This window comes from Pseudomonas sp. PS01303 (assembly GCF_029959385.1).
Classification (GTDB): Bacteria; Pseudomonadota; Gammaproteobacteria; order Pseudomonadales; family Pseudomonadaceae; genus Aquipseudomonas; species Aquipseudomonas rustica.
This window is the reverse complement of the sequence record NZ_JASCPK010000010.1, coordinates 1-56077: the sequence shown is the minus strand read 5'-3', so window position 1 is coordinate 56077 and position 56077 is coordinate 1. Positions and strand designations below refer to the sequence as shown.

The following is a 56077-nucleotide window of genomic DNA, read 5'->3' as shown; positions in this document are numbered from 1 at the left end:
TTCTGCAATCGATCCTGTTCCGCCGCGAAGCCGTGCTGCCGATGGACGCAGGCCCAGACGCTGCCCTCGAAACTTTGTATTACCAGTTATTGCCATCGGGCCCCGGGCGCGCGCGCCGGGTCGAAGCACGGCCCTCGCCGCAGACGCCAGTCAACAAACCGTTCTACGACGTGCAGGCGATCGTCGGCAAAGCCGCACCGGGTGAAGTGCAGGTCACTTTGTATTGCAATCAACGGGAATTCAGCGAGCTGGAACATGGCGACCAGCTGTTCAGCGTGGTCGCCCGGGAGATCGTCGAGCAGCGTCGCGAGACCGAGCGCTACCGCTGCTACATCACCGACCTCGACCTTTCGGGCCTGCTCGGTGACGGGCAGAGTTCAAGCAATTTGTATCTGCGCTACAAGGCTGACCTGGAGCGCGCACTGAACGAGGCGCTCGAACAGGTCTGAGGCAGGATTACTCGGGGAACGCGCCACCGTTGGCCGGTTGCGATTCGACTTCGAGCAAGGTCAGTTTGAGAGTCTTGCCACCCGGCGCCGGCCAGTCGATGTGCTGACCGACTTTCAGCCCCAGCAGCGCACTGCCGACCGGCGCCAGAATGGAGATCTTGCCTTCGTCAGCGTTGGCATCCTTGGGATAGACCAGCGTCAGGTGGTAATCCTTGCCGCTGCCTTCTTCGCGGCAATGCACGCGCGAATTCATGGTCACGACATCGGCGGGCACTTCATCGTGGCCGACCACGGTGTCGGCGCGATCCAGTTCGGTTTGCAGCGCAATCACGCCCGGCGCAGCCTGGTCTTTCTCGTTCAGGTTGTCGATCAAGCGCTCCAGACGTTGCACGTCCAGACGGGTAAGGGTGATGGAAGGTGCGGTCATGATCCGGGCAGACTCCTTTCTTCTGCACATAAAAAGCAAAACCCCGCCAAAAAAGACGGGGTTTTCACCGTGCCTCGGTGGTTTGAGGCGTCTGCGGACACTATCACAGCTCAAAAAATATACAAGCCACCCTTCCCCAGCCCCCACTTATCCATCCGGGAACCTTTGTGGCGAGGGGATTTATCCCCGATGGGTCGCGCAGCGGCCCCAGGCTTTTGAGACTGCTGCGCAGTCTGTCGGGGATAAATCCCCTCACCACAGGATCGAGTCAGGCTTGAGTGCGGCGCTCGGTGGCTTGGGCGCAGATGACCCGCCGGCGCTGATCATCTGCCGAGCGCCATTCGCGAATGTCTTCAACATGCCGAAAGCAGCCCAGACAAACCTTCTGCTCATCCAGCCGACAAACCCCGCTGCACGGCGAAGGCACGGCCGCGCTGACATTGCTGTAAAGCGGCTTCGGCGGACGAACGGGAGCGGTATCAGTCACGGAATCACAGACCTTCGAAATCGAAATCGGCGCCGGCCTGCTGCTTGACGATGCGCTCGAGCATTTCGCCCAGTTGTTCTTCGCTCTTGTCGCACATCCAGCGCTCGCTTTCTTCGTCGTAGTCGAAGTGGAAACCACCGGACACGGCCGCCAGCCATAGCTGACGCAGCGGCTCCTGACGGCTGAAGATCAGCTGCGAGCCGTTTTCGAACTTGACGGTGAGCACACCGGCAGAGTTCTCCATGTCGATATCCAGGTCGCTTTCATCAAAGATGTCTTCCAGTTTTTCCTGGGTTTCATCGACCAGATCGTGGAAACGGGCTTCGGACAAACTCATTGCGGCAACCTCAAAAAATGTTCTGATCAGGCTCAAGCGCCGAAAGATACGGACGCTTCCGGCCGATTGCAAAGATTAACGACCAAGCACCCTCACCACCCTTTGTAGGAGCAAAGCTTGCTCGCGAACGCGGTCAATCATTCAACAATGATGCTGACTGATACAACGCTTTCGCGAGCAAGCTCTGCTCCTACAGGGGATTGCGGCGATCCGGGCTGCTTTGGGCAAGCCCCGCCGGACGGGAAGGCCATCACATAGGCAAGCTGCCGGGTGGCCGGTATACTCCGGCGCAATTAACGCATTTTCAAGGATTTCGCCATGAAGCGCCTGATCTCTTCCCTTGCTGCGCTCGTCGCGGTTGCCTGCCTTGTTTCGGCCTGCGGTCAAAAAGGCCCGCTGTACCTGCCCGATGACACTCAGGATCCGGCCGAGCAAGCCAAATCGTCGCAAAAACAACCGGCTTCCAAAGCACACAAGCACGACGTTTATTAAGGGATCGCCATGGACGCTTTTAACTACCGTGGCGGGGAGCTGTTTGCGGAAGGTGTGGCGCTGTCCGCCATCGCCGACCGCTTCGGCACCCCTACCTACGTTTACTCGCGCGCGCACATCGAAGCGCAGTATCTGGCTTACGCCGATGCGCTGGCCGGCATGCCGCACCTGGTCTGCTTTGCGGTCAAAGCCAACTCCAACCTCGGCGTTCTGAATGTCCTGGCCCGTCTCGGCGCCGGTTTCGACATCGTTTCCCGGGGCGAGCTGGAACGCGTGCTCGCCGCTGGCGGCAGCGCTGACAAGATCGTCTTCTCCGGCGTCGGCAAGACCCGTGATGACATGCGTCGCGCCCTCGAAGTCGGCGTGCACTGCTTCAACGTCGAATCCACCGACGAGCTCGAGCGCCTGCAAGTCGTGGCTGCCGAGCTGGGCGTTCGTGCGCCGGTTTCGTTGCGTGTGAACCCGGACGTCGATGCCGGCACCCACCCGTACATTTCCACCGGTCTCAAAGAGAACAAGTTCGGCATCGCCATTGCCGACGCCGAAGACGTGTACGTGCGCGCCGCGCATCTGCCGAACCTCGAAGTGGTCGGTGTCGACTGCCACATCGGTTCGCAACTGACCACGCTGCCACCGTTCCTCGATGCGCTCGACCGCCTGCTGGATCTGGTTGATCGTCTCGGCGATTGCGGCATTCACCTGCGCCACATCGATCTCGGTGGTGGTTTGGGCGTGCGTTATCGCGATGAAGAGCCGCCATTGGCTGCCGACTACATCAAAGCCGTACGCGAGCGTCTTAACGGTCGTGATCTGGCGCTGGTGTTCGAGCCGGGCCGTTTCATCGTTGCCAACGCCGGCGTGCTGCTGACCCAGGTCGAGTACCTCAAGCACACTGAGCACAAAGACTTCGCTATCGTCGATGCGGCGATGAACGACCTGATCCGCCCGGCGCTGTATCAGGCGTGGATGGACGTTACCGCGGTCAAACCGCGTGACACCGCTGCGCGCAAATACGACATCGTCGGCCCGATCTGCGAAACCGGCGACTTCCTCGCCAAGGATCGCGAATTGGCTCTGGCCGAAGGCGATCTGCTGGCCGTGCATTCGGCCGGTGCCTACGGTTTTGTGATGAGCTCCAACTACAATACCCGTGGCCGTGCCGCTGAAGTGTTGGTAGACGGTGATCAGGCTTTTGAAGTGCGTCGCCGCGAGACCGTGGCCGAGCTGTTTGCCGGCGAAAGCCTGCTGCCGGAGTAACCCATGCTGCTGCGTTTTACTAAAATGCACGGCTTGGGCAATGACTTCATGGTTCTCGACCTGGTCAGCCAGCACGCGCATATTCAGCCAAAGCACGCCAAGCAATGGGGCGACCGCCACACTGGCATTGGTTTCGACCAATTGCTGATCGTCGAGGCGCCGAGCAATCCGGACGTGGATTTCCGTTATCGGATCTTCAACTCCGACGGCTCGGAAGTTGAGCAGTGCGGCAACGGTGCACGCTGCTTTGCGCGCTTTGTGCTCGACAAGCGTCTGACCGCCAAGCGGCAGATTCGCGTCGAGACCAAGGGCGGCATCATCGAACTGGACGTGCGTAACGACGGCCAGATTGGCGTGAACATGGGCGCCCCGCGCCTGGTGCCGGCGGACATTCCGTTCGACGCACCGGCGCAAGCCATCAGCTATCAACTGGAAGTCGATGGCACCACGGTCGAACTGGCCGCTGTGTCGATGGGCAACCCTCACGCGGTACTGCGCGTGCAGGACATCAACAACGCGCCAGTGCATGAACTGGGGCCGAAAATCGAACATCACCCGCGCTTCCCCGCGCGCGTGAACGTCGGTTTTCTCCAGGTCATCGACCGCAACCGCGCGCAACTGCGTGTGTGGGAACGTGGCGCCGGGGAAACCCAGGCCTGCGGTACCGGCGCATGCGCGGCGGCGGTTGCGGCCATCAGTCAGGGGTGGATGGATTCGCCGCTGTTGATCGACTTGCCCGGCGGGCGTCTGTCCATTGAATGGGCAGGCCCTGGCCAACCGGTGCTGATGACCGGTCCGGCAGTGCGTGTATACGAAGGACAAGTGCGTCTTTGAGTGAGCAAAAACCATGACCGATAAGCCTCAGGTACCCGCCCGACAGTCCGACGAATCAGCGTCCGAGAGCCTGGAGGCGGCAGCGGTTGCTGCGTACCTTGAGGCGCATCCGGACTTCTTCGTCGAGCACGAAGAACTGCTGCCCGCCCTGCGCATTCCACACCAGCGCGGCGACACCGTTTCGCTGGTCGAACGGCAGATGACCATCCTCCGTGATCGCAACATCGAGATGCGCCACCGCCTCTCGCAGTTGATGGACGTCGCCCGCGACAACGATCGCCTGTTCGACAAAACCCGTCGCCTGATTCTTTCCTTGATGGATGCCAGCAGCCTGGAAGACGTGGTGATCAGCGTCGAAGACAGTCTGCGTCAGGATTTCCAAGTGCCTTTTGTCAGCCTGATTTTGCTCGGCGACAACCCGGCACCGGTTGGCCGCTGGGTCACCCACGCCGACGCCCAGGTCGCCATCGGCGGCTTGCTCACCGAAGGCAAAAGCGTCAGCGGCAGCCTGCGCGAACATGAGCTGGACTTCCTCTTCGGCGAAGAACAGCGCAAGCAGATCGGCTCCACCGCCGTCGTCGCGGTCAGCCATCAAGGCATCCACGGCATTCTGGCGATCGCCAGCCGTGATCCGCAGCACTACAAGAGTTCGGTCGGAACGCTGTTCCTCAGCTACATCGCCGAAGTCATGGGTCGCGTGTTGCCACGGGTCAACAGCTCCCTGCGCTCGGTACGCTGAGCATGGAACGACAACTGGACGCTTACTGCGAACACCTGCGCAGTGAGCGACAGGTGTCGCCGCACACGCTCTCGGCCTACCGCCGCGACCTCGATAAAGTACTCGGCTGGTGCATCAAACAGAACATCGGCAGTTGGGCCGCGCTGGATATTCAACGCCTGCGCAGCCTGATCGCCCGTTTGCATGCACAAGGCCAGTCCTCGCGCAGCCTCGCCCGATTGCTCTCGGCGGTGCGCGGGCTCTATCACTACCTGAATCGCGAAGGCCTTTGCGACCATGATCCGGCCACGGGTCTGGCGCCACCGAAAGGTGAGCGCCGCCTGCCGAAAACCCTCGACACTGACCGTGCTCTGCAACTGTTGGAAGGTGCAGTCGAGGATGATTTTCTCGCGCGTCGGGATCAGGCGATTCTGGAGTTGTTCTACTCCTCCGGTCTGCGCCTCTCCGAGCTGACCGGGCTTAATCTTGATCAACTTGATCTGGCCGATGGCATGGTGCAAGTGCTCGGCAAGGGCAGCAAAACCCGTCTGCTGCCGGTAGGAAAAAAGGCCCGCGAAGCCATCGAACAATGGCTGCCATTGCGCGCGATGACCAACCCGGCGGACGACGCTGTATTCGTCAGCCAGCAAGGCCGACGCCTCGGCCCGCGAGCGATTCAGGTACGGGTCAAATTGGCCGGCGAACGCGAGCTCGGGCAGAACCTGCACCCGCACATGCTGCGGCACTCCTTCGCCAGCCACTTACTGGAATCCTCACAGGATCTGCGCGCGGTGCAGGAATTGCTCGGCCACTCCGACATCAAGACCACGCAGATCTACACCCACCTGGACTTCCAGCACCTGGCGGCGGTCTACGACAGCGCCCATCCACGGGCCAAACGCATGAAAGGCGACGATTCATGAGCATCCAGTTGATCACCTTCGACCTCGACGACACCCTGTGGGATACCGCCCCGGTGATCGTTAGCGCCGAAGCGGTATTGCGCGAATGGCTGAGCGAACATGCGCCGAATCTGGGCGCGGTGCCGGTCGAGCATTTGTGGGCGATTCGTGAGCGTGTGCTGACCAATGAACCGGGGCTGAAACATCGCATCAGCGCGCTGCGTCGGCGCGTGTTGTTTCATGCGATGGAAGACGCCGGCTACGCCCATGGCGAAGCCACCGACCTGGCCGACAAGGGTTTTGAAGTGTTTCTGCATGCGCGGCATCAGATCGAAGTATTTCCTGAAGTCGAGCCAGTGCTGGAAATTCTCGCCAATCATTACGCCCTTGGCGTGGTCACCAACGGCAACGCCGATGTGCGTCGATTGGGCCTGGCGGATTACTTCAAGTTTGCGTTGTGCGCGGAAGATATCGGCATCGCCAAACCGGATGCGCGGCTTTTTCATGAGGCTCTGCAACGCGGTGGCGCCACCGCCGAAACCGCCGTGCACATCGGCGATCATCCGGGTGATGACATTGCCGGCGCACAACAGGCGGGGTTACGGGCAATCTGGTTTAACCCGGCGGGTAAAGCCTGGGAAGCGGATCGTCTGCCGGATGCCGAAATCCGTAGCCTGACCGATTTGCCAGCCGTACTCGCACGCTGGAATACCCCTTCCGCCTGACGCACAACCGCCTTTTTGTGGCGAGGGGATTTATCCCCGATGGGCTGCGAAGCGGCCCCAAATACAGAAAACCCAACAGTCCTGACACACCGCGCAAGCTGACTTCACGGCTGCTGCGCAACCGATCGGGGATAAATCCCCTCGCCACAGTGACTGCAGCGGGTCGTGCATTTTCTAAAGGCATGAAAAAGCCCGCAGCGACGGCGGGCTTTTTCAGCAAGCAAGCGGCACGCCTCAGATAGGGCGGCTACCGTACTTGTTGTCCGGCTTCTTCGGAGGATCGGCGACCACATTGGCCTCCACTTCCTGCACTTTTCCGCCGCGCGACAGGAACTCTTCCATGGCCTTGGCCAAGGCGTCGCGTTCCTTGTTCTTGGCTTCAATGCTCGGCAACTCATCTACCGACACCGCAGCCTTGGCTTTGCCTTTGGCAGCCGGGGCCGGCGTATCGTCACCGCCATCGTCGTCAGCAACGTCTTCCGCTGCTGCTTCCAGGCCTTCCTCGGCCTCGTCTTCGTCGCCTACTTCGAGGTCGTCGTTTTCCAGATCATCGTCGCTCATGTTCTACCTCATGACTTGCGAAAAGCAGATTAGTTATAGACCAGCTTTGGCAACTGTCGAAAGTCGCCGTTAAAAAATCAGTAACCATTGGTGACCAACGGTTTATGCCCCTTCACCGTGCAAGGTGGCGAGGACTTTACGGGCACCGCCATGATCACGGTGCTCGCCCAGATAAACACCTTGCCAGGTACCCAGTGCCAGTCGCCCTGCCGACACCGGCAGACTGATCTGACAACCAAGCACGCTGGCCTTGAAGTGCGCCGGGAGGTCGTCCAGGCCTTCGTCGTTATGCTCATAGCCGTCTGTTCCTTGTGGGATCAGACGATTGAAAAATCGTTCGAAGTCGCGACGTACCGCCGGATCGGCGTTCTCGTTGATGGTCAACGACGCCGAGGTATGCTGCAGCCACAAATGCAACAGACCGACCCGGCACTCCCTGAGTTCAGGCAGGCCAGCGAGTAACTCGTCCGTTACCAGATGAAAGCCCCGGGGCCGTGCCCGCAGGGTAATCAGAGTCTGTTGCCACATACAGTTCTCCGCACGTTCGGGGCGCATTCTAGCGCGCTCTGGGAAAAAACAAAGGCCCTAATACGCGTGCAATGACGTAAGCGTTTGGCCGGTGAAAAACCGTCGTCGTAAACACGACTAAAGGCGTACGAAAAATCCTTTCAGCCTGTCGCTTAATGACAAATCCCGGACAAAAAAATGCCCGGCGAACCGGGCAATTTTTTTCAGTGCGCGTACTTACAGGTTGTAGCCGCGTTCGTTGTGTTGTGCCAGATCGAGGCCGACCGATTCTTCTTCCTCGGTCACACGCAGACCCATGACGGCGTCCAGCACTTTGAGGATGATGAAGGTGACGATCGCGGTGTAGATCACCGTGAAGCCGACGCCTTTGACCTGAATCCAGACTTGCGCGCCGATATCGGTGACGGTGCCGAAGCCACCCAGAGCCGGCGCAGCGAAGACACCGGTAAGGATCGCGCCGAGAATACCGCCGATACCGTGTACGCCGAACGCGTCCAGGGAATCGTCATAACCGAGCTTGCGTTTCAGGGTGGTGGCGCAGAAGAAGCACACCACGCCTGCAGCCAGACCGATCACCAGTGCGCCCATCGGGCCCACGGTGCCGGCAGCCGGAGTGATCGCGACCAGACCGGCAACCACACCCGAAGCAATGCCCAGTGCGCTTGGCTTGCCGTGAGTGACCCACTCGGCAAACATCCAGCCCAGCGCCGCCGCAGCGGTAGCGATTTGGGTAACCAGCATCGCCATGCCAGCAGTGCCGTTGGCCGCCGCAGCGGAACCGGCGTTGAAGCCGAACCAGCCGACCCACAGCATCGCCGCGCCCATCAGGGTGTAACCGAGGTTGTGCGGAGCCATCGGGGTGGTCGGGAAGCCTTTACGCTTGCCCAACACCAGGCAGCAGATCAGACCAGCGACACCGGCGTTGATGTGCACCACGGTGCCGCCCGCGAAGTCGAGCACGCCCCAGTCCCACATCAGGCCGCCGTTGCCGGACCAGACCATGTGTGCGATCGGCGCGTAAACCAGGGTGAACCAGATGCCCATGAAGATCAGCATCGCGGAGAACTTCATCCGCTCGGCGAACGCACCGACGATCAGCGCCGGGGTGATGATCGCGAAAGTCATCTGGAAGGTGATGAACACCGCTTCAGGGAACAGCGCCGCAGGGCCGGTCAGGCTCGAAGGCGTGACACCGGCGAGGAACGCCTTGCCCATGCCGCCGAAGAACGAGTTGAAATTGACGACGCCCTGCTCCATGCCGGTGGTGTCGAACGCGATGCTGTAGCCATAAATGACCCACAGGATGCTGATCAGACCGGTAATGGCGAAGCACTGCATCATCACGGAAAGAATGTTTTTCGAGCGAACCATGCCGCCGTAGAACAGCGCCAGGCCGGGAATGGTCATGAACAGCACGAGTGCCGTCGAGGTGAGCATCCAGGCAGTGTCGCCGGAATTGAGGACTGGGGCCGCCACTTCGTCTGCCGCCATTGCAAGGCTTGGCATTACGATGGACAACAGGGCTCCTAGCCCTGCGAATTTACGCAGAGTCATATTGTTTTCTCCTGGGGCGTTGGGGTTTGTGGCGGCGGTTAAATCGCGTCGGTATCGGTTTCGCCGGTACGGATGCGAATCGCCTGTTCCAGATTGACCACGAAAATCTTGCCGTCACCGATCTTGCCGGTGTTGGCCGCCTTGGTTATCGCCTCGATAACCCGATCCAGATCCTTGTCGTCGATGGCCACGTCGATTTTCACCTTGGGCAGAAAATCGACCACATATTCCGCGCCGCGATACAGCTCGGTGTGACCCTTCTGCCGGCCGAAGCCTTTGACTTCAGTAACGGTAATGCCCTGCACGCCGATTTCGGACAGCGACTCGCGCACGTCGTCCAACTTGAACGGCTTGATGATGGCAGTGACTAGCTTCATGAAAACTCTCTCCCGAATTGGTGGACTTGCCCCAGGAAAACAAACCCGACTCAAGTCTAAGCGCAGTGCCTGGCTTTGTAACGCATCGTCGGCCGTACCTGCCCGACTGACGCCAGCTAACCGCTGCCGACGAAACTCCCCGCTCCGTCTGCCGCACTGCATTCGTCACAGCGACTGCATCAGTGCATGGGTCGAAGGTGACTAAGCAGAAAGCTTGCCATCTCGCCAAAAACCTCTGATTTCAATCCCTTGGCCGCTGCCACACGCCATCCCGTGCAAAACCCCATCCGGATACGCACAACAACAGTGCGTCGCCGTCCGTCCGCCTGCGCGAAAAGCGTGCACCCCTGACCGCGAGATTGACTATAGACACTGCGTGATACACTGCCGGCCATTGTTTCCAGGACATCCACCATGCTCGCGCCCAAAGACTTCCTCGACGCCCTGAGCGGCACCGCCTCCCGCCTCTTCAGCGGCGACACCCCGCTGCCGAAAGCCGAAATCGAAAGCCAGTTCAAGATGCTGCTGCAGAGTGCGTTCAGCAAACTGGATCTGGTGAGCCGTGAAGAATTTGATAGTCAGATGGTCGTACTGGCCCGCACTCGCGCCCGCCTCGAAAGCCTCGAAGCCAAAGTCGCCGAGATGGAAGCCAAGCTGACACCGCCAGCCGAATAACGCATCCACCTGTAGGAGCTGCCGAAGGCTGCGATCTTTTGATCCTCAGCCCTTCAACCATCCCGGCAACGTCCTACAACCTGCACCACCGCCGTCCGATTGCGCCGAAAAGCCCAGGTTTCTAAGCTCACCCGATGCTGAATGTTCAGCACCGGGTTTGGCGACCCGAACAGCTTAAGGCGCACGACAACCATGATGGCGGCTACATTTACCGCCACATCGTTTCATGGCGGTTGTGCGTGGGAGACCTTCGGGTCTGCCGGGTTCCTTTTGCTCCGGTTCGCCAACCCGCGTACAACTGCCACCCAATCGTTTGGCGACGATTGAGGGCAGCCCCTTAAGCAAGAGGAACTGCTCAATGAATCAAGAAGAGACTTATCTGACCCCGCACCTCTTCACCCGCCACGCCCTCCTCATCCAGAACCAACCCTGGTTCTGCGCACGAGACCTGAGTCGCCTGCTGCACATCTACCTCAACGAACGCATGCTGCGAAAACTCGACCCCGACCAATACCAAACCCGAAAAACCCTGATCCACAACCAGATCAAAAACACCCTGCTGATCAGCGAATCGGGCAAACCGTTTCGCCGGCGTCCTACAACTATTAGGGCATAACCCTACGAGAATCAGCGTCTGCGCCTGATTCCGTGAGTTCTTGGCTGTGATTAGGCTGGTGGCTTTCGCCTGCGCTGGCCGATCCTATTCATCGAGTTCCAGGCGATACACATTGATCGCCAGACACTCTGGTTCTGGATCCCTCTTGTCTCATTTGCTCAAGCTCAAAGAAAACACGCTGGTTCAGCATCCAGATGGTGGTTACACCTTTGGCACGATCCCCGATATGCCAAAATTCGGCTTGCCAGGCGGGAAGATTTATCTGCGGGTAGGTATTCACCGTCGAGCGAATAGTGGTTTTGGCGTAGTGCACATTTGGGAAGCCCATAGTGCCGATTTGCTCAAGCATGGTTGCCAGACTGCCGATGGGGTAGCAGCGATTGTTGCGAAAATGATCGTCCCGGGAGCACAAATCTATTGTGAGTTCAAAGAACAGCGATGTGGAAACAGGGTCGCGGTACTGAGGACATCTATGGGCACACTGATTCTTGAACCGCGACACGAGCGCGCCACAGGATTTGGTTACTTCGTGGTGACTTGGTACCCGCAAAAACGCGCACATGGCACGTTAGTGGGGCAGATACCACGAGCACCACCAAATCAGAAATAAAAAAAGGCGTCCGATGGACGCCTTTAAAGTATTTTTTGAGGAGTAGTCGCAGCGATTCTTTAGCTCCGGGCTTTACGGCCTTGGGTTCAGAATCCGACAGGCTAGCCCGTCGTCACTACTTCAGAGAAACCAGCTTTCTCTGCTGCCGAAAATGCGGGGGAGCTTTTGCTGGTGCCCAGTCCCGACGAATGCGCAGTTGCAGTCCTCGAACGGGATGATCCGTCAATGCCGGTCGAGAGTCAACGCTCCAATTCAGGCAAGCGGTGACAGCCATCGGGTTTTGATACGTCTTGTAAACCTCTATTTCAGCACTGAAACCCTGCTCAACTACCCTTCAAAAACCCGCAGGAAGCGGCCCCCGATTCAGCTCAAGGAACGACCATGTCCCTCTCCATCGTCCACAGTCGCGCCCAGATTGGCGTGGAAGCCCCCGCCGTCACAGTCGAAGTCCATCTGGCCAACGGTCTGCCGTCGCTGACCATGGTCGGCCTGCCCGAGGCGGCGGTGAAGGAGAGCAAGGATCGGGTGCGCAGCGCGATCATCAATTCCGGGCTGCAGTTTCCCGCGCGGCGGATCACCTTGAATCTGGCGCCGGCTGATTTGCCCAAGGATGGCGGGCGGTTTGATCTGGCGATTGCCTTGGGGATTCTGTCGGCGAGTGTGCAGGTGCCGTGTCTGACGCTGGACGATGTGGAATGTCTGGGAGAGTTGGCATTGTCCGGCGCAGTAAGGGCGGTGCGCGGGGTTTTGCCGGCAGCATTGGCGGCGCGCAAGGCGGGTCGTGCGCTGGTGGTACCGCGGGCGAATGCCGAGGAGGCCTGCCTGGCTTCGGGGTTGAAGGTGTTTGCGGTGGATCATTTGCTGGAGGCGGTGGCGCATTTCAATGGGCATACGCCGGTTGAGCCCTATGTCTCCGACGGACTGATGCATGCCAGCAAGCCTTATCCCGACTTGAATGAAGTGCAGGGGCAAGTGGCGGCGAAACGGGCGTTGCTGATTGCTGCTGCGGGGGCGCATAACCTGCTGTTCAGCGGGCCGCCGGGAACGGGTAAGACATTGCTGGCCAGCCGATTGCCGGGACTATTGCCGCCGCTGGCCGAGAGTGAAGCGCTGGAGGTGGCGGCAATTCAGTCCGTCGCCAGTGGCGCACCGCTGACCCATTGGCCGCAGCGTCCCTTTCGTCAACCGCACCACTCGGCATCCGGGCCGGCACTCGTTGGTGGCAGCTCGAAGCCGCAGCCCGGCGAAATCACCCTCGCCCACCATGGTGTGCTGTTTCTCGATGAGTTGCCGGAGTTTGATCGCAAGGTTCTGGAGGTTTTACGGGAGCCTTTGGAGTCGGGATTCATCGTGATCGCCCGAGCCAAGGATCGCGTACGTTTTCCGGCACGATTCCAGTTGGTCGCAGCGATGAATCCCTGCCCCTGTGGATATCTTGGCGAGCCAAGCGGCAAGTGCTCCTGCACTCCGGACATGGTTCAACGCTACCGCAACAAGTTGTCAGGGCCGCTGCTGGATCGGATCGATTTGCACCTTACAGTGGCGCGGGAAGCCACGGCGCTGAATCCTGCGATTAAACCCGGCGAGGACAGCGCCAGCGCTGCGGCATTGGTGGCCGAGGCTCGCGAACGACAGCAGAAGCGTCAAGGCTGCGCCAACGCGTTTCTCGATCTGCCAGGACTGAAAAAACACTGCAAGTTATCCACAGTCGATGAGAAATGGCTGGAATCAGCCTGTGAACGGCTGACGTTATCGCTGCGCTCAGCACACCGGCTACTCAAGGTCGCCCGCACTTTGGCAGACCTTGAGCAAGTCGATGCAATCAAACGCGAACACTTGGCCGAGGCGCTGCAATATCGGCCGGCGACACCTTAATGCTCGGTTGTCAGATCCACCAACGGCGTCTGTCGCACTTCGGTGTCGCGCCCCGCCTGAATCTCGGTCACACGCTTCAAGGCCTTATCCACAGCACCTTTGTCCGCGAGCAGGCTGTAGCTGATCTGGAACTGTTTGTGTTCTTTCGGTGCAATGGTCGGCACCAGATTCAGCGGACGCTGATAGCGACGGTTGTAGGAAAAACTGGTGCCCGGCTCCAGCCCGGTGACATAGCCCTGCCCTTGGGTATCGGTGTTTTTCCACAAAGAGAACGCCGGCAACTGCTGGGTATTGAAGCCAACAGAAACACCAAGGCTGCCCGCCTTGTTATGCAGAACAGTCAGGGTTTCACCTTTGGCGTCGGCATAGGGCACGACGTTGTAGACGGTTTCGTCGTAGTCCTTGGTCGGCGCACGATAAGTCTGCCAGTCAGCCAGATCGCCCTTGGCCTTGTCGTTGAACGGCGAGACCTGTTTTACCGGTGCAGCAAAACGGGCGCCCTGCTCGAGGAACGGCGTGCTGAAATTGCTGTGATACAGCGCCTGGTATTCCTTTGGATAGTCGCCGTTGTTGGTCAGCGTATCGTTAAGTGCAAAGCGCACGCTGCCAGGTTCGGTGACCAGTTCAGTGATGACCGAGAAATCGACTTTCTTGAAGGCCTGTTCTTTCAGCTCGCCGCGCAGACTGATGGCGTAGGGTGGCTTTTCGTCGATGTGCAGCGTGACGGTACTGGCCGGGATGTTGGCGGCGCGGCCATGCAAGGTCAGCAGTTCACCGTTGTCCATGCCGGGATGGCCAACCCATTCGTAACCGCAGCGGGCGACCAGCTCGTTGAAACCTTCCAGCCAGCCCAGACCACCGCGCCCGTTGAGCTCGATGAAGGCCGGGTTGACCACGTCCTTGACCGGCGAATCCCAACCCATGCGCACGTTGCCGACAGAGGCCTGCAAGACATTCATCCCTCGGGTTGGCACCACCGAGAGTTTCATCGTGCCGTTATCGATATCGACGATGCTGACGCCTTCCTGCCGCCCCCCGTGCAAGGTACGCAGGCTTACGGAGAAGGGTTTGTCGGTTTTCACGCCGAGCTGCTCACTGGTGATGCTCCAGTTTTGCGCGGACTTGTTGGTGTCGAGGAGGACGTAATCCCAGGCCATGGCGTGGGAAGCAGCAGAGAATGCGCCGAGGGCGACGGCGAGTTTGAGCGGGGTCATGGCAGCAGCCTTTATTGGAGTTGTGCCATTTTTATAGCGCTGCGGAAACGTTTCAGCAAGTGTATTGGATCGACAGATCGCATGTTCCGCGAAGATCTTCAGTGATGCAATCGCGAGCAGGCTCGCTCCCACACGGGATCCGGGTCTTCACAAAATCTGTGAATCACACCGAACACTGTGGGAGCGAGCCTGCTCGCGAAAGCTATTTCAAAGGCGCATCAACGAAACCGATCAACCTCGGCACGCAAGTCCGCCGCCAAACCTTCCAGTTCCTTCGCCGTCACCGCCAGATTCGAAACAACCTCACGCTGCTCACTGTTGGCCAACGCAATGCTCTGCAAATTGCTGCTCAGCAACGTCGCCGTGCTGCTCTGCTCCTGAGTCGCGGTGGTAATCGCGGCAAATTGCTGCCCCGCCGAACGGCTCTGCTCATCGATCCGCGCCAGCGCCGAGGCAACATTGGCGTTACGCGACAAGCCTTCCTGCATCAGCACATTGCCCTGCTCCATGGTGCTGATCGCGTTGCCGGTTTCCTGCTGGATGCTGTGGATCATCACCGAGATTTCATCGGTCGCCTGACGGGTACGCGAGGCAAGGCTGCGCACTTCATCCGCCACCACGGCAAAGCCGCGACCTTGCTCACCGGCACGCGCCGCTTCAATTGCAGCATTGAGCGCCAGCAAATTGGTCTGCTCGGCAATCGAGGTGATCACGCCAACGATGCCGCCAATTTCCTGCGAACGCTGGCCGAGGGTGTTGATCACTGTGGCGGTGCTGTTGAGGGCGCCAGCGATTTGCTCCAGAGAGGACGAAGCTTCTTCCATCGAGCTACGGCCAATCTGCGTCTGCTGGGCGTTTTCCTGTGCCAGACGTTGGGTCGCGCCCATGTTGTCGGCGATGTTCAACGAGGTCGCGCTGAATTCCTCCACGGCACCGGCCATGCTGGTGATTTCGCCGGACTGTTGCTCCATGCCTTCGTAAGCACCGCCAGACAAACCGGACAGTGCCTGCGCTCGGCTGTTGACCTCCGCGGAGGAACGGCGAATGTGCTCAACCATGGTCGACAGCGCCTGGCTCATCTGGTTGAACGCGCGCGACAACTGACCGATTTCGTCGTTACTCGCTACATCCAGACGCACGCTCAGATCACCGGCGCCCAAGGCTTCGGCCTGACGCACCAGATCACCCAGCGGTTGCAGTTTCGAACGCAGCAGCCACATCGCCGAACCGACCGCCAGCAACATCGCCAACAGGCTGCCAATCGCCAGTTGCGTGCCGACGCTCCAGGTCACTGCGCGAATCTCGGCTTTCGGCATGCTTGCCACCACCGACCACGGGCCGCCGTCGAACGGCACCGCGACACTGTAGAAATCTTCGGACGTGTCGCCCCAGAACTGGCCTTTGCCCGGCGATTTCGCCAGATCCTTGATCAGCGGAATTGCTTGATCCAGCGCCTGCACGCCGGCCGGTGGAACCAGCCATTTGCTTTGCTCATCAAGCAACGCCAGCGAGCCGGTCTGACCGATGCGGAAGCGTTTGAGGTTATCGAACTGGGCGTTCTGCGCATCGGTGTAATCGAAACCAACGAACAGCACCGCAATCACTTTGCCGCTGCCATCGCGCACCGGGGTGTATTGGGTCATGTAGGAACGATCAAACAGCAAGGCGCGGCCGACATAACCCTGTCCGGCCATCAACTTCGCGTAGGCCGGATGGGCGTGATCGAGCAAGGTGCCGATGGCGCGGCTGCCGTCCTGTTTGGTCAGCGAGGTGCTGACGCGGATAAAGTCTTCGCCACTGCGTACGAACAGCGTGGCGACGCCCGCGGTCATCTGCTTGAACTCGTCGACTTCCTTGAAGTTGTTGTTCAGCACTTCGCTGCCCAGATGCAGGCCCGGAGTCTGGGTGCCGGCAACACTCACTGGCTCGTCCGGATGAAGGCTCAACCCGCTGCTGAAGCGCTTCTCGAACAACCCGCTGAGGCGCTGGGTGCTTTCGCGCAACGTGCCGTGGAAGGTACTCAGTTGGTCGGCCAGCAGCCGAGCCTCACTGGCCAGATGTTCTTCACGGGTGGCGAGGTTGGCGGTGTCCAGCGAACGCAACGCGAACAGCGTACTGCCACTGATGACGACCGCCAGAATCACAGCAAGGGCAAGGCCCAGCTGCGAGGCAATCCGAGCGCGAGGTTGAGACATGAACAGCTCCTGGCCGAGCCACCGGATCCTCCTTGATCGCAGCTGATGCTCGGAATAATTCTAATAATGGGGGTGAAGCATGGAGACCGGCACGACGGTTCCACTTGCTCATAGTCGGCGGTAAATCCGAATACTTGAGCGCTGTGCGAGGGTATGGCACGGGGCCGGCATTGTGGCGGCTCGAACGTTTCAGCTCAAGCGCGCAACGGCTGGCAGTTCCATGGCGCGGACTTCGCCTTGAAGAAAGTCGCTGAGGCGGCGCAAACGTTCACCTCCCGGACGGGTTTTTGGCCACACCAGGTAATAATCCAAGCCACTGGCAACGGCGGTCGGCCACGGCAGACTCAAGCGTCCTTGCGCGACATCTTCGGCGACCATCAACAAATCGCCCATTGATACCCCGTAGCCACGCGCCGCCGCGATCATGCCCAGTTCGAGCGTGTCGAATACTTGCCCGCCCTTTAGCGAAACCTGATCGGACAAACCCATGTGCTCCAGCCAACTTCGCCAGTCGCGGCGATCCGGGGTCGGGTGGAGCAATTCGGTGTTTGCCAGTCGATCAAGATCCCACGGTTGATCATTGAGCAGATTCGGCGCACCGACCGGGATCAGTTCTTCGGGAAACAACAAACTCGCTTCCCAGTCCGGCGGAAAATGGCCGTCGCTCAGCAACACGGCGCAATCAAACGGCTCATCATTGAAGTCCACCGAATCGACATCCATCCACGCACTGGTCAGTTGCACCTCGTTGCCCGGCTGCAAGTGGCGGAAGCGACTCAGGCGCGCCAGCAACCAACGCATGGTCAGGGTCGACGGGGCTTTCATGCGCAGGATGTCGTCCTCGGCACGCAAGGTGTTGCAGGCGCGCTCCAGCGCCGTGAAACCTTCGCGAATCCCCGGCAACAGCAGCCGCGCCGCTTCGGTCAATTGCAGATTGCGGCCGCTGCGGTGAAACAAGCGGCAGGCAAAATGCTCTTCCAGCGTACGAATATGCCGACTCACCGCGCTCTGGGTGATCGACAGTTCTTCCGCCGCGCGGGTGAACGAGCTATGTCGCGCCGCCGCTTCAAATGCGCGCAGGGCATACAAAGGAGGAAGTCGACGGGCCATGCACAAAGCTCCAGTGGCGGGATGCAGCGAAATGAGCGGAATTTGTTCAGGATGAGTTTTAGTCATGCCACCCATCCTTTTTATCCCTTTGTGCAATGCCTGCCAAGGCCGGAGAATCGACGGTCTCCTGTTCCCTCTGAAAATTGAGTGGTGATACCCATGCAGCATCCTGTGCGTACTGAACTCTGGGCCATTCTGCGGCTGGCAGGGCCGTTGATCGCTTCACAGTTGGCGCACATGTTGATGGTGCTGACCGACACTTTGATGATGGCGCGCCTCAGTCCCGAAGCGCTGGCCGGCGGCGGTCTGGGCGCGGCAACTTATTCGTTCGTGTCGATCTTCTGCATCGGTGTGATTGCCGCAGTCGGCACCTTGGTAGCGATTCGCAAAGGTGCGGGCGACATCATTGGCGCGGCACGTCTGACCCAGGCCGGGTTGTGGCTGGCGTGGCTGATGGCGCTGGGCGCCGGTTTGCTGCTGTGGAACCTGAAACCGGTGTTGCTGCTGTTCGGCCAGACCGAAACCAACGTCAACGCCGCCGGGCAATTTCTGATCGCCCTGCCCTTCGCTCTGCCCGGCTACCTGAGCTTTATGGCCCTGCGCGGTTTCACCAGTGCAATTGGTCGGGCGACACCGGTGATGGTCATCAGTCTGGCCGGCACCGTGGCGAATTTTCTGCTCAATTACGCGCTGATCACTGGCATGTTCGGTCTGCCGAAAATGGGCCTGATGGGCATCGGCCTGGTCACGGCAATTGTCGCCAACTGCATGGCGTTGGGGTTGGCCTGGCACATTCGTCGGCACCCGGCGTATGACGCTTATCCGCTGCGCGCGGGCCTGTCTCGGCCGAATCGACAGTACCTGAAAGAGCTCTGGCGCCTCGGTCTGCCGATCGGTGGCACCTACGCTGTGGAAGTCGGTTTGTTCGCCTTCGCGGCGCTATGCATGGGCACCATGGGCAGCACGCAACTGGGCGCACACCAGATTGCCCTGCAAATCGTTTCGGTGGCATTCATGGTGCCGGCGGGCATGTCCTATGCGATCACCATGCGCATCGGCCAGCATTACGGCGCGGGGCAATTGCTCGATGCACGGATGTCGGGCCGCGTCGGGATCGTCTTTGGTGCGGTGGTGATGCTCGGCTTTGCGATGGTGTTCTGGTTGCTGCCAAATCAGTTGGTCGGGTTATTCCTTGATCACAATGATCCGGCGTTTGCCGAAGTGATTCGTTTGGCGGTGAGCCTGCTGGCCGTGGCGGCATGGTTCGAGCTGTTCGACGGCACGCAGACGATTGCCATGGGCTGTATTCGCGGGCTCAAGGATGCGAAGACCACGTTCCTGGTCGGGCTCGGCTGTTATTGGCTGATTGGCGCGCCAGCGGCGTGGTGGATGGCATTCCACTTGAACTGGGGGCCGACGGGCGTCTGGTGGGGATTGGCGCTGGGGTTGGCGTGCGCGGCGGTGAGTCTGACGCTCGCGTTTGAGTGGAAGATGAAGCGGATGATTCGGCGTGAGCCTGCTACATCACGCTTTGAGGTCGTTGGCGCAGATTAAGATCAAAAGATCGCAGCCTTCGGCAGCTCCTACAGGGATCGGTGTAGGAGCTGCCGCAGGCTGCGATCTTTTAAACGGCCTCCACAGAAACCTGTTGGCTTGAGCCAAACGTCAGGTATTCAACCAGCTCTGCCAACGGCAACGGCCGGCTGATCAGATAACCCTGCACCTGATCACAACCAAACCCGCGCAGCAATTCCAGTTGTTCCGGCGTTTCAACCCCTTCCGCCACCACTTCCAGATGCAGGTTGTGCGCAAGGTTGATCATCGCGTGCACCAGTTTGCGGTTCTCTTCACGCTGTTCCATGCCACCGACAAAGCTCTTGTCGATCTTCAGCAAAGTGATCGGCAAGCTGTTGAGGTGCACGAACGATGAGAACCCGGTGCCAAAGTCATCCAGCGAAAAACGTACACCGAGGCGGCCCAAAGCATCCATGGTCTGCTTGACCAGATCACTGCGGCGCATCACCGCCGTTTCCGTCAGTTCGAACTCCAGCCACTGCGCCTCCACACCGCGCTCAGCGATCAAGCGGCTCAGCGTCGGCAACAACTGACTGTCCTGAAACTGGCGGAACGACAGGTTGATCGCCATGTGCAGCGCCGGCAATCCGCGTTCGCGCAACGCCTGCATATCGCGCAACGCCCGGGAAATCACCCAATAACCCAGCGGCACAATCAAGCCGCTCTGCTCGGCCAACGGCACGAACTCACTCGGCGGCAGCAAACCACGTTCGCCATGGCGCCAGCGCACCAAGGCTTCGAGGCCGACAATCTGGCCGTCCTCAAGATTCAGGCGTGGCTGGTAATGCAATTCCAGCTCATCACGACGCAAGGCCCGGTGCAGCTCACTTTCGAGGTCAGCCATGCTCCGCGCGTTGCGGTTGATGCGTTCGTTGAAGATATGAAAGGTGCAGCCCTGCGTGCTCTTGGCCTGCTGCATGGCGATGTGCGCATGCCACATCAGCGGGTCAGCGCCAGCCTGCGCGCGGGCGTGGGCGATGCCGAGGCTGGAGCCGATGAGCAGGCTTTCGCCATCGACCCAATACGGTTCGGCGAGTGCTTCGGTGATGCGTTCGGCCATCCACTCGGCGCGTTGCGGCGCGCGGCGGGTGTCGATCAGCAAAGCAAATTCATCGCTGCCGAGACGTGCCAGTTGATCGCCGGCTTCCAACTGACTTTTCAGCCGCGCCACGACCTGCAGGATCAGCCGATCGCCAGCCTGATGGCCAAGGGCGTCGTTGGCGTGACGGAAGTTGTCGAGATCGAGATGCCCGAGGGCCAGGCCGCGACCATCGCCTTCAGCGAGACGCGCTGTCAGCAAAGTCTGGAAACCCTGACGGTTGGCGATGCCGGTCAGCGGATCCTGTTCGGCGAGGCGTTGCAGGGTGTTTTCGAGAACGCCGCGTTCGCGCACATGGCGCAGGCAACGGCGCAGCATGCCGGGGTCGAGGGCGTCGAACACCAGCCAGTCACTGACGCCAACCGGCGCGGTGTCCGGCTCGTGTTCGAGCAACAATACCGTCGGCAGGCTGCAGCGGCCGGGTGCCGGTTGCAACGCAGGAAGGGTCAACAACACCGCATGGCGGTTGTCTTCGAACAAACTGCTGACCGACTCCCAGCTTGGCGCGCTGATCAGCACCGCCGCGCTCCCCATCGGAGCCAGACACTCACGCAATAACGCTGTCCACGCTGGCTCTTCGGCCAGTAGCAGCAAACGCAAGGGTTCGACAGGCGTAGACAAGCTAGCTCCCTAGACTCTGCAATGATGTGGGCGGCGGGCATTATGCCGTTGCGCTGACCAATGACCAAATGACAACGGTTATCAAAACGTTATTTTGTGTCACGAATGAGAACATTAGCCGCTAAATCACCGCGCATCCTGCGTGAAAGTAACAAAACCGGCAAATATGAATCGCGTGGTACGTCACAAGTCGGACAGAGCAGCACAAATCTCTGAGCCTGTTAAAATGCCGGCCCATTTCGTCAACGACTCCCGAATTTTCGTATGTCCCGACTCAATCCCCGGCAGCAAGAAGCCGTGAACTACGTCGGCGGCCCTCTATTGGTGCTCGCCGGTGCTGGCTCCGGCAAGACCAGCGTGATCACGCGCAAAATCGCGCACCTGATCCAGAACTGCGGCATCCGCGCCCAGTACATCGTTGCCATGACCTTTACCAACAAGGCCGCGCGCGAGATGAAAGAGCGGGTCGGTACCCTGTTGCGCGCCGGCGAAGGTCGCGGCCTGACGGTCTGCACCTTCCACAATCTCGGTCTGAACATCATCCGCAAGGAACACGTGCGGCTGGGCTACAAACCCGGTTTCTCGATCTTCGACGAGACCGACGTCAAGTCCCTGATGACCGACATCATGCAGAAGGAATACGCAGGCGAAGACGGCGTCGACGAGATCAAGAACATGATCGGCGCCTGGAAAAACGACCTGATCCTGCCGCCTCAGGCGCTGGAAAACGCGCGTAATCCCAAGGAACAGACGGCCGCCATCGTCTACACCCACTATCAGCGCACGCTGAAAGCGTTCAACGCGGTGGACTTCGACGACCTGATCCTGCTGCCGGTAAAACTTTTCGAAGAACACGCCGACATTCTCGAAAAGTGGCAGAACAAGGTGCGCTACCTGCTCGTCGATGAATACCAGGACACCAACGCCAGCCAATACCTGCTGGTAAAAATGCTCATCGGCAAGCGCAACCAGTTCACCGTGGTCGGCGACGACGACCAGTCGATCTACGCCTGGCGTGGCGCGCGACCGGAAAACCTGATGCTGCTCAAGGACGACTATCCATCGCTGAAAGTGGTGATGCTCGAGCAGAACTACCGCTCGACCAGTCGCATCCTGCGTTGCGCCAACGTGCTGATCTCGAACAACCCGCACGAATTCGAAAAGCAACTGTGGAGTGAAATGGGCCACGGTGACGAGATCCGCGTGATCCGCTGCCGCAACGAAGACGCCGAAGCCGAGCGCGTGGCCATGGAAATCCTCAGCCTGCACTTGCGCACCGACCGCCCGTACAGCGATTTCGCGATCCTCTATCGCGGTAACTATCAGGCCAAACTGATCGAGCTGAAGCTGCAGCACCACCAGGTGCCGTATCGCCTGAGCGGCGGCAACAGCTTCTTCGGCCGCCAGGAAGTGAAAGACCTGATGGCCTACTTCCGCCTGATCGTGAACCCGGATGACGACAACGCCTTCCTGCGCGTGATCAACGTGCCGCGCCGCGAAATCGGCTCGACCACCCTGGAAAAACTCGGCAACTACGCCACCGAACGCAAGATCTCGATGTACGCCGCCACCGACGAAATCGGTCTGGGCGAACATCTGGACAGCCGCTTCACCGATCGCCTGTCGCGCTTCAAGCGTTTCATGGACAAGGTGCGCGAGCAGTGCGCCGGCGAGGACCCGATCTCCGCGCTGCGCAGCATGGTCATGGACATCGACTACGAGAACTGGCTGCGCACCAACAGCTCCAGCGACAAAGCCGCCGATTACCGGATGAGCAACGTCTGGTTCCTGATCGAGGCGTTGAAAAACACTCTTGAGAAGGACGAAGAAGGCGAAATGACCGTCGAGGATGCGATCGGCAAACTCGTCCTGCGCGACATGCTCGAACGTCAGCAGGAAGAGGAAGACGGTGCCGAAGGCGTGCAGATGATGACGCTGCATGCGTCCAAGGGTCTGGAATTCCCTTACGTGTTCATCATGGGCATGGAAGAGGAAATCCTCCCGCACCGCTCCAGCATCGAAGCCGACACCATTGAAGAAGAACGCCGCCTGGCCTACGTGGGCATCACCCGCGCGCGTCAGACACTGGCGTTCACCTTCGCCGCCAAGCGCAAGCAGTACGGCGAGATCATCGACTGCGCGCCGAGCCGCTTCCTCGATGAGCTGCCGCCGGACGATCTGGCCTGGGAAGGCAACGACGACACACCGACCGAAGTCAAAGTCGTGCGCGGCAACAGCGCATTGGCTGATATACGCGCGATGTTAAAGCGCTAGAATTGACCACTTTTTTTACTAGACCTTCGGCGCACAAAGCGCCAAAAGAGGACAGCTTCATGGAAGCATTGCACCAGAAAATCCGCGAACAAGGCATTGTGCTTTCCGACCAGGTCCTGAAGGTCGACGCCTTCCTGAACCACCAGATCGACCCGGCCCTGATGAAGCTGATCGGCGACGAATTCGCCGCGCTGTTCAAGGATTCGGGCATCACCAAGATCGTCACCATCGAAGCCTCGGGCATCGCCCCGGCGATCATGACCGGTCTGAACCTCGGCGTGCCGGTGATCTTCGCCCGTAAGCAACAGTCCCTGACCCTGACGGAAAACCTGCTGTCGGCGACCGTTTACTCGTTCACCAAAAAGACCGAGAGCACCGTGGCCATCTCGCCGCGCCATCTGACCAGCAGCGACCGCGTGCTGATCATCGACGACTTCCTGGCCAACGGTAAGGCCTCGCAAGCGCTGATCTCGATCATCAAACAGGCCGGCGCCACCGTGGCCGGCCTGGGCATCGTCATCGAGAAGTCGTTCCAGGGCGGCCGCGCCGAACTGGACTCGCAAGGCTACCGCGTCGAATCGCTGGCCCGCGTTAAATCGCTGACAGGTGGCGTCGTCACCTTCATCGAATAAAGCCACACCGCAATACCCTTGTAGGAGCCGAGCTTGCTCGCGAAGGCGTCGTGTCAGTCGAATATTCTTTGACTGATCCACCGCTTTCGCGAGCAAGCTTTGCTCCTACAGTTGTTCGGGTACTCCGCAATCCCCGTGTAGGAGCTGTCGAGTGCAACGAGGCTGCGATCTTTTGATCTGATTTTCAGGATCAACATCAAAAGATCGCAGCGTGCCGCAGCTCCTACAGATTTCACTTAATCCATTCTGTACCCCGCCCCCGGTACCCCTTCATGCATCGCAGCTTGAATATCCGCGTACAAGGCATTCGCCTCGCCGGTGGTAATCGAGCGAGAACAATCACGCAGCACCACATGCAAAAGCACGTTCTCCTGACCCGGTAACATCCCGAGTCGCTCAATGGCTTGCGCTGGTAAATCCGAACGTGGCCAGCGCCCCTTGATTCGCATCTCCTCGATCCATCCAGAGCAATCCCCTGCCGCCTGCAACATCCTCTCGGTCAATACCTCTTCACTCAATCCCGGCGTTACTGCCAACGAGATATCGCGGGCAATCGACGGCAAACGGGATACCGCAGTCCACGGATCCAGATCATGCATCTGCGCCTGCACGCGCACATTCTGATCACGCAACAAACGAATATCAGGAATGCCTTTGCGCAACATCGTCAGGCGATCCAGCCCCATCCCAAGAGCGAGTCCGCCATGGCGCAGCGGATCAATCTGCAAACGCTGCAACAGCGACTTCGCGATACGCCCGCACTCAAGAACCTCGACCGGCACGCCATCATTCAACACATTCACTTCAATCCCGCCCTCGGTGTAGTGATGTGGACTGTCGCTATAAACCCAGGACTTTTCCGGGACGGCCGACTGCAAAATATCACCGACCAGACGCAGTAAATGCTCATGGGATGCCAGCTCCGGGTCGCCCAATACCCAGATATCCATTTGGTGCGGCTCGGCGCAATGCCAACGATCTCGGCTATCACGCCTGAAGGTAATGCCTGGCGCTGCCAGCAAAATGGTTTGTCCCGGCCGACGAACCTCGGCGGCCTGCTGAAGCGCCGCAGGAATCTGGCTGGTGGTCTGCGTTCGCAAAAGCGAATGCTCATCGACCCAACGTGTGTGCTCGCTGCCAAGGGTAATTTCTGCCGGGTCGTAACCCAGCAAACCGTAGTTTTCTGCGGCGGACACAATCCTCGGCCCAACCTGCAACTGCGCTCGAGGCCAGCCTCTTGCTGCGAGTCCTTGAAGGACTTCATTGAGCAGTAGTCGGACTGCGTGGTCGGGTTGGTTCTTTTCGGTTAAGTCAGTGAGGAGTAAGGCCTGCTCGACAGACTCTTGTGGCAAGTATTTCTTCGATGCTGACACTCTGTACCCTCCGGATTTGCTGCTGGATAGACCACAGACAAACCTATCGACAGGCGAATGCCGACGACAATCCAAAAACTCAGTGATTGATGACTTTCAGAACGGGACTACGGATGACATTCCGTATTCATTCAGATTTAGGCGTAACTCGTGTAGGAGCTGTCGAGTGCAACGAGGCTGCGATCTTTTGATCTTTTAAGGATCAGGATCAAAAGATCGCAGCGTGCCGCAGCTCCTACGGGGTTTGGGTGGTGGCTTTTAGGCCGGTGAGGAGCAGGCGTTGGAAGAGGTCTTCTTTCAGGCCTTCCGGGTGAGTGAGTTGCATGCGTTCGAGGTGTTCGGGGTAGAGCGATGCATCGGGGGCGTCGAGGGCGGCTTTGCCCAGTTCGAGGATTTCGGTGAGTTTGAATTTGCTTTTTAGCCAGTTCAGCGCCCGCAGCAAATCCCGTTCGATCGCGGTGAAATCACAGCCCAGCGGGTACTCCGGAAACAGGTTTTTGTGCCGTGCGGCGATGGCTTGCAAACGCTGCGGCGTGTTCTCGGTGAAGCGCGGATCGAGGCGGAAATCCTTTGGCAGTTTGCCGACTTTTTGCGCTTGTTCGATCAGGCCCGGCTGGAAGCGTGAATCGCTGATGTTCAGCAGCGATTCGATCACTACGGCATCGGTTTTACCGCGCAGATCAGCGATGCCGTATTCGGTCACGACGATGTCGCGCAGATGCCGTGGGATCGTGCAGTGGCCGTATTCCCAAACGATGTTGGAGCTGACGTCGCCGCCGGATTCGCGCCAGCTGCGCAGGATCAGGATCGAGCGCGCGTCGTGCAACGCGTGGCCCTGCGCGACGAAGTTGTACTGTCCGCCAACGCCGCTGAGTACTCGTCCATCCTCCAGTTGATCCGCCACGCCAGCGCCGAGCAAGGTCATGGTGAACACCGTGTTGATGAACCGCGCATCGAGGCGTTGTAGGCGCTTGAGTTCCTCCTGCCCGTAGAGCTCGTTGATGTAGCTGATGCGAGTCATGTTGAATTCGAGGCGTTTGCTCAGTGGCAGCTCACGCAAGCGCTCGTAAAAACTGCGCGGGCCGAGGAAGAAACCGCCGTGCACCGAGATGCCGTCAGTTTGCGCCGCTTCGTCGAGGGTGCCGGCGTTGGCCTGTTCCTGCGTCGGCACATCGGGGTAGACCTTACGCCGGATGATCCCGGCATCCGCCAGCACCAGCAGGCCGTTGACGAACATTTCGCTGCAACCGTACAGGCCTTTGGCGAACGGCCCGGTGCCGCCCTCGCGGTTGATCAACTGCGCCCATTGGCTGAGGTTGATGTCGTCGAGCAACGCCTGATAACCGGCGTTATCCGCCTGACGTGCGAGCAACGCTGCGGTGAGGGCATCCCCCATCGAACCGATGCCGATCTGCAATGTACCCCCGTCGCGCACCAGCGTACTTGCATGCAAACCAATGAAATGATCCTGAAACCCCACCGGCATGTTCGGCGTGGAAAACAGCGTGCTGCTGTCCTTCGCGTCGATCAACAGGTCGAAGGTGTCGATGTCGACTTCGGCATCGCCGGGCATGTACGGCAGATCGGTATGGACCTGGCCGACCAGCAAAATAGTCTCCCCGGCTTCGCGACGTTTGGCGATCATCGACAACAGGTCGAGGGTGATGTCGGGGTTGCAGCTCAGGCTCAGGCAATCCGGGTGTTCGCTGCTGCTGGCCAATAACTGCGCCACCAGATTCAGCCCGGCGGCGTTGATGTCGCGGGCGGCGTGGCTGTAGTTGCTGCTGACGTAATCCTGTTGGGCCGGCGCGCTGTTGAGCAGGCTGCCGGGCTGCATAAAAAACTGTTCGATGCGGATGTTGGCGGGCAGACTGTCGCGGTGCAGGTCGGCGAGGAAATCAAATTCCGGGTAGTCACCGAAGACGCGCTCGACGAAGGGTTCGATGAAGCGTTTTTGCAAGCCATCGCCCAACGCCGGACGACCGAGGCACAGCGCGGTGTAGATCGTCAGCTGCCGCTCGGGCAGGCCTTTGATCCGCCGGTACAGCGCGTTGACGAAGTGATTGGGTTTGCCCAGGCCCAGCGGCATGCCCATGTGGATATGCGCCGGCAAGCGCGCCAGCACGTCGTCCACTGCTTGTTCGATCGAACACAACTGCACCATCTGAAGCCTCCTGCCCGTTCCGTGAATAGGGGTAGACCGAGATTGCCTTGAGTTTGCTGCAAAGAACAGCTCAAAGTCCTGGACGATTGTCGGCCACAGGAGGTGTTTATGGCTGGAGCTTGCTTGCCCTCACCCTAGCCCTCTCCCGGAGGGAGAGGGGACTGAATGGGGGATATTTGGGAGGTACACCGACTTGAACGTGATGTACCGAATCCATAGTCGCTAAGGTCTTTCAGGTCGATGTCGGACGCAAGAAACCGCGGTCGTCCCCTCTCCCGGAGGGAGAGGGGACTGAATGGGGGATATTTGGGAGGTACGCCGACTTGAACGTGATGTACCGAATCCATAGTCGCTAAGGTCTTTCAGGTCGATGTCGGACGCAAGACACCTCGGTCGGCCCCCTCTCCCTCCGGGAGAGGGCTGGGGTGAGGGGCTCTTGAATCGCAGGCACAAAAAAACCGTCCGAAGACGGTTTTCTTCATCAGATGCACGCCTTATTTCAGGCCGGACATCTTCTCGATCGCGCCCTTCAACTCATCATCCGAGCAATCGGCGCAGGTGCCTTTCGGCGGCATCGAATTGATACCGGTGATGGCTTTGGCAAGGATGCCATCAAGGCCGCCCTGGTGATCAGCACGCTCTTTCCACGCGGCCGTGTCACCAATTTTCGGCGCACCCAACAACCCGGTACCGTGGCAAGCGTTGCAATGTTTGGCAATCACTTCGTCGGGGGTTTTCGCGCCGCCACCGCCGCCGGCAGTCGCAGCCACTTCCATCCCTTTGCATTCCTGACCTTGAACGCACACCTGGCCGACAGGCTCGAGGCGTTTGGCAATGTCGTCATTCGTCGCAGCTTGAGCGCTGACAGCCCAGAGGGCCAGTACGGTTGCTGGTGCAGCCAGCATTTTCATAATTAGGTTCACGCGTTCACCCTCAATGGTGGCTATTCACGCCTGCGGCCACGGTTCGCAGGCGGGCGCAAGTATAGCGGGTAGCCCGCCACACTGAAACAACCCCATGATTAAAGGGGTCTTGTTGCGCATCGGTAAAACAGCTTGGGTGCCTTTGCCGTAGTGGCCTGGCGCCTCTTGGTTTAAAAGTTTGCCGGCGTGGCTGCGCTGATTAGTCGCGCAGGCAAGTCGAACGGATTACGGAAACGATGCGGCTTGGTACTTTCAAAGTAGTAGCTGTCGCCGGCTTCGAGAATAAAAGTTTCAAGGCCCACCACCAATTCCAGACGACCTTCCACCAGAATCCCGGTTTCTTCGCCTTCATGGGTGAGCATTTCTTCGCCGGTATCAGCGCCCGGCGGGTAGATTTCGTTGAGGAAGGCGATGGCGCGACTGGGGTGCGCGCGGCCGACCAGTTTCATGGTCACGGCGCCGTCGGAAATGTCGATCAGCTCGTTGGCCTTGTAGACGATCTGGGTCGGAACTTCCTGCAGGATTTCTTCGGAAAAGAACTCGACCATGGACATGGGAATGCCGCCCAGCACCTTTCTCAGCGAACTGATCGAAGGGCTGACGCTGTTCTTTTCGATCATCGAAATGGTGCTGTTGGTGACGCCCGCGCGTTTGGCGAGTTCACGCTGGGAAAGCCCTTTGAGCTTGCGGATCGATTGCAGTCGTTCACCGACGTCCAAGGCGCGAGCCTCCTGATGTTGTAAGAATATTGAGCGTTATCATGGCGACAGCGTTCAGTATTTACAACACTTGGCCCCCGCAGCGGCGTCAACCCTCGGAATAGAGCCTTGGCACTCGACGCAGGTTGCAGAAGATCTGGTACGGGATGGTGTCGGCCCACTTCGCCACTTCACTGGCGAGGATATTTTTCCCCCAGAGCTCAACGGTCGAACCGAGACCGGCTTCCGGCACATCGGTAAGATCGATGCAAAGCATGTCCATCGACACGCGACCGATAATGCGACTGCGTTTACCGGCCACCAAAACCGGGGTGCCGGTCGGCGCCTGACGCGGGTAGCCGTCGGCGTAACCCATGGCAACCACACCGATGCGCATCGGTTTGTCGGTGATGAATTTGGCGCCATAGCCCACCGGCTCACCGGCCGGCAGTTCGCGCACGCTGATGACTTTCGATTCGAGGGTCATCACCGGTTGCAAACGATCGGCAACGGCGTTGGCTTCTTCGAATGGGGTCGCGCCGTAGAGCATGATGCCCGGACGCACCCAATCACTATGAATCTGCGGCCAACCAAGCACAGCGGGCGAGTTGCGCAGACTGACTTCAGCCGCCAGCCCCTGACGCGCCGCTTCAAATACCGCGACTTGCTCGGTGCTGCTCTGCGCGTGCAGTTCATCGGCGCGGGCGAAGTGGCTCATCAACACAATTTTCGCCACTTTACCGCTGGCCAGCAGACGCTGATAAGCCGCCGGATAATCCTTTGGATGCAACCCGACGCGGTGCATGCCCGAATCGAGCTTCAGCCACACGGTGATCGGTTTGCTCAGCGCTGCCTGCTCGATTGCTTCGAGCTGCCAAAGCGAGTGCACCACCGTCCAGAAATCATGCTCGACGATCAGCGCCAGCTCATCAGCTTCAAAAAAGCCTTCCAGCAACAACACCGGCGCACGAATGCCAGCGGCGCGCAGCTCCAAAGCCTCTTCGATGCAAGCCACGGCAAAACCGTCGGCCTCGGCTTCCAGCGCCTGGGCGCAGCGCACCGCGCCATGTCCGTACGCATCGGCCTTGATCACCGCCAGCGCCTTGGCGCCGGTGACTTCGCGGGCAATTCGGTAGTTGTGGCGCAGGGCTTGAAGGTCGATCAGGGCACGGGCAGGACGCATGGCGGCAGACTTCTAGGCGGTCATGGGAATAAAAACCGGCGCCGACTGACGACGTGAACCGCCAACAGCGCCGGGAGAGGGATCTTTACAGCTTTTTACGGCAGCGCGGCGACGATGGAAATCTCCACCAGAATGCTCGGCTTGGCCATTTTCGCCTCAACGGTCGCGCGGGCCGGGGCGGCGCCTTTTGGCAGCCACTGATCCCACACCGAGTTCATCCCGGCGAAGTGCTCATCGATGCCGTTCAGGTAAATCGTTGCCGACAACAGGTGTTGCTTATCGGTGCCGGCCAGATCAAGCAAGCGCTCGATATTGGCCAGAACGTCGCGGGTCTGCTGTTCAATCCCGGCGTTGAAGTCGTCACCGACCTGCCCGGCCAAGTACACGGTGCCGTTGTGGCTGACGATCTGACTCATGCGCTCATTGGTGAGCTGGCGCTGGATTGACATGTTTTGCGGACTCCTGAATTTTGTTGCCGTAACGGGAAATATCGAGGCCTTCGGCGCTGATCTGCGGCTTTTTCTTCGCCATCAGGTCGGCCAGCAGACGACCGGAACCGCATGCCATGGTCCAACCGAGCGTGCCGTGACCGGTGTTGAGGAACAGATTCTTGAACGGCGTGGCGCCAACGATCGGCGTGCCATCGGGCGTGGTCGGACGCAGACCGGTCCAGAAACTCGCTTCGGCCAGATTGCCGCCCTGAGGATAAAGGTCGTTGACGATCATCTCCAGGGTTTCGCGGCGACGCGGGTTCAGCGACAGGTCAAAACCGGCGATCTCGGCCATGCCGCCGACGCGGATGCGGTTGTCGAAACGGGTGATCGCGACCTTGTAGGTCTCGTCGAGAATAGTCGACGTCGGCGCCATTGCCGGGTTGGTGATCGGCACGGTCAGCGAGTAACCCTTGAGCGGATACACCGGGGCTTTGATGCCCAGCGGCTTGAGCAGTTGCGGCGAGTAGCTGCCGAGCGCCAGTACGTAGCGGTCGGCGGTTTCCAGCTTGCCGTCGATCCACACGCCGTTGATGCGATCACCGGCGTAGTCGAGTTTCTGGATGTCCTGGCCGAAGCGGAATTCGACGCCGAGTTTCACTGCCATTTCGGCGAGGCGCGTGGTGAACATCTGGCAGTCGCCAGTCTGATCGTTCGGCAGGCGCAGGGCACCGGCGAGGATGTCAGTTACACCCGCTAGCGCCGGCTCGACGCGGGCAATGCCGGCGCGGTCGAGGACTTCAAACGGCACGCCGGATTCTTCCAGCACGGCGATGTCTTTGGCGGCGCCATCAAGCTGCGCCTGGGTGCGGAACAGTTGAGTCGTACCGAGGCTGCGGCCTTCGTAGGCGATGCCGGTTTCGGCGCGCAATTCGTCGAGGCAGTCGCGGCTGTACTCGGACAGACGCACCATGCGCTCCTTGTTCACCGCGTAACGGCTGGCGGTGCAGTTGCGCAGCATCTGCGCCATCCACAGGTACTGGTCGATGTCGGCGGTGGCTTTGATCGCGAGAGGGGCGTGGCGTTGCAGCAGCCACTTGATCGCTTTGAGCGGTACGCCCGGCGCGGCCCACGGCGAGGCGTAGCCCGGCGAGACCTGGCCGGCGTTGGCGAAACTGGTCTCCATGGCCGCAGCCGGCTGCCGGTCGACCACCACTACTTCGAACCCGGCACGGGCCAGATAGTAAGCACTGGCGGTACCGATGACGCCGCTACCCAAGACCATTACGCGCATTTTTGTATCCCTCATCGCGGCGGGGCCGCGTACGTCTGTTGTTAGAGCAATGATGCGCGCAGTGTAAAAAAGAAATGCCAGTGCTTTTCACTATATAAGCGCCTATATTTGGCGACAATTCTCGGCAAAAACCCTTTTCACGGAGGCGCATCCCCTATGCGTACCAACACTCAGACCAAACGTGAGCTGGACAAGATTGACCGCAACATCTTGCGGATCCTGCAGGCGGACGGGCGGATTTCCTTTACCGAACTGGGCGAAAAGGTCGGGCTCTCGACCACGCCGTGCACCGAGCGCGTGCGGCGTCTGGAGCGCGAAGGGATCATCATGGGCTACAACGCCCGGCTCAATCCGCAGCACTTGAAGGGTAGCTTGCTGGTGTTCGTCGAGATCAGCCTCGACTACAAATCCGGCGACACGTTCGAGGAGTTCCGCCGCGCGGTGCTGAAGTTGCCGCACGTGCTGGAATGCCATTTGGTGTCAGGGGATTTCGACTATCTGGTGAAGGCGCGGATTTCCGAGATGGCCTCGTACCGCAAGTTGCTGGGCGACATTCTGCTGAAGCTGCCGCATGTGCGGGAGTCGAAGAGCTATATCGTCATGGAAGAGGTTAAGGAGAGCTTGAGCCTGCCGATTCCAGATTGAGCACCGCGACGATCGTTCCCACGCTCTGCGTGGGAATGCCTCTTCGGACGCTCCGCGTTCGGCATTTGGGACGCAGAGCGTCCCGGGCTGCATTCCCACGCAGAGCGTGGGAACGATCATGAAACCTGTGCGAGCTGGCTTGCTCGCGAAGGTGTCGACTGGGTTCCGAGTGAACCCGTTAAACCAGCACCTGCCGATTCGCCGCCATGTACTCGAATATCTGCTTCTCCACCCGTGGATGAATCAGCTCCACCGGCCGCCGCTCATTCGGGCAAGGCAAAGTCTTGGTCGTACCAAACAACCGGCAGATCAACGGCCGCTCTTCATACACCGTGCAGCCATTCGGCCCCAGGTGCACGCAGTTCAGCTCTTCCATCGCCGCATCCTGCTCAGCGCGGGTCTTGCGCGGCAGACGAGCCATTTCTTCCGGCGAGGTGGTCACCGGCCCACAGCAATCGTGGCAGCCGGGCACGCACTCGAACGAGGGAATCTGCTGGCGCAAGGTGCGGACTGTCTGGCTGTTGCAGCTCATCGAAACGGTAACCAAGGTGAAATAGGCGGCAATTGTGCCGCAAAAGCCGTGATCCAGACACCGCAGGCCGACCAGTGTTGCCCCCGTTCGGGCGTGCGGCTTATGCTCCGTCAAATTTTCTCGACACCCCCGCCTCAGGATGACGCCCATGACCGCCCGCGCCCACACCTCCGCGAGCCAACCTCACGTTGCCTCTTACTACGCCGCCAGCAGCTTGCCGCAGCCGGATCATCCGCTGCTGCAAGGCGACGTGGTGGCCGACGTCTGCGTGGTCGGCGGCGGTTTTTCCGGGTTGAACACGGCGCTGGAACTGGCTGAACGCGGACTCAGCGTGGTGTTGCTGGAAGCGCACAAGATCGGCTGGGGCGCCAGCGGTCGTAACGGCGGGCAGTTGATTCGCGGCGTCGGCCACGGTCTCGATCAGTTCGCCAACGTCGTCGGCAGCGACGGCGTGCGCGAAATGAAACTGATGGGCCTGAAAGCGGTGGAAATCGTCCGCCAGCGCGTCGAGCGTTTTCAGATCGCCTGCGACCTGACCTGGGGCTACTGCGACCTCGCCAACAAACCATCCGACCTCGAAGGTTTTGCCGAAGACGCCGAAGAGTTGCGCAGCCTCGGCTATCGCTACGAAACCCGTTTGCTGCAAGCCAACGAGATGCACACGGTGGTCGGCTCCAAGCGCTATGTCGGCGGTTTGATCGACATGGGTTCAGGGCATCTGCATCCACTCAACCTGGCGTTGGGCGAAGCGGCGGCTGCGCAGCAATTGGGTGTGAAACTGTTTGAACACTCGGCAGTGACCCGTATCGATTACGGCCCGGAAGTCAAAGTCCACACCGCCCAAGGTTCGGTGCGGGCGAAGACGCTGGTGCTCGGTTGCAACGCTTATCTGAATGATCTGAATCCGCAACTCAGCGGCAAGGTTCTGCCCGCCGGCAGCTACATCATTGCCACCGAACCGTTGAGCGAAGAGCAGGCACACAACCTGCTGCCGCAAAACATGGCGGTCTGTGATCAGCGAGTGGCGCTGGATTACTACCGACTCTCGGCGGATCGTCGCTTGCTGTTCGGCGGTGCCTGCCATTATTCGGGGCGTGATCCGAAAGACATCGCGGCGTATATGCAGCCGAAGATGCTCGAAGTGTTCCCGCAACTGGCGGGCGTGAAGATTGATTATCAGTGGGGCGGGATGATCGGCATCGGCGCCAACCGTCTGCCGCAGATTGGCCGGCTCAATGACCAGCCGAACGTGTATTACGCCCAGGCCTATTCCGGGCACGGTGTGAATGCCACGCACCTGGCGGGCAAGTTGCTGGCTGAGGCGATCAGCGGGCAGCACGGCGGGGGCTTTGATCTGTTTGCCAAGGTGCCGCACATCACCTTCCCGGGTGGCAAGCATTTGCGCTCGCCGTTGTTGGCGTTAGGGATGTTGTGGCATCGCCTCAAAGAGTTGGTCTGAACCACCCCCTGTTGATCGTTCCCACGCTCTGCGTGGGAATGCATCCAGTGACGCTCCGCGTCACTGCGGACGCAGAGCGTCCGGGGCGGCGTTCCCACGCAGAGCGTGGGAACGATCGGTGTCGTTCAGATCTGCCAGAACGGCTTCAACCCCTCCTCCTGCGCCTGCTCACGCGTCAACCCGATGTCCTTGAGCTGATCCGCCGTCAGGTTCAGCAACGCCCTGCGCGTGTGCAGGCGATGCCACATCAGACCCCAGCGGCTCAGGCCGGACGGTGCGTTACGCATGATCTCATTGCGCGCACGATCCTTCTGCCCTGCCGCCAGTTCCTGACTGTGTAACGTCAGCCGCACATCGCTCAAGCCGTTCATTTTTGTCGCTCCTGTTTACTTGGGTAGCCAGAGATTCCATGATGCGCGGGCGAGCAAAACCATTACAGATTCAAAGCAGCTGTATTAACTCCATACAGATTTACCGCTTTGCAGACTGAATTGACGATTTTTCTCGCATCTGTACTGGTCTTCCGAATCACCTGCACCGAGGCAGCGCCATGACCCTCTACGTAAACCTCGCCGAATTGCTCGGCACGCGTATCGAACAAGGCTTCTATCGCCCCGGCGACCGCTTGCCGTCGGTGCGCGCCTTGAGCGTTGAACACGGGGTCAGTCTGAGCACGGTGCAGCAGGCCTATCGCATGCTCGAAGACAGCGGACTGGCCACGCCGAAACCCAAGTCCGGCTACTTTGTGCCGGTCGGTCGCGAGTTGCCTGAGCTGCCCGCCATCGGCCGTCCGGCGCAGCGGCCAGTGGAAATTTCGCAGTGGGATCAGGTGCTGGAATTGATTCGCGCGGTACCGCGCAAGGACGTCGTGCAACTCGGTCGCGGCATGCCCGACATCAGCACGCCGACCATGAAACCGTTGTTGCGCGGCCTCGCCCGCATCAGCCGTCGCCAAGACATGCCCGGTCTGTATTACGACAACATCCACGGCACCCTCGAACTGCGTGAACAGATTGCCCGGCTGATGCTCGATTCCGGCTGCCAGTTGAGCGCCAGCGACCTGGTCGTGACCACCGGTTGCCACGAAGCTTTGTCCACCAGCATTCACGCGATCTGCGAGCCGGGCGACATCGTCGCGGTGGATTCGCCGAGCTTCCACGGCGCCATGCAGACCCTCAAAGGTCTGGGCATGAAAGCCTTGGAAATCCCCACCGACCCACTCACCGGCATCAGCCTCGAAGCGCTGGAACTGGCGCTCGAACAATGGCCGATCAAAGCCATCCAGCTCACCCCGAACTGCAACAACCCGCTCGGCTACATCATGCCGGAGTCGCGCAAACGCGCGCTGCTCACCCTTGCCCAGCGCTTCGACGTGGCGATCATCGAAGACGATGTCTATGGCGAACTGGCCTACACCTACCCGCGTCCGCGCACGATCAAATCCTTCGACGAAGATGGCCGCGTGCTGCTCTGCAGTTCGTTTTCCAAGACTCTCGCGCCGGGGCTGCGCATCGGTTGGGTCGCGCCGGGGCGATACCTCGAGCGCGTGCTGCACATGAAATACATCAGCACCGGATCGACCGCGCCACAGCCGCAGATCGCCATCGCCGAATTTCTCAAATCCGGCCATTTCGAACCGCATTTGCGGCGGATGCGCTCACAATACCAGCGCAATCGCGACGTGATGATCGATTGGGTGACGCGCTATTTCCCCGCCGGCACTCGCGCCAGCCGTCCACAGGGCAGCTTCATGTTGTGGGTCGAATTGCCGGAAGGTTTCGACACACTGAAACTGAATCGTGCGCTGCTTGATCAAGGCGTACAGATTGCCGTCGGCAGCATCTTTTCCGCCTCGGGCAAGTACCGCAATTGCTTGCGCATGAATTACGCGGCCAAACCGACAGCGTTGATTGAAGAGGCTGTGCGCAAGGTCGGTGCGGCGGCGATCAAACTGCTTGCCGAGTCCGAGCTCAGTCCAGTCTGAACACGCCTTCGCCGTCCAGTCGGGTCAGATCCGCGACCCGGCTGGCCTCGTTGCTGATTTGCCCCTCAACCTCGAACTCGACCTCCATCCGCTTGCCGCTCGCCAACAGTGGCAGAAGGCGTTCGCCGGGGCGCAATACGTCGCTCTCCCCCGCCGCTTTCTGTGTGGCGACACCGTCGACTCGCACCGCCATCACTTTCAGCCGCAACGTGCCAATGCCGAAGCGATAACGCTCGGCGTCAGCCCCCGGCGCATCGAAGCGCAATGTCAGCGGTGACGCCTGATCGCAGACAACCTGCACTTGCACCCGGCGACTGCCAAAACTCAGTTCATTGGCACCGGCACTTTGCTGCAACAACGCGCCCCGGTCGGTCAGGCCAAAATCAAACGCAGGCGGACTGACTCGCACCTCGCACGCTTGGCCCTGCGCCCACGCCGCCGTGCAGCACAGCCACAGTATTGCCACGCTCGAAACGTTGAAAACAGTCATCGGATAATTCCTCATCACGCGTCACTGCAACGCGCGGACGCAGATTCGTAAAGCTCATCGGGATCGGCTTGTTCAGCCAGTTCGAAGGTCAGATGACAGCGCGAGCCATCGGCCTTTTGCACGTGCAACGCAGCGTCCGCCTGAATGTCGGAAAGAAAAATCCGTCCGTCATCGAGCACGCTGGTGACGTAGCGGCCTAGCTCATCAAACACGCCAAAACCCTTGCCGACGACTTGATCATCGGCCGTGTGTGCGTGCAGCAAGACGCGCCGGGACGTGACCATGAGAAACTCCAGCCGCTGCACCGAACCGCGCGCCGCTGCGATCTCGCGGTAGCCGTTGAGCACGTCGACATTGCGCGCCAGGCTCGCGGTGTCGATCTCCACCCGCGTGTTGCGATAGGCCGGCACGCTGGCGACCACCGCGCGCCCGGCGGCGTCCGTCCACACCGGCCCGTAAGGCGTGCGCAACTTGACCCCGGCGGCGTCTCCGGCCTTGAGCAAGGCAAAGGTCTCGCGCACGGTGTAGGGCGATAAGGTCAGGCCTTCGCTGTGCAACGCGACGCCGCCCCTTGCGCCGAAGTCGTAACCGGTCAAACCGGAGCCGCGCTGCGAATAACCCAGATCAATCTGGGTGTAACGCGGCAGCAAGTTGAGCCGGCCACTGACATCCGCCTCGCCGTTTTCCGGGCGCTCGACCGTGGCGCTGTAGGCCACGGCGTCATTGATCTGCTGATTCAGACGCAAGCCGCTGCGGGTGCCGCTGAGGTCGTCCTTGCGGACAAAACTGCGCAGCGCGCCGCTGCGACCCATCGGCACGCTGACCGTCAGATAGGTCGCAAAACCACGGCTGTCATGCGCCGAACCGCCCATGTCACGCTCCAGACTCAACGACACGCTGGTGCGCTGAAACATCCGTGACCACGAGGCGCTGAGACGCGAACTGGTGTCGTCTTCAAAATCGGTGAAGCGTGAAAATCCACCGGAAAATGAGCCCAGCAATAGGCTCGCGCCGCTGAGTCCAAGGGTCATCTGGTTGCGAATGCGTTGATCCGGTTGATCGGTGTCGCGATTCCACGTGGTATCGGACAACGTGCGAAAACCCTGCACTTGCTGAGTGACCGACAGGTTCGCCGAAACGCGCTCGGTCAGCGCCGTGCTCAGGCTGAACTGGAACTGCGCGCCCAACTTATCTTCACGACGGGCGCGGGACACCACCTGTCGTAGTCCCAGCGCTGTGCGCGGCAACAACGGAATTTGCAGCGCCATCCCGGCCGATTGATAGTCACTGCCGAGCATCGCGCCCGCCGTCAGTTGCTTGCCGGCGGCCAAACGCCAATCCTTGCTCGCGGCGACAAAATCAGGTGCGTCGCGATCATCGCGGGCATAACGACGAACACGTCCCGCCGTCACCGCGAAACCCGGCTGGCGGCCCGGCGCCAAACCACCAAGGCTGTCGCCGGGAACGATAAAACTGCGTTGCTGGCCATCCTCTTCGTACACGGTGACTTCCAGATCCAGGCTCTGGCTGAGCAGCGGCAAACCCACCAGCGAAAACGGCCCCGGCGGCACCAGCGTGGTGTAGATCAGCGCGCCGTTCTGCCGCACCTCGACCCGGGCGGCGGAATAAGCGATGCCCTCGACGTGGGCGCCTTCACTGTCCGCTTCCAGCTCCCCCAGCGCGGCTTCAGGCTGCAATTGCACACCGGTGAAAGCCTCGCCGGCAAACAATGGCGAGGCCATGTTGAGCTGACCGAGTTGCAGGTTGGTTTGCAGCGACTCGAAGGTGCGCGAAGCGTAGGCATACAGATGCTCGGTCTGGCTGCTGCCCTCGAACGCCGCGTAAGACTGACGGCTGCGCAGCGCCCAGTCGTTGATGTTCAAACCCAGCTCGGTGTTGAGGCTGCGGTAGTGTGTGGTCTGGCCAACGTACTCGTTGCCCAGCACCAGCGCGTCGTAGTTGAACAGCGCAGCGCTACCACCGTGCGCGTAGTTGCGACGCGCCACAGCCGTCGGCGCCACGAGCCCGGTGGGCAGCAGCAGTTCGATCTGTTCCTTACCCGGATCAAGCCGCGCGATCACGCCGTCGAAGCTGTCGACGAAGCGCCTGCAATCAAGGTTCGGCAACGCCTCGACGCGCATGTTTGCCTGTTCGAGCAACGTCTCGGTGGTGCACAACTCGCCCTGCTCGTCGAACGTCGCCAGCACTCGTCCCTTGGGCATGCCGTTGACGCTGAGCAGCAGCGAATGCGTGCCCTGCTGAAAACGTGGCGCGTCCTGAAAATATTCCGCCAGTTGCAGATCTAGCCCACGGGCGCGCAACACGTTCGGGTCGAAGGTGACCGAATCGGCCAAGCTGTTCGCCGACGCCAACAGGCTGAGCAGCGCGAGTCTGTGGCGGTAACTCATTCACCGGTCACCAGCGGCGCATCGAAATTGCCGGCAGCGAAACCGTACATCGTCGCCGGGTACAGACGCACTTGAGTCGCCGTCGCGGGCAGCGGCGATGCGGACGTCAGACGCAGTTTTTCGCCGGGCAAAATGTAGCTGCGGCCCAGATCCACCGAAGCATCGCCGGGCAGCAGATTGACGGTATTGGCCAGACGCACCACATAAGGGCTGGGATTGCTGACCTGCAGTTGGGTGTCCTGCACTGACCACTTCAGCAGCGCCCACGGCTGGCGTTCGATGGGCAGATTCTTCGGGCGCAGAATCGCGGGAATGTTCTGTTTTACGGTCAGACTGACCCGCGCATTGCTGCCCTTTTCCAGCGGCTGAATGCCTTCGAAAATCACCCGTTTGAGGCGCTCGGTTTGCAGCGGCTCAGCGCTGCGCAGAATGAATCGCACCAGTTGCGTGCCACCGCTTTCTACCCGAGCTACTGGCGGGGTCAGCAGCAACAGCAGCTCGGTGTCTTCCGGGACATTTTCAATGCTCGTGTGCAAGAGAGCCGGGAGCGGTTCAGTGTTGGTGATGTTGATACTGGCTTCACCAGTGGACTCTTCGAGAATCAGGATCGGCGTTTGCGGCACCATGCCGGCGGCGTCGGCCACGGATGTTGCGCTCGATAGAAGCAGCACCGCCATCAGGGCGGTGGTTGAAAAACGTTGAATTTGAGGCATGACGATTCCCTGGCGCCCCATTTTTCGCACCGTCGGCGCAAGGGCCCATCGTTGAAACACAAACGTAAAAAGGTGCGCCTGTGGCGCAGAATAACGACGCACCGCAAGGACTGCGGCGCGTGTTTGATCAGGTCGAGAGTGTGCTCACGACATCCCTGGACTCAGAGGTAAACCAGCTCGAACGTCGCGGAGCCGTCCAGAGTGATGTCCGAGCCTGTAGGCAGCGCATTCGCCGGGCCGACGACTGGAACCAGTGTCATTGGAAGGGTGTGGATGCGGCCGTTGCTTGGGCCTTCAGCAATGCTACGTCCCCAGGAATAATGCAAATAACCACCGCTGGATGCGTCTTTAGCCACCAGCGTCGTGGTCGGTTGATTCCAGGTCGGCCCGCCGATTCCACCACCTTGCTGATACATCAGCGCCATGGCTGCGCTGTCCACCGTGGGTGTGCCATGACGCAAGCCGTAACCACCAATCTTGACCCCGCTGGCGGCGCCCATGCCGTAGATGTACATATCTTCTGCACGACCATCGATGGTAATGCCCTGTAACTGCGTCGCCGCCTGGTTGTCGTGCACTTTCACGGCGACCGGCACCTGCCCATTGCAAGTCATGCTCAGGGTGATGTTTTTCAGTCCCAGCTCTGTTTGTACATCGGCGTTCAGATCCGCCGCCGAAATCTTGCCCAGATCGACAATGCTGCCGCCAGCAAAACTCGGCGTGCACGCCGTAGGAATAATCGTGCCGCTAACCGTGAGGCTGGCACTTTCTGCGAGGGCAAGAGCAGGCAACAACGTAGCCACCACCGTGGCGCTGATGAAAAGCTTTTTCATGAGAATTCTCGTTCCGTAAGAATTAAAAGGACGACAGCAAGTAGCGCTTTGTCTGGCGGAAAATAGCGAAATTTCCTGCCTGACAACGCCCGGCCATTATTGCGATTTGCCCCCACTTCCGATGTAAGACGAAGTTACAAAGCACCCAGAGAAAATTCGCCTGAGGCCGTAGCTGACAGGAGTAGGAGAAATGCCCTACTTCAAAAATTCTCTTTTCCTGCCCGTCGGTCATTGCCTACACAGCGCTCAAACCGGGCGGTTCCCCACGGCAGATTTTTCCTGAATCAAACGCCGCCGATGACGGTCATAACCCGTGCCATACTCCGATCCCTACTCACACGCGGAATGATCCGACTTGCGATCCAGCCCTCTCCTGCTTCTGATCTTCGTGTTGTCGCTCGCCGGCTGCGCCAGTGTCGATGTGCAACGCGAGCCCAGCCAGGCCTTGCCGGCCAGCAGCTCGGCGTTTGGCCGTTCGATTCAGGCTCAGGCCGCGCCGTATGAAGGCCGCTCCGGCTTCCGCCTGCTGTCCAACAGCACCGAATCTTTCACTGCCCGCGCCGAGCTGATCCGCCACGCGCAGGTCAGCCTCGATTTGCAGTACTACATCGTCCACGACGGCGTCAGCACGCGAATGCTCGTCGAGGAACTGCTCAAGGCTGCCGACCGTGGCGTGCGCGTACGCATTCTGCTCGACGACACCACCAGCGACGGTCTCGACCAGATCATCGCCACGCTGGCGGCGCATCCGCAGATCCAGATTCGCCTGTTCAACCCGCTGCATCTGGGCCGCAGCACCGGCGTCACCCGCGCGGCCGGGCGCCTGTTCAACCTGTCGCTGCAACACCGGCGCATGCACAACAAACTGTGGCTGGCGGACAACAGCGCGGCCATCGTCGGCGGGCGCAATCTGGGCGATGAGTATTTCGATGCCGAGCCGAACCTGAATTTCACCGACATCGACATGCTCAGCATGGGGCCGGTTGCAGAGCAGCTCGGGCACAGTTTCGACCAGTACTGGAACAGCGCGCTGAGCAAGCCGATCGATGAATTTCTCTCCAGCAAACCGTCGGCCAAGGACTTGCAGAACACCCGCACGCGCCTGGAAGAATCGCTGGAAGAAACCCGCCAACAGAATCACGCGCTGTATCAGCAGTTGATGACCTTCACCACCGAGCCGCGTATGGACATCTGGCGCAACGAGCTGATCTGGGCGTGGAATCAGGCGCTGTGGGACGCGCCGAGCAAGGTACTGGCCAAGGACGAGCCGGATCCGCACTTGCTGCTGACTACGCAACTGGCGCCGGAACTGAAGAACGTCAGCAAAGAGCTGATCATGATTTCGGCTTACTTTGTGCCGGGGCAACCGGGGCTGGTCTATCTGACCGGGCGCGCCGATGCCGGTGTTTCCGTGAGCCTGCTGACCAACTCACTGGAAGCCACCGACGTGCCGGCGGTGCATGGCGGTTATGCGCCGTATCGCAAGGCGCTGCTGGAACACGGTGTGAAGCTATATGAGTTGCGGCGCCAGCCTGGGGATAACGATGGCAGCGGCCCGCATGTGTTTTACAGCAAGTCGTTCCGCGGTTCGGATTCGAGTTTGCACAGTAAGGCGATGATTTTTGATCGACAGAAATCGTTTATCGGCTCGTTCAACTTTGATCCGCGCTCGGTGTTGTGGAATACCGAGGTCGGGGTGTTGGTGGACAGTCCAGAGCTGGCTGAGCATGTGCGTGAGTTGGCGTTGCAGGGTATGGCGCCGGCGTTGAGTTATCAGGCGAAACTGCAGGACGGGAACATCGTCTGGGTCACTGAAGACAATGGCCAGATGCATACGCTGACCAAGGAACCGGGGAGTTGGTGGCGACGGTTTAACGCGTGGTTCAGCACCAGCGTCGGCCTGGAACGCATGCTTTAAAAAGCAAAAGATCGCAGCCTTCGGCAGCTCCTACAGTTTGAAATGCATTCCCCTGTAGGAGCTGCCGAAGGCTGCGATCTTTTGCTCTACGCAGGCTCGGTCACCGGGCCGAATGCACCTTGGCGCAATAGCAAAATCACCAACCCAAACGCCCCGATCGCCATCAACAGCGGCAACGCATGCCCGCTGATCCACTGGCTCCCCGCCCCCGCCGCCAAAGGCCCGATCAAACAACCCACGCCCCACAGTTGCGCGATATGCGCATTCGCCCGCACCAGCGCATCGTCGCGATAACGTTCGCCAATCAAAATCAGCGACAGCGTGAACAACCCGCCAGCACTGGCACCAAACAACACCCACAACGGCCAGATCAGCAGCGTATCGAGCAACAGCGGAATCGCCAGACTCGACAGCATCAACACCACCGCGCAACCCGCGAACAGCGTGCGCCGCGACAGGTAATCGGCCAACGCGCCAATCGGCAGTTGCAGCAGCGCATCACCGACCACCACGGTGCTGACCATCGCCAAGGCGATCTCAGCAGTGAAACCCTGTTGCAGGCAATACACCGGCAGCAGCGTCAGGATCATCGCTTCGAACGCGGCAAACAATGACACCGCCCAGGCAATCGCCGGCAGATCGCGCGCAAATCCCCATAGGTCGCGGAAGGTCACGCTGCTCGCTTCACTGCTTGGCGCACCGCTGCGACCCAACAACAGCAGCGGCGAAACCAACAGCAAGCCGACGCCCACCCAGAATCCGTAATCGTCTTCAGTGCCGAGCGCGCCCAGCAGCAGCGGGCCAGACAACTGGCTCAACGCATAACTGCTGCCATACAGCGCCACCAGACGACCGCGCCAATTCTCGACCACCAGTTGATTGATCCAGCTTTCGCCGAGGATGAACACGATGGTCAGGATCACGCCGATCATCAGCCGCAGCACCAACCAGATCGGATAGCTCGGCAGCAGCGCCAGCAAGCCGATCGACAACGCGCCCGCCCACAGGCACAGGCGCATCAGGTTGGCCGTGCCGAAGCGCGCCGCCAGATGACTGGAAATCTTCGCGCCGAGCAACACGCCAATCGCCGGCATCGCCGCCATCACACCGATGGCGAAGGAACCGTAGCCCCAGCCCTCCAGACGCAACGACACCAGCGGCATGCTGACCCCCAGGGCCAGGCCGACACTCAAGACAGACGCCAACACGGCGAAATACGTCGCCCAACGCATGTTCCACGCTCCTGTGGATTATTTTTATGTGCACCACAAAACCACTGTGGGAGCGAGCCTTTGTGGTGAGGGGATTTATCCCCGATCGGCTGCGCAGCAGTCGCAAAACCTGTGCATGCGGTGTATCTGCAAATCCGCATTGTCCGGTTCTGGGGCCGCTGCGCTGCCCATCGGGGATAAATCCCCTCACCACAGAGACTTGCTCCCACAGGGGATCTCTGTATGGTTCGGGAGCCGGACTGAATCAGGCTCCCTTTAGCGGCTTACAGCTTGATCCACGTCGCCTTCAGCTCGGTGTATTTATCAAACGCGTGCAGCGATTTATCACGGCCATTGCCCGATTGCTTGAAGCCACCAAACGGTGCAGTCATGTCGCCGCCGTCGTATTGGTTGACCCACACGCTACCGGCGCGCAGGGCTTTGGCGGTCAGGTGCGCCTTGGAGATGTCTTGCGTCCACACCGCAGCGGCCAAGCCATACGGCGTGTCGTTGGCGATCTGGATGGCTTCTTCAGCGGTATCGAAAGCGATAACCGACAGCACTGGCCCGAAGATTTCTTCCTGAGCGATCTTCATCGCGTTGCTCACGCCGTCGAAAATCGTCGGCTCAACGTAAGTGCCGCCGGTTTCCTGAAGAATGCGCTTGCCGCCGGCGACCAGTTTGGCGCCATCGGTGTGACCGGATTCGATGTACGACAGCACGGTGTTCATCTGCTGCGTGTCAACCAGCGCACCAACGTTGGTGGCCGGATCCAGCGGGTTGCCCGGCTTCCAGGCTTTCAGCGCCTCGATCACCATCGGCAGGAATGTGTCCTTGATCGAACGCTCGACCAGCAGACGCGAACCGGCAGTGCAGACTTCGCCCTGGTTGAAGGCGATGGCACTGGCAGCGGATTCAGCTGCAGCTTGCAGATCCGGCGCATCGGCAAAGACGATGTTCGGGCTCTTGCCGCCGGCTTCCAGCCAGACGCGTTTCATGTTCGATTCGCCGGAGTAGATCATCAGTTGCTTGGCGATCTTGGTCGAACCGGTGAACACCAGCGTGTCGACATCGTTGTGCAGGGCCAGCGCCTTGCCGACGGTGTGACCGTAGCCCGGCAGCACGTTGAGCACGCCTTTCGGAATGCCGGCTTCAACGGCCAGCGCGGCGATGCGGATGGCGGTCAGCGGGGATTTTTCCGACGGCTTGAGGATCACCGAGTTACCGGTCGACAGCGCCGGGCCGAGCTTCCAGCAGGCCATCATCAGCGGGAAGTTCCACGGCACGATGGCGCCGACCACACCGACGGGCTCGCGGGTTACCAGACCGAGCTGATCGTGCGGCGTCGCTGCCACTTCGTCGTAAATCTTGTCGATCGCTTCACCGCTCCAGCTCAGCGCTTGCGCCGCGCCCGGAACGTCGATGTACAGCGAATCGCTGATCGGCTTGCCCATGTCGAGGGTTTCGAGCAGGGCCAGTTCTTCGGCGTGCTGTTTCAGCAGGCCGGCAAAACGGATCATGGTGGCTTTGCGCTTGGTCGGCGCCAGGCGCGACCACACGCCGGAATTGAACGTGGCGCGGGCGTTTTCCACGGCGCGCTGAGCGTCGGCGGCGTCACAGCTGGCAATCTTGCCGAGCAGACGGCCATCGACCGGGCTGATGCACTCGAAGGTCTCGCCGGAGACGGCGTCGGTGTATTCGCCATTGAGATAGGCGCGGCCTTCGATTTTCAGGTCGCGGGCGCGTTGTTCCCAGTCGGCACGAGTCAGGGTGGTCATTTCGAGTGTCCTCCGCTTGTTGAATACGAGCGCCGCGCGATCTTCGCCAGCGTCCTCAAGAATTCTGCCCGGCCAGCCGGTTATTTCGGCCAGAGGCACCCGCCACCCTAAACCAGCGGCCGGGGTTGTTTCAATATATTTGACATAAGGTGGCCATACGGCCTTGCGGTGTTGATTTTAATCAACATAGACTTTGGCCCTTTCCAGCCAATCGCGCCGTATTCACAGGGGATAACAACAATGAACATCCAGAACGTCGTCGACATCAGCCTGACCAGCAGCGAAGCCGAACGCTATCGCCCGGATCCGGCGAAAGTGCTCAAGGGTGATCCTGAACAAGCTGTGTTCCATCAGTACGACAGTCCGTGTGGGCAGATGGGCGTTGGCGTGTGGGAAGGTGCGGTTGGGCAGTGGACGGTGAACTACACCGAGCATGAGTACTGCGAGATTCTGCAGGGCGTGTCGGTGCTGCGTGACAGCGAGGGCAATGCCAAGACGTTGCGGGTTGGCGACCGATTTGTGATCCCGGCGGGGTTTCGTGGCACTTGGGAAGTGCTGGAGGCTTGCCGCAAGATTTATGTGATTTTCGAACAGAAGGCTTGAGGATTTTTGCTGGCTGATCCGGCCCTATCGCGAGCAGGCTCACTCCTACAGGTGACCGCATTTCAATGTAGGAGTGAGCCTGCTCGCGATGAGGCCCGCACAGACAACCGCAGAAACCGGAGACAACAAAAAAGGCCCGCATCGTGAGATACGGGCCTTTTTTGTAAGTCGGGAAAAATCAATTACTTGATTTTGCCTTCCTTGTAGATCACGTGCTTGCGAACAACCGGATCATATTTCTTGATCTCGATTTTGTCCGGGGTAGTACGCTTGTTCTTGTCGGTAGTGTAGAAGTGACCAGTACCGGCGCTCGAGATCAAACGAATCAATTCACGCATGATTAGCTCCCTTAAATCTTGCCATCGCGGCGAAGTTCGGCGAGCACGACAGTGATGCCACGCTTGTCGATGATACGCATGCCTTTGGCAGATACGCGCAGACGCACAAAACGTTTCTCTTCTTCAACCCAGAAGCGGTGATGCTGCAGGTTCGGCAGGAAACGACGACGGGTTTTGTTGTTTGCGTGGGAAATGTTATTCCCAGTCACCGGACCCTTACCGGTAACTTGACATACTCTCGACATGCCTCAGCCCTCTAAAACCACATGCCCAACCCGGCATGGGTTGGCCGCTTAATCTCTCAGTCATTTGGCGCCAGGCGCCGCGTTTCTTTAGAGGTCTTACCGGCTACACCTACAGTGAAGGAACCGGGCCCCTAGAAAAGAGCGCTGCTTTATACCAGAAAGACCGGGGTGCAACAACTTTCCGTGTGCAATCAATCCACAAAAAGGCGCTTTTTCGACCTGAGAACGCTTTGGATAAAGGCCGGCACCGGTTTTTACCACTCGTCGAAGAAAATCGTCTGCACACGGCTTTCAGACTTTTTGCGCAGCGCCGTGGTCTGAAAAACCACCATCACTGTGCCCTTAAAATGCAAAAAGGGGATAGTCATTTGTAATCCAGCCCTCTAGGGTAGGCCTTTTCCAGACTGCACTTGCAGATGGGCCTTCGATCTGTAAAAGGAAACCGACCATGCGCCTCGCTGCCCTACCCCTGTTGCTCGCCCCGCTCCTGCTGAGCCCTCTGGCCCAGGCCGCCGCGCTGAGCGTCTGCACCGAGGCCAGCCCGGAAGGGTTCGACGTGGTGCAATACAACTCGCTGACCACCACCAACGCCTCGGCCGACGTGCTGATGAACCGTCTGGTGGACTTCGACACCGCCAGCGGCAAAGTCGTGCCGAGCCTGGCCGACAGTTGGGAAGTCAGCACCGATGGCCTGACGTACGTGTTCAAACTGCATCCGCAGGTGAAATTTCATACGACCGATTACTTCAAGCCGAGCCGCGAGCTGACCGCTGAAGACGTCAAATTCAGCTTCGACCGCATGCTCGACCCGGCGAACCCGTGGCACAAAGTCGCCCAGAGCGGCTTCCCGCATGCGCAGTCGATGCAGTTGCCAGCACTGATCAAGAAGATCGACGCCCTCGATCCGCTAACCGTGCGCTTCACCCTTGATCACCCGGACTCGACGTTCCTGGCGACCCTGAGCATGGGCTTCGCCTCGATCTATTCTGCCGAATACGCCGACAAACTGATGAAGGCCGGCGCGACGGACAAGCTCAACAGCCAACCGATCGGCACCGGCCCGTTCGTGTTCAACCGCTTCCAGAAAGACGCGGCAATCCGCTACAAGGCCAACCCGGACTACTTCGGTGGCAAGCCTGCGGTCGATCCGCTGATCTTCGCCATCACCCCGGACGCCAACGTGCGCCTGCAAAAGCTGCGACGCAATGAATGCCAGATCGCCCTGTCGCCGAAGCCACTCGACGTACAAGCCGCGCTGAAAGAGCCGACGTTAAAAGTCGAAAAAACTGACGCGTTCATGACCGCTTTCGTCGGCATCAACAGCCAGCACCCGCCGCTGGACAAGCCGGAAGTGCGTCAGGCGATCAACCTCGCCTTCGACAAGGCCAACTACATCAAGGCTGTGTTTGAAGACACCGCCGAAGCCGCCAACGGCCCTTACCCGCCGAATACCTGGAGCTACGCAAAGAGCCTGCCGGGCTATCCTCATGACATCGCCAAAGCCAAGGCGCTGATGGCCAAGGCTGGTTTGAAGGATGGTTTCCAGACCACTATCTGGACACGTCCGTCGGGCAGCCTGCTCAATCCGAATCCAAGCCTCGGCGCACAGATGTTGCAGTCGGATCTGGCAGAGATCGGTATTCAGGCGGAAATCCGCGTGATCGAGTGGGGCGAGCTGATTCGTCGCGCCAAGGCTGGCGAGCATGATCTGTTGTTCATGGGCTGGGCAGGCGATAACGGTGATCCGGATAACTTCCTCACGCCGCAATTTTCCTGCGCTGCGGTCAAGTCGGGGACTAACTTCGCGCGCTACTGCAATGCCGACCTGGACAAGCTGATCAGCGCCGGCAAGACCACCAGCGAACAAGGTGTACGCACCAAGCTGTACGAACAGGCGCAGGCGCAGATTCAGCAGCAGGCGCTGTGGTTGCCGTTGGCGCACCCGACCGCTTACGCGCTGACGCGTAAGGACGTGCAGGGCTACGCCGTCAGCCCGTTCGGCCGCCAGGACTACTCCAAGGTCAACCTCAAATAACTGATCCCCCTGTAGGAGCTGCCGCAGGCTGCGATCCTTTGATTCTGTTTTTTAAGATCAAAAGATCGCAGCCTGCGGCAGCTCCTACAGGGATTGGAAGTTACATCCAGCCACATTCCGCCATCGACAGCGGCTCGCCGTCACCGATGATGAAGTGATCGAGCACCCGCACATCAATCAAATCCAAAGCTTTCTGCAGTCGCTTGGTCAGCAACCGATCTGACTGACTCGGATCCGTGTTCCCCGACGGATGGTTATGGCAGAGGATCACCGCCGCCGCGTTGTTAGCCAACGCACGCTTCACCACTTCCCGGGGATGCACACTGGTGTTGTCGATCGATCCGCGAAACAGCGCCTCGAAATTCAGCACCTGATGTTTTGAATCGAGAAACAGGCAGCCGAACACTTCATGAGGCTCATGCCTCAGCATGGCTTTGAGGTAATCACGAACGACCTGAGGATTCTCCAGCGCAGGCTTCTCGCGCGAGCGTTCGGCCAGATGCCGCTTGCCCATTTCTTGCGCCGCTTGCAGCTGCGCAAACTTTGCAGGCCCCAATCCCAATTGTTTGCTGAATGCGTCCTGATCGGCCTCAAGCAGCAAACGCAGGCTGCCGAACTGACTCAACAAATGCCGCGCCAGATCCACCGCACTTTTCCCCGGCACGCCGGTACGAAGGAAAATCGCCAGCAGTTCCGCATCCGAAAGACTCGCCGCACCTTGTTCCAACAACCTTTCCCGCGGGCGTTCCGCCGCAGGCCAATCACGAATACTCATAGCACTTCCCTGTCAGTGGGCGCCGCTGTTCCGTAGCGGTCGCTGTGATATCTTAGCCCATCTTTTTTGCGGGCGGATTCACCCTGGGGAGGGGGTTTCGCCACGTATGTCACCCACGAAATGAAAGGCAGACCTATGCAGCGGCTGTATCGGAAACGCATCGTTCTGGGCGTCGGCGGCGGCATCGCGGCCTACAAGAGCGCCGATCTGGTTCGTCGCCTGATCGATCAGGGCGCCGAAGTGCGCGTGGTCATGACCCACGGCGGCGCCGAATTCATCACCCCGCTGACCATGCAGGCGCTGTCCGGCCACCCGGTGCACCTCGACTTGCTCGACCCGGCCGCCGAAGCCGCGATGGGCCACATCGAGCTGGCCAAGTGGGCCGATCTGGTGCTGATCGCCCCGGCCACCGCCGACCTGCTCGCGCGTCTGGCGCAAGGCATTGCCAATGATTTGCTGACCACGCTGGTGCTGGCCACCGACGCTGTCGTCGCTGTCGCGCCGGCCATGAATCAGGCGATGTGGCGCGATCCGGCGACCCAGGCCAACCTGCAACTCCTTGAAAGCCGTGGCCTGAAGACCTTCGGCCCGGCCTCGGGCAGTCAGGCCTGCGGCGACGTCGGCATGGGCCGGATGATGGAAGCCACCGACCTCGCACAGTGCGCGGCGGACTGCTTCCAGCGCCAGGCACTGACCGGCAAACACGTCGTCATTACCGCCGGCCCGACTCAGGAAAACATCGATCCGGTGCGCTACATCACCAACCACAGCTCCGGAAAAATGGGCTTTGCCCTCGCCGAAGCAGCGGTTGAAGCCGGCGCCCGCGTCACGCTGATCAGCGGCCCGGTGCATTTGCCGACGCCGGATCGCGTCACGCGTATCGACGTGGTCAGCGCCCGCGACATGCTCGCGGCGTGTGAAGCCGCGATCCCGTGCGACGTGTTCATTTCCTCGGCAGCGGTTGCGGACTACCGCCCGGAAGTCATCGCCCCGCAAAAACTCAAGAAAGATCCTACGAGCGGTGATGGCTTCGTCCTGCAAATGGTGCGCAATCCAGACATTCTGGCCACCATCGCGACCCGTCCCGACCGTCCGTTCAGTGTCGGCTTTGCCGCCGAGACCGAACACCTGCTCGACTACGCTGCACGCAAGCTGAAGGACAAGAATCTCGATTTGATCGTCGCCAACGACGTCGCCAACCCGAGCATCGGTTTCAACAGCGAAGAAAACGCCTGCAGCGTGATTGACCGTGAGCTGCACGCCACGGTTTTCGCCCAGACCAGCAAGAGCAAGATTGCTCGCCAACTGGTCACTTTTATCGCCGAACGTCTGAACCAGGTTTAATTTACATGCACGCTTTGCAAGCCAAGATCCTCGACCCACGCATCGGCACCGATTTCCCGCTGCCGCAATACGCCACCCCGGGCTCCGCCGGCCTCGACCTGCGCGCCATGCTGGAACAGGACATCGTGATCAAGCCGGGTGAAACCGTGCTGATCCCCACCGGCCTGTCGGTTTACATCGGCGACCCGAACCTCGCCGCGCTGATCCTGCCGCGCTCGGGCATGGGCCATAAGCACGGTATCGTGCTGGGCAACCTCGTCGGCCTGATCGACTCCGACTACCAGGGCCCGCTGATGGTGTCCTGCTGGAACCGTGGCCAGAGCGATTTCACCATGACCGTCGGCGAACGTCTGGCGCAACTGGTGCTGGTACCGGTGGTGCAGGCACATTTCGAAATGGTTGAAGAGTTCGTCGAAACCGAGCGCGGCACCGGCGGTTTTGGCCATACCGGCACCAAATAACCGGATAGAAATTATTGTGGCGAGGGGATTTATCCCCGATGGGCAGCGAAGCGGCCCCAAGATTTTTGGGTCTGCTGCGCAGCCCAGCGGGGATAAATCCCCTCGCCACAAAAAATGCGCTACATCGGCAGCAGGTTTTAACACCGTAAATCAAGGTTTTGCCGGCCGAAAGCCACGCCAGCCGAGGCGTCATGGCCCTTTCATACCACGAACTCTCTGTGGAAAACGCCGTCATACCCTTCAGTTTGAGCCTGCCGTCGAACGATTCGTCGGTCTGTCCCGCCACTTTCGAGATGGAGCATTTCCGTAGATGAGCACCCCAGCCAAGATCGCCCCGAAGCTGCCCGACAGCATTTTCCGCGCCTATGACATTCGCGGTACCGTGCCGGAATTCCTCAATGCCGAAACCGCTTATTGGATCGGCCGCGCCATCGGTTCGCAGAGCCTGGCTCAAGGTGAGCCGAATGTGTCCGTCGGTCGCGACGGTCGCCTGTCCGGCCCGGAGCTGGTTGCCGAGCTGATTCGCGGCATCGCCGAAAGCGGCTGCCATGTCAGCGATGTCGGCCTGGTGCCGACGCCAGCGCTGTACTACGCCGCCAACGTGCTGGCCGGCAAGTCGGGCGTGATGCTCACCGGCAGCCACAACCCATCGAACTACAACGGTTTCAAGATCGTCATCGCCGGCGACACCCTCGCCAACGAACAGATTCAGGTGCTGCATGAGCGCATCAAGACCAACAATCTGAGCAGCGGCACCGGCAGCGTTACCCAAGTCGAAATCCTCGACCGCTACAACACCGAAATCGTCCAGGACATCAAACTGGCGCGGCGCATGAAGGTCGTGGTCGACTGCGGCAACGGCGCGGCCGGCGTGATCGCCCCGCAACTGATCGAAGCGCTGAACTGCGAAGTCATCCCGCTGTTCTGCGAAGTCGACGGCAACTTCCCGAACCATCACCCGGATCCGGGCAAGCCTGAAAACCTCGTCGACCTGATCGCCAAGGTCAAGGAAACCAACGCCGACATCGGCCTGGCTTTCGACGGCGACGGCGACCGTGTCGGCGTGGTGACCAACACCGGCAGCATCGTTTATCCGGATCGTCTGCTGATGCTGTTCGCCCGTGACGTGGTTGCGCGTAACCCGGACGCCGAGATCATTTTCGACGTCAAATGCACCCGTCGGCTGGTACCGCTGATCAAGGAATACGGCGGCCGTCCGCTAATGTGGAAGACCGGTCATTCGTTGATCAAAAAGAAAATGAAACAATCCGGTGCTCTATTGGCCGGTGAAATGAGCGGGCACATCTTCTTCAAGGAGCGCTGGTTCGGTTTCGACGATGGCATCTACAGCGCCGCGCGGCTGCTGGAGATCCTCAGCAAGGAAAAATCTACTGCGGAAGAGCTGTTTGCGACCTTCCCGAACGATATTTCTACGCCGGAAATCAATATCCATGTGACCGAAGAGAGCAAATTCAGCATCATTGATGCACTGCACGACGCACAGTGGGGCGCAGGCGCTGACCTGACCACCATTGACGGCGTGCGAGTCGATTACGCCAAAGGCTGGGGCCTGGTGCGCGCGTCCAACACCACACCGGTGCTGGTGCTGCGCTTCGAGGCCGATGACGAGGCTGAATTGCAGCGCATCAAGGACGTGTTCCACGCCCAATTGAAACGTGTTGCACCTGATCTCCAACTACCGTTCTGATCCACCCGGAGCCCTGAATGACCCTCGAACGCGATGCCGCCGCCAACACTGCCAAGGTCCTGTCCGAAGCGCTGCCTTACATCCGACGTTACGTCGGTAAGACCCTGGTGATCAAATACGGCGGCAACGCGATGGAAAGCGAGGAGCTGAAAACCGGCTTCGCCCGCGACATCGTGCTGATGAAAGCCGTCGGCATCAACCCGGTGGTCGTGCACGGCGGCGGCCCGCAGATCGGTGATCTGCTCAAGCGCCTGTCGATCGAAAGCCACTTCGTCGATGGCATGCGCGTCACCGACGCGGCGACCATGGACGTCGTCGAAATGGTCTTGGGCGGTCAGGTCAACAAAAGTATCGTCAACCTGATCAACCGCCACGGCGGCAGCGCCATCGGCCTGACCGGTAAAGACGCCGAGCTGATTCGTGCGAAAAAGCTCACCGTTACCCGCCAGACCCCGGAGATGACCCAGCCGGAAATCATCGACATCGGCCACGTGGGCGAAGTCATCGGCATCAACACCGACTTGCTCAACCTGTTGGTCAAAGGTGATTTCATCCCGGTGATCGCGCCAATCGGCGTCGGCGCCAACGGTGAGTCGTACAACATCAATGCTGACCTGGTGGCTGGCAAAGTCGCCGAAGCGCTGAAAGCTGAAAAGCTGATGCTGCTGACCAACATCGCCGGCCTGATGGACAAGTCGGGCACCGTGCTGACCGGCCTGAGCACGCAGCAGGTCGACGATCTGATTGCCGACGGCACCATCTACGGCGGCATGCTGCCGAAGATCCGTTGCGCGCTGGAAGCGGTTCAGGGCGGCGTCGGCAGCTCGCTAATCATCGACGGACGTGTACCGAACGCGATCCTGCTGGAAATCTTCACTGATACTGGTGTGGGTACGCTGATCAGTAATCGCAAGCGTCACTGATTGCTGAAAGGCTAAAGATCGCAGCCTGCGGCAGCTCCTACAAAAGCGGATTTCGTTTGTATGAAATTACTGTAGGGGCTGACGAAGACTGCGATCTTTTTTATGCGCGCAAGAAACGTCCGACATAACTCAGCGAAACGTCCGACATCACCGCAGAACAAATCTCCCTAGGATCTTCCCTTCATCCACCGGAGATTTACCCATGCAAAAAGACAGCGTTCCTTACGGCAGTGACATTTCGGCTGGCACCTACGCCTGTGTGGACTGCGGCCGAGAGTATTCAGGCCCTTCGCAAAAATCGATGCCGCCATGCCCTGACTTCACGGAAGCCTCGCATCCGCTCAAGGGCTGGAAAGTCCTCAGTGGCCAAGGCGATGCGCCTCAGGATCCATACCCGGAAACCAGCGGGAAATAACTCGGAGCGCCTGAGCCATGCAGATCTCGTTCACGATCGACGCCGCCGCTTTCGAGCTGGAACAAAAGGAACCGGTCAAGAAAACCTTGCGCATTGGTGACGCGGAAATCACCTACGCCTTGCAGCGCATCGCCAAGGCCAGCCTGACCGAATACCTGAAAATGCTGGTCGAGGGCGGCATGCCCAGCCGCGCTGACGAGGCCAAGCAGGATCGTCTGCTCTACCTGATTCAGAGCTATTTCGGGCAGACCTTGCCGACTGAATCGCAGATCTCGACGATCTTTCAGCTGACTCAAAGCCAAAGCAAAACCCTGCTGAAAAACACGGTGTCGCGCTTTCGCAATCAGCTCGACGACATCCTCCAGCACAGCATGCGTGCGGTGATCGAGACGGCTGAATACGCGCAAACCGTGTTTCTGGTGGTTATCAGCTCGGACGTGATACGCGATGAGCTGAATATGCTGATCACGCAGAACGAGCCAACCTTCAAACCCATCACCAAGCGCAAGGGCAGCGCCGGGCAGTTCGAGATCAGCGAGGACAGCCACGCCTTGCTCTGCGCAACGCTGGGCCTGAATGCCGTTCAGTGAAATCGTCGCGGTCAGTGGCTTGCTGCTGACCCTGACCACCTTCCTGTTCAACCTGGCGTGGCCGGCGCTCAGTGAAGCGTTGGCACTGGATGAATACCAGTCGGGGCCGCTTAACCGAAAACGCAGCAGGGACAAGGTTCGCGAGGCTTTTTACGGGCGGGCGCTGCCGCTTACGTGTGCGTTTGTGGCGCTGTTTTACGTCAACTTGCCGGCTGCGGTGGGGATTATTCGCAGCAGCACGCTGGATCTGTGGGATTTTGATGTGGATCGCACGTTGTACGTGATGGTGGTGTTGGCGCTGCTGGCGTTTGCGCTGATCAACGCAGGATTGACCCTGAAACTGCTGAAAAAATGGAGAAACCTGCGCTAAATCGAAACCCCTGTAGGAGCTGCCGAAGGCTGCGATCTTTTGATTCTGTTTTTAAGATCAAAAGATCGCAGCCTTCGGCAGCTCCTACA

General features: G+C 59.7%; 54 protein-coding genes and 2 pseudogenes (1 of these 56 cut by a window edge). 27 read left to right on the top strand and 29 right to left on the bottom strand.

Going from position 1 to position 56077, the window contains the following annotated elements; all coding sequences use genetic code 11:
* On the top strand, positions 1 to 449 hold the 3' end of the coding sequence (locus QMX93_RS06175; RefSeq protein ID WP_282353652.1) for a class I adenylate cyclase. 2395 nt of this gene lie to the left of the window's left edge; the window shows 449 of its 2844 coding nt (coding positions 2396-2844); the start codon falls outside the window, past its left edge; its stop codon occupies positions 447 to 449.
* 7 nt (positions 450 to 456) lie between these two features.
* On the opposite strand, the gene rnk is transcribed toward QMX93_RS06175, so the two are convergent.
* The 3 genes from rnk to cyaY all read right to left on the bottom strand — a co-directional run bounded on the left by rnk (position 457) and on the right by cyaY (position 1700).
* On the bottom strand, positions 457 to 876 hold the full coding sequence (gene rnk, locus QMX93_RS06170) for a nucleoside diphosphate kinase regulator (protein WP_053124969.1): 420 nt from the start codon (positions 874 to 876) through the stop codon (positions 457 to 459).
* Between the two features lie 268 nt (positions 877 to 1144).
* A complete protein-coding gene (locus QMX93_RS06165; RefSeq protein WP_082341499.1) occupies positions 1145 to 1363 on the bottom strand; it encodes a DUF1289 domain-containing protein in 219 nt (72 codons plus the stop codon).
* A gap of 4 nt (positions 1364 to 1367) precedes the next feature.
* Positions 1368 to 1700 carry an iron donor protein CyaY gene (cyaY, locus tag QMX93_RS06160; RefSeq protein WP_008084571.1) on the bottom strand — a complete coding sequence of 111 codons (333 nt, stop codon included), beginning with the start codon at positions 1698 to 1700 and terminating at the stop codon, positions 1368 to 1370.
* A gap of 318 nt (positions 1701 to 2018) precedes the next feature.
* Between cyaY and QMX93_RS06155 the strand changes: the two genes are divergently transcribed.
* Genes QMX93_RS06155 through QMX93_RS06130 form a run of 6 tightly spaced genes read left to right on the top strand, consistent with a single transcriptional unit; the run spans position 2019 to position 6628 of the window.
* On the top strand, positions 2019 to 2192 hold the full coding sequence (locus QMX93_RS06155) for a lipoprotein (protein ID WP_082341500.1): 174 nt from the start codon (positions 2019 to 2021) through the stop codon (positions 2190 to 2192).
* Between the two features lie 9 nt (positions 2193 to 2201).
* The gene (gene lysA / locus QMX93_RS06150) at positions 2202 to 3449 is read left to right on the top strand and encodes a diaminopimelate decarboxylase (RefSeq protein ID WP_159814397.1); all 1248 of its coding nucleotides are present in this window, start codon (positions 2202 to 2204) and stop codon (positions 3447 to 3449) included.
* 3 nt (positions 3450 to 3452) lie between these two features.
* On the top strand, positions 3453 to 4283 hold the full coding sequence (gene dapF / locus QMX93_RS06145; protein WP_053124973.1) for a diaminopimelate epimerase: 831 nt from the start codon (positions 3453 to 3455) through the stop codon (positions 4281 to 4283).
* 13 nt (positions 4284 to 4296) lie between these two features.
* Entirely contained in the window at positions 4297 to 5022 is a 726-nt protein-coding gene (locus tag QMX93_RS06140; RefSeq protein WP_053124974.1) for a DUF484 family protein, read from the top strand.
* A 2-nt stretch (positions 5023 to 5024) separates the two neighbouring features.
* Positions 5025 to 5924 (top strand): tyrosine recombinase XerC, encoded by a 900-nt coding sequence (xerC, locus tag QMX93_RS06135; protein WP_053124977.1) that lies wholly within the window; start codon positions 5025 to 5027, stop codon positions 5922 to 5924.
* Positions 5921 to 6628 (top strand): HAD-IA family hydrolase, encoded by a 708-nt coding sequence (locus QMX93_RS06130; RefSeq protein WP_282353633.1) that lies wholly within the window; start codon positions 5921 to 5923, stop codon positions 6626 to 6628. Before xerC ends, QMX93_RS06130 begins: the two co-directional genes overlap by 4 nt.
* 234 nt (positions 6629 to 6862) lie before the next feature.
* Here QMX93_RS06130 and sutA read toward each other — a convergent pair whose 3' ends face one another.
* The 4 genes from sutA to glnK all read right to left on the bottom strand — a co-directional run bounded on the left by sutA (position 6863) and on the right by glnK (position 9648).
* Positions 6863 to 7189, bottom strand: coding sequence for a transcriptional regulator SutA (sutA, locus tag QMX93_RS06125; protein ID WP_007920420.1), 327 nt, complete (start codon positions 7187 to 7189; stop codon positions 6863 to 6865).
* A 102-nt stretch (positions 7190 to 7291) separates the two neighbouring features.
* Positions 7292 to 7717 carry a secondary thiamine-phosphate synthase enzyme YjbQ gene (locus tag QMX93_RS06120; protein ID WP_007920418.1) on the bottom strand — a complete coding sequence of 142 codons (426 nt, stop codon included), beginning with the start codon at positions 7715 to 7717 and terminating at the stop codon, positions 7292 to 7294.
* Positions 7718 to 7933: 216 nt separating this feature from the next.
* Positions 7934 to 9271: an ammonium transporter gene (locus QMX93_RS06115; protein WP_016985874.1), complete on the bottom strand. Its 1338-nt coding sequence runs from the start codon at positions 9269 to 9271 to the stop codon at positions 7934 to 7936.
* Between the two features lie 38 nt (positions 9272 to 9309).
* On the bottom strand, positions 9310 to 9648 hold the full coding sequence (glnK, locus tag QMX93_RS06110; RefSeq protein ID WP_002555808.1) for a P-II family nitrogen regulator: 339 nt from the start codon (positions 9646 to 9648) through the stop codon (positions 9310 to 9312).
* A gap of 414 nt (positions 9649 to 10062) precedes the next feature.
* On the opposite strand from glnK, the gene QMX93_RS06105 reads away from it, so the two are divergent.
* The 4 genes and pseudogenes from QMX93_RS06105 to QMX93_RS06090 all read left to right on the top strand — a co-directional run bounded on the left by QMX93_RS06105 (position 10063) and on the right by QMX93_RS06090 (position 13424).
* Positions 10063 to 10323: an accessory factor UbiK family protein gene (locus QMX93_RS06105; RefSeq protein ID WP_007920416.1), complete on the top strand. Its 261-nt coding sequence runs from the start codon at positions 10063 to 10065 to the stop codon at positions 10321 to 10323.
* A gap of 358 nt (positions 10324 to 10681) precedes the next feature.
* Positions 10682 to 10900, top strand: a pseudogene (locus tag QMX93_RS06100) (phage antirepressor protein); the annotation flags it as partial.
* Between the two features lie 184 nt (positions 10901 to 11084).
* Positions 11085 to 11549 (top strand): hypothetical protein, encoded by a 465-nt coding sequence (locus tag QMX93_RS06095; RefSeq protein ID WP_282353627.1) that lies wholly within the window; start codon positions 11085 to 11087, stop codon positions 11547 to 11549.
* Positions 11550 to 11930: 381 nt separating this feature from the next.
* Entirely contained in the window at positions 11931 to 13424 is a 1494-nt protein-coding gene (locus QMX93_RS06090) for a YifB family Mg chelatase-like AAA ATPase (RefSeq protein ID WP_282353625.1), read from the top strand.
* Here the strand turns inward: QMX93_RS06090 and QMX93_RS06085 are convergent.
* The 3 genes from QMX93_RS06085 to QMX93_RS06075 all read right to left on the bottom strand — a co-directional run bounded on the left by QMX93_RS06085 (position 13421) and on the right by QMX93_RS06075 (position 17943).
* Entirely contained in the window at positions 13421 to 14638 is a 1218-nt protein-coding gene (locus QMX93_RS06085; protein WP_282353623.1) for an aldose 1-epimerase family protein, read from the bottom strand. The genes QMX93_RS06090 and QMX93_RS06085 overlap by 4 nt on opposite strands.
* Positions 14639 to 14856: 218 nt before the next feature.
* Complete coding sequence (locus QMX93_RS06080; RefSeq protein WP_282353620.1) at positions 14857 to 16833, bottom strand: methyl-accepting chemotaxis protein; 1977 nt, start codon at positions 16831 to 16833, stop codon at positions 14857 to 14859.
* 189 nt (positions 16834 to 17022) lie between these two features.
* Positions 17023 to 17943: a LysR substrate-binding domain-containing protein gene (locus QMX93_RS06075; protein ID WP_212550372.1), complete on the bottom strand. Its 921-nt coding sequence runs from the start codon at positions 17941 to 17943 to the stop codon at positions 17023 to 17025.
* Between the two features lie 159 nt (positions 17944 to 18102).
* On the opposite strand from QMX93_RS06075, the gene QMX93_RS06070 reads away from it, so the two are divergent.
* The gene (locus QMX93_RS06070) at positions 18103 to 19497 is read left to right on the top strand and encodes a NorM family multidrug efflux MATE transporter (protein ID WP_282353616.1); all 1395 of its coding nucleotides are present in this window, start codon (positions 18103 to 18105) and stop codon (positions 19495 to 19497) included.
* Positions 19498 to 19567: 70 nt separating this feature from the next.
* Here the strand turns inward: QMX93_RS06070 and QMX93_RS06065 are convergent, their stop codons facing one another.
* Positions 19568 to 21238, bottom strand: a complete 1671-nt coding sequence (locus QMX93_RS06065; RefSeq protein WP_282353614.1) for a bifunctional diguanylate cyclase/phosphodiesterase — start codon at positions 21236 to 21238, stop codon at positions 19568 to 19570.
* 264 nt (positions 21239 to 21502) lie between these two features.
* On the opposite strand from QMX93_RS06065, the gene rep reads away from it, so the two are divergent.
* Positions 21503 to 23512, top strand: coding sequence for a DNA helicase Rep (rep, locus tag QMX93_RS06060; RefSeq protein WP_053124992.1), 2010 nt, complete (start codon positions 21503 to 21505; stop codon positions 23510 to 23512).
* Positions 23513 to 23571: 59 nt separating this feature from the next.
* Positions 23572 to 24144 carry a xanthine phosphoribosyltransferase gene (locus QMX93_RS06055; protein WP_016985833.1) on the top strand — a complete coding sequence of 191 codons (573 nt, stop codon included), beginning with the start codon at positions 23572 to 23574 and terminating at the stop codon, positions 24142 to 24144.
* 236 nt (positions 24145 to 24380) lie between these two features.
* On the opposite strand, the gene QMX93_RS06050 is transcribed toward QMX93_RS06055, so the two are convergent.
* From QMX93_RS06050 to dadA, 7 genes are all read right to left on the bottom strand, one after another.
* On the bottom strand, positions 24381 to 25517 hold the full coding sequence (locus tag QMX93_RS06050; RefSeq protein ID WP_282353606.1) for a hypothetical protein: 1137 nt from the start codon (positions 25515 to 25517) through the stop codon (positions 24381 to 24383).
* 235 nt (positions 25518 to 25752) lie between these two features.
* Positions 25753 to 27681 (bottom strand): acetyl-CoA hydrolase/transferase C-terminal domain-containing protein, encoded by a 1929-nt coding sequence (locus tag QMX93_RS06045; RefSeq protein WP_282353604.1) that lies wholly within the window; start codon positions 27679 to 27681, stop codon positions 25753 to 25755.
* A 494-nt stretch (positions 27682 to 28175) separates the two neighbouring features.
* Entirely contained in the window at positions 28176 to 28592 is a 417-nt protein-coding gene (locus tag QMX93_RS06040; protein ID WP_158955570.1) for a c-type cytochrome, read from the bottom strand.
* Between the two features lie 182 nt (positions 28593 to 28774).
* Complete coding sequence (locus tag QMX93_RS06035) at positions 28775 to 29323, bottom strand: cupin domain-containing protein (RefSeq protein WP_008086779.1); 549 nt, start codon at positions 29321 to 29323, stop codon at positions 28775 to 28777.
* Between the two features lie 88 nt (positions 29324 to 29411).
* Positions 29412 to 30485: an alanine racemase gene (gene alr / locus QMX93_RS06030; protein WP_282353598.1), complete on the bottom strand. Its 1074-nt coding sequence runs from the start codon at positions 30483 to 30485 to the stop codon at positions 29412 to 29414.
* 95 nt (positions 30486 to 30580) lie between these two features.
* Positions 30581 to 30934 (bottom strand): RidA family protein, encoded by a 354-nt coding sequence (locus QMX93_RS06025; RefSeq protein ID WP_053125004.1) that lies wholly within the window; start codon positions 30932 to 30934, stop codon positions 30581 to 30583.
* Positions 30906 to 32210, bottom strand: coding sequence for a D-amino acid dehydrogenase (dadA, locus tag QMX93_RS06020; protein WP_282353593.1), 1305 nt, complete (start codon positions 32208 to 32210; stop codon positions 30906 to 30908). Before dadA ends, QMX93_RS06025 begins: the two co-directional genes overlap by 29 nt.
* A gap of 156 nt (positions 32211 to 32366) precedes the next feature.
* On the opposite strand from dadA, the gene QMX93_RS06015 reads away from it, so the two are divergent.
* Positions 32367 to 32855 (top strand): Lrp/AsnC ligand binding domain-containing protein, encoded by a 489-nt coding sequence (locus QMX93_RS06015; RefSeq protein WP_003177284.1) that lies wholly within the window; start codon positions 32367 to 32369, stop codon positions 32853 to 32855.
* A gap of 178 nt (positions 32856 to 33033) precedes the next feature.
* Here QMX93_RS06015 and QMX93_RS06010 read toward each other — a convergent pair whose 3' ends face one another.
* On the bottom strand, positions 33034 to 33387 hold the full coding sequence (locus QMX93_RS06010) for a YkgJ family cysteine cluster protein (protein ID WP_038359217.1): 354 nt from the start codon (positions 33385 to 33387) through the stop codon (positions 33034 to 33036).
* Between the two features lie 148 nt (positions 33388 to 33535).
* Between QMX93_RS06010 and QMX93_RS06005 the strand changes: the two genes are divergently transcribed.
* Positions 33536 to 34846 (top strand): FAD-binding oxidoreductase, encoded by a 1311-nt coding sequence (locus tag QMX93_RS06005; RefSeq protein WP_282353586.1) that lies wholly within the window; start codon positions 33536 to 33538, stop codon positions 34844 to 34846.
* Positions 34847 to 34971: 125 nt separating this feature from the next.
* Here QMX93_RS06005 and QMX93_RS06000 read toward each other — a convergent pair whose 3' ends face one another.
* Entirely contained in the window at positions 34972 to 35217 is a 246-nt protein-coding gene (locus QMX93_RS06000) for a DUF1127 domain-containing protein (RefSeq protein WP_282353584.1), read from the bottom strand.
* 179 nt (positions 35218 to 35396) lie between these two features.
* Between QMX93_RS06000 and QMX93_RS05995 the strand changes: the two genes are divergently transcribed.
* A complete protein-coding gene (locus QMX93_RS05995) occupies positions 35397 to 36830 on the top strand; it encodes a PLP-dependent aminotransferase family protein (RefSeq protein WP_282353581.1) in 1434 nt (477 codons plus the stop codon).
* Here the strand turns inward: QMX93_RS05995 and QMX93_RS05990 are convergent.
* From QMX93_RS05990 to QMX93_RS05975, 4 genes are all read right to left on the bottom strand, one after another.
* A complete protein-coding gene (locus QMX93_RS05990) occupies positions 36817 to 37320 on the bottom strand; it encodes a hypothetical protein (protein ID WP_282353578.1) in 504 nt (167 codons plus the stop codon). The two genes, QMX93_RS05995 and QMX93_RS05990, sit on opposite strands and share 14 nt — an antisense overlap.
* Positions 37321 to 37334: 14 nt before the next feature.
* A complete protein-coding gene (locus tag QMX93_RS05985; protein ID WP_282353576.1) occupies positions 37335 to 39728 on the bottom strand; it encodes a fimbria/pilus outer membrane usher protein in 2394 nt (797 codons plus the stop codon).
* Positions 39725 to 40441, bottom strand: coding sequence for a fimbria/pilus chaperone family protein (locus tag QMX93_RS05980; protein WP_282353574.1), 717 nt, complete (start codon positions 40439 to 40441; stop codon positions 39725 to 39727). Before QMX93_RS05980 ends, QMX93_RS05985 begins: the two co-directional genes overlap by 4 nt.
* 161 nt (positions 40442 to 40602) lie before the next feature.
* Entirely contained in the window at positions 40603 to 41274 is a 672-nt protein-coding gene (locus QMX93_RS05975; protein WP_282353572.1) for a DUF1120 domain-containing protein, read from the bottom strand.
* Positions 41275 to 41629: 355 nt separating this feature from the next.
* Between QMX93_RS05975 and QMX93_RS05970 the strand changes: the two genes are divergently transcribed.
* Positions 41630 to 43192, top strand: coding sequence for a phospholipase D family protein (locus tag QMX93_RS05970; RefSeq protein ID WP_212546224.1), 1563 nt, complete (start codon positions 41630 to 41632; stop codon positions 43190 to 43192).
* A gap of 86 nt (positions 43193 to 43278) precedes the next feature.
* On the opposite strand, the gene QMX93_RS05965 is transcribed toward QMX93_RS05970, so the two are convergent.
* Both QMX93_RS05965 and QMX93_RS05960 read right to left on the bottom strand, forming a co-directional pair.
* Positions 43279 to 44424 (bottom strand): MFS transporter, encoded by a 1146-nt coding sequence (locus QMX93_RS05965; protein WP_212550361.1) that lies wholly within the window; start codon positions 44422 to 44424, stop codon positions 43279 to 43281.
* A gap of 263 nt (positions 44425 to 44687) precedes the next feature.
* A complete protein-coding gene (locus tag QMX93_RS05960; RefSeq protein WP_099757512.1) occupies positions 44688 to 46181 on the bottom strand; it encodes an aldehyde dehydrogenase in 1494 nt (497 codons plus the stop codon).
* Positions 46182 to 46421: 240 nt separating this feature from the next.
* Between QMX93_RS05960 and QMX93_RS05955 the strand changes: the two genes are divergently transcribed.
* On the top strand, positions 46422 to 46784 hold the full coding sequence (locus tag QMX93_RS05955; protein ID WP_282353557.1) for a cupin domain-containing protein: 363 nt from the start codon (positions 46422 to 46424) through the stop codon (positions 46782 to 46784).
* A gap of 182 nt (positions 46785 to 46966) precedes the next feature.
* Here QMX93_RS05955 and rpmG read toward each other — a convergent pair whose 3' ends face one another.
* Both rpmG and rpmB read right to left on the bottom strand, forming a co-directional pair.
* Positions 46967 to 47122 carry a 50S ribosomal protein L33 gene (gene rpmG / locus QMX93_RS05950; protein WP_003177274.1) on the bottom strand — a complete coding sequence of 52 codons (156 nt, stop codon included), beginning with the start codon at positions 47120 to 47122 and terminating at the stop codon, positions 46967 to 46969.
* Positions 47123 to 47133: 11 nt separating this feature from the next.
* Complete coding sequence (rpmB, locus tag QMX93_RS05945; RefSeq protein ID WP_007920377.1) at positions 47134 to 47367, bottom strand: 50S ribosomal protein L28; 234 nt, start codon at positions 47365 to 47367, stop codon at positions 47134 to 47136.
* Positions 47368 to 47815: 448 nt separating this feature from the next.
* On the opposite strand from rpmB, the gene QMX93_RS05940 reads away from it, so the two are divergent.
* On the top strand, positions 47816 to 49402 hold the full coding sequence (locus QMX93_RS05940; RefSeq protein ID WP_008086803.1) for an ABC transporter substrate-binding protein: 1587 nt from the start codon (positions 47816 to 47818) through the stop codon (positions 49400 to 49402).
* Between the two features lie 100 nt (positions 49403 to 49502).
* On the opposite strand, the gene radC is transcribed toward QMX93_RS05940, so the two are convergent.
* Positions 49503 to 50177 (bottom strand): DNA repair protein RadC, encoded by a 675-nt coding sequence (radC, locus tag QMX93_RS05935; protein ID WP_282353550.1) that lies wholly within the window; start codon positions 50175 to 50177, stop codon positions 49503 to 49505.
* A 135-nt stretch (positions 50178 to 50312) separates the two neighbouring features.
* Here radC and coaBC point away from each other — a divergent pair, with 135 nt between their 5' ends.
* The 7 genes and pseudogenes from coaBC (at position 50313) to QMX93_RS05900 (ending at position 55988) form a co-directional block, all read left to right on the top strand.
* Positions 50313 to 51521, top strand: a complete 1209-nt coding sequence (gene coaBC / locus QMX93_RS05930) for a bifunctional phosphopantothenoylcysteine decarboxylase/phosphopantothenate--cysteine ligase CoaBC (protein ID WP_187680377.1) — start codon at positions 50313 to 50315, stop codon at positions 51519 to 51521.
* A gap of 5 nt (positions 51522 to 51526) precedes the next feature.
* Entirely contained in the window at positions 51527 to 51982 is a 456-nt protein-coding gene (dut, locus tag QMX93_RS05925; protein WP_008086463.1) for a dUTP diphosphatase, read from the top strand.
* Between the two features lie 304 nt (positions 51983 to 52286).
* A pseudogene (locus QMX93_RS05920) lies at positions 52287 to 53690 on the top strand (phosphomannomutase/phosphoglucomutase); the annotation flags it as partial.
* A 17-nt stretch (positions 53691 to 53707) separates the two neighbouring features.
* A complete protein-coding gene (gene argB / locus QMX93_RS05915; RefSeq protein WP_053125034.1) occupies positions 53708 to 54613 on the top strand; it encodes an acetylglutamate kinase in 906 nt (301 codons plus the stop codon).
* A gap of 202 nt (positions 54614 to 54815) precedes the next feature.
* Positions 54816 to 55028 carry a hypothetical protein gene (locus tag QMX93_RS05910; RefSeq protein ID WP_282353532.1) on the top strand — a complete coding sequence of 71 codons (213 nt, stop codon included), beginning with the start codon at positions 54816 to 54818 and terminating at the stop codon, positions 55026 to 55028.
* Between the two features lie 17 nt (positions 55029 to 55045).
* Entirely contained in the window at positions 55046 to 55618 is a 573-nt protein-coding gene (locus QMX93_RS05905) for a hypothetical protein (protein WP_282353530.1), read from the top strand.
* The gene (locus tag QMX93_RS05900) at positions 55605 to 55988 is read left to right on the top strand and encodes a hypothetical protein (RefSeq protein WP_282353528.1); all 384 of its coding nucleotides are present in this window, start codon (positions 55605 to 55607) and stop codon (positions 55986 to 55988) included. The genes QMX93_RS05905 and QMX93_RS05900 overlap by 14 nt, the downstream gene beginning before the upstream one ends.
* Positions 55989 to 56077 lie beyond the last annotated feature (89 nt).

What these genes read in the sequence shown, in the direction of transcription:
- rnk (WP_053124969.1), bottom strand. Translation starts at nt 876, where the DNA reads ATGACCGCACCTTCCATCACCCTTACCCGTCTGGACGTGCAACGTCTG.
- cyaY (WP_008084571.1), bottom strand. Translation starts at nt 1,700, where the DNA reads ATGAGTTTGTCCGAAGCCCGTTTCCACGATCTGGTCGATGAAACCCAG.
- QMX93_RS06155 (WP_082341500.1), top strand. Translation starts at nt 2,019, where the DNA reads ATGAAGCGCCTGATCTCTTCCCTTGCTGCGCTCGTCGCGGTTGCCTGC.
- lysA (WP_159814397.1), top strand. Translation starts at nt 2,202, where the DNA reads ATGGACGCTTTTAACTACCGTGGCGGGGAGCTGTTTGCGGAAGGTGTG.
- dapF (WP_053124973.1), top strand. Translation starts at nt 3,453, where the DNA reads ATGCTGCTGCGTTTTACTAAAATGCACGGCTTGGGCAATGACTTCATG.
- QMX93_RS06140 (WP_053124974.1), top strand. Translation starts at nt 4,297, where the DNA reads ATGACCGATAAGCCTCAGGTACCCGCCCGACAGTCCGACGAATCAGCG.
- xerC (WP_053124977.1), top strand. Translation starts at nt 5,025, where the DNA reads ATGGAACGACAACTGGACGCTTACTGCGAACACCTGCGCAGTGAGCGA.
- QMX93_RS06130 (WP_282353633.1), top strand. Translation starts at nt 5,921, where the DNA reads ATGAGCATCCAGTTGATCACCTTCGACCTCGACGACACCCTGTGGGAT.
- sutA (WP_007920420.1), bottom strand. Translation starts at nt 7,189, where the DNA reads ATGAGCGACGATGATCTGGAAAACGACGACCTCGAAGTAGGCGACGAA.
- QMX93_RS06120 (WP_007920418.1), bottom strand. Translation starts at nt 7,717, where the DNA reads ATGTGGCAACAGACTCTGATTACCCTGCGGGCACGGCCCCGGGGCTTT.
- QMX93_RS06115 (WP_016985874.1), bottom strand. Translation starts at nt 9,271, where the DNA reads ATGACTCTGCGTAAATTCGCAGGGCTAGGAGCCCTGTTGTCCATCGTA.
- glnK (WP_002555808.1), bottom strand. Translation starts at nt 9,648, where the DNA reads ATGAAGCTAGTCACTGCCATCATCAAGCCGTTCAAGTTGGACGACGTG.
- QMX93_RS06105 (WP_007920416.1), top strand. Translation starts at nt 10,063, where the DNA reads ATGCTCGCGCCCAAAGACTTCCTCGACGCCCTGAGCGGCACCGCCTCC.
- QMX93_RS06090 (WP_282353625.1), top strand. Translation starts at nt 11,931, where the DNA reads ATGTCCCTCTCCATCGTCCACAGTCGCGCCCAGATTGGCGTGGAAGCC.
- QMX93_RS06085 (WP_282353623.1), bottom strand. Translation starts at nt 14,638, where the DNA reads ATGACCCCGCTCAAACTCGCCGTCGCCCTCGGCGCATTCTCTGCTGCT.
- QMX93_RS06080 (WP_282353620.1), bottom strand. Translation starts at nt 16,833, where the DNA reads ATGTCTCAACCTCGCGCTCGGATTGCCTCGCAGCTGGGCCTTGCCCTT.
- QMX93_RS06075 (WP_212550372.1), bottom strand. Translation starts at nt 17,943, where the DNA reads ATGGCCCGTCGACTTCCTCCTTTGTATGCCCTGCGCGCATTTGAAGCG.
- QMX93_RS06070 (WP_282353616.1), top strand. Translation starts at nt 18,103, where the DNA reads ATGCAGCATCCTGTGCGTACTGAACTCTGGGCCATTCTGCGGCTGGCA.
- rep (WP_053124992.1), top strand. Translation starts at nt 21,503, where the DNA reads ATGTCCCGACTCAATCCCCGGCAGCAAGAAGCCGTGAACTACGTCGGC.
- QMX93_RS06055 (WP_016985833.1), top strand. Translation starts at nt 23,572, where the DNA reads ATGGAAGCATTGCACCAGAAAATCCGCGAACAAGGCATTGTGCTTTCC.
- QMX93_RS06045 (WP_282353604.1), bottom strand. Translation starts at nt 27,681, where the DNA reads ATGGTGCAGTTGTGTTCGATCGAACAAGCAGTGGACGACGTGCTGGCG.
- QMX93_RS06040 (WP_158955570.1), bottom strand. Translation starts at nt 28,592, where the DNA reads ATGAAAATGCTGGCTGCACCAGCAACCGTACTGGCCCTCTGGGCTGTC.
- alr (WP_282353598.1), bottom strand. Translation starts at nt 30,485, where the DNA reads ATGCGTCCTGCCCGTGCCCTGATCGACCTTCAAGCCCTGCGCCACAAC.
- QMX93_RS06025 (WP_053125004.1), bottom strand. Translation starts at nt 30,934, where the DNA reads ATGTCAATCCAGCGCCAGCTCACCAATGAGCGCATGAGTCAGATCGTC.
- dadA (WP_282353593.1), bottom strand. Translation starts at nt 32,210, where the DNA reads ATGCGCGTAATGGTCTTGGGTAGCGGCGTCATCGGTACCGCCAGTGCT.
- QMX93_RS06015 (WP_003177284.1), top strand. Translation starts at nt 32,367, where the DNA reads ATGCGTACCAACACTCAGACCAAACGTGAGCTGGACAAGATTGACCGC.
- QMX93_RS06010 (WP_038359217.1), bottom strand. Translation starts at nt 33,387, where the DNA reads ATGAGCTGCAACAGCCAGACAGTCCGCACCTTGCGCCAGCAGATTCCC.
- QMX93_RS06005 (WP_282353586.1), top strand. Translation starts at nt 33,536, where the DNA reads ATGACCGCCCGCGCCCACACCTCCGCGAGCCAACCTCACGTTGCCTCT.
- QMX93_RS06000 (WP_282353584.1), bottom strand. Translation starts at nt 35,217, where the DNA reads ATGAACGGCTTGAGCGATGTGCGGCTGACGTTACACAGTCAGGAACTG.
- QMX93_RS05995 (WP_282353581.1), top strand. Translation starts at nt 35,397, where the DNA reads ATGACCCTCTACGTAAACCTCGCCGAATTGCTCGGCACGCGTATCGAA.
- QMX93_RS05990 (WP_282353578.1), bottom strand. Translation starts at nt 37,320, where the DNA reads ATGACTGTTTTCAACGTTTCGAGCGTGGCAATACTGTGGCTGTGCTGC.
- QMX93_RS05985 (WP_282353576.1), bottom strand. Translation starts at nt 39,728, where the DNA reads ATGAGTTACCGCCACAGACTCGCGCTGCTCAGCCTGTTGGCGTCGGCG.
- QMX93_RS05980 (WP_282353574.1), bottom strand. Translation starts at nt 40,441, where the DNA reads ATGCCTCAAATTCAACGTTTTTCAACCACCGCCCTGATGGCGGTGCTG.
- QMX93_RS05975 (WP_282353572.1), bottom strand. Translation starts at nt 41,274, where the DNA reads ATGAAAAAGCTTTTCATCAGCGCCACGGTGGTGGCTACGTTGTTGCCT.
- QMX93_RS05965 (WP_212550361.1), bottom strand. Translation starts at nt 44,424, where the DNA reads ATGCGTTGGGCGACGTATTTCGCCGTGTTGGCGTCTGTCTTGAGTGTC.
- QMX93_RS05960 (WP_099757512.1), bottom strand. Translation starts at nt 46,181, where the DNA reads ATGACCACCCTGACTCGTGCCGACTGGGAACAACGCGCCCGCGACCTG.
- QMX93_RS05955 (WP_282353557.1), top strand. Translation starts at nt 46,422, where the DNA reads ATGAACATCCAGAACGTCGTCGACATCAGCCTGACCAGCAGCGAAGCC.
- rpmG (WP_003177274.1), bottom strand. Translation starts at nt 47,122, where the DNA reads ATGCGTGAATTGATTCGTTTGATCTCGAGCGCCGGTACTGGTCACTTC.
- rpmB (WP_007920377.1), bottom strand. Translation starts at nt 47,367, where the DNA reads ATGTCGAGAGTATGTCAAGTTACCGGTAAGGGTCCGGTGACTGGGAAT.
- QMX93_RS05940 (WP_008086803.1), top strand. Translation starts at nt 47,816, where the DNA reads ATGCGCCTCGCTGCCCTACCCCTGTTGCTCGCCCCGCTCCTGCTGAGC.
- radC (WP_282353550.1), bottom strand. Translation starts at nt 50,177, where the DNA reads ATGAGTATTCGTGATTGGCCTGCGGCGGAACGCCCGCGGGAAAGGTTG.
- coaBC (WP_187680377.1), top strand. Translation starts at nt 50,313, where the DNA reads ATGCAGCGGCTGTATCGGAAACGCATCGTTCTGGGCGTCGGCGGCGGC.
- dut (WP_008086463.1), top strand. Translation starts at nt 51,527, where the DNA reads ATGCACGCTTTGCAAGCCAAGATCCTCGACCCACGCATCGGCACCGAT.
- argB (WP_053125034.1), top strand. Translation starts at nt 53,708, where the DNA reads ATGACCCTCGAACGCGATGCCGCCGCCAACACTGCCAAGGTCCTGTCC.
- QMX93_RS05910 (WP_282353532.1), top strand. Translation starts at nt 54,816, where the DNA reads ATGCAAAAAGACAGCGTTCCTTACGGCAGTGACATTTCGGCTGGCACC.
- QMX93_RS05905 (WP_282353530.1), top strand. Translation starts at nt 55,046, where the DNA reads ATGCAGATCTCGTTCACGATCGACGCCGCCGCTTTCGAGCTGGAACAA.
- QMX93_RS05900 (WP_282353528.1), top strand. Translation starts at nt 55,605, where the DNA reads ATGCCGTTCAGTGAAATCGTCGCGGTCAGTGGCTTGCTGCTGACCCTG.